A 55601-nucleotide genomic window follows, 5' to 3' on the forward strand; every position below is an offset into this window, starting at 1 on the left:
GCTGTCACCGGCATGCCCGTGATGTCACCGTGAATCCGGGGCAGGACGAAGAAGCCATCGAGTTGTCCTTTGTTGTCATGAGCGCGACTGGACCGGCGATGCCGTCTGCGTAGGCAGGTACCTGGCGTGTTCCCACGGGTAATGCGGCAGGTCGATGATTCTTCGAGGCAACTCGGCGCCGAGAACCGCCGATGGTCCAGAGCCACCCGGATCGATCTCGCGGACGAGTGCGGTGCCCGCGCCGGAGACCAGGGAGTCCAATACCCGCACGGCCTGGTCAGGGCGCTCGGCCCGAACCGTCGCGCAGAACACGTGCCTTGCTCGGCCCGCGGACGCTGTGTACGCGAACGCCCCGTAGGACTTCGGATCGAGATGTGCCAGGACATTTCGGTATCGGCGCGCCAACTGCTGTAGGGCGAAGATGCTCTTCCCGGACAACTCGAAGCCTCGCACCTGCTCGTCGCTCCGGCTCCCGCTGTCGATGTGCGGCGCCGGCCCCAGGATTACATGCGCATTCGTGCCGCTCATACCGAAGGCACTCACCCCGCCGTAGCTCGGACTCCGGCCTCGACCCCATTCGCGGGTTTCCTCGACAATCGATATTCGCGAACCGTTCAGATCGATTCTCGGGTTCAGCTTCCCGAAGTGCGGGATTGCGGTCGCACGACCTTGCTTGATACAGAGTACGAGTTTGATCAGCCCCGCGATGCCCGCCGCCGCTTCGGCGTGGCCGATGACCGGTTTGACCGTGCCCACCAGCAGCCGGTGCGCCGACGGTCCCTCGCCGACGGCAGCGGCCAGCGCCGCCATCTCGATAGGGTCACCTTTCGGTGTTCCGGTGCCGTGGGCTTCGACCAGGCCGAGATCGCCCGGCTCGATCCGAGCATCCGCGAGTGCACTGCGGATCACCTGAACCTGCGCGCGCACATTGGGTGCGGTCAGGGTGGAGCGATTTCCGTCATGATTGATGGCCGATCCCTCGATGACGGCGTGTATCCGATCGCCGTCCTGCACGGCGTCGGACAGCCGCTTGAGGATGACGAAGCAGCATCCCTCACCTCGAACGAAACCGTTGGCCCCAGCGTCGAAGCTCCTGCATGTGCCGTCGGGAGACAACGCACCCAGCCGTTGAACAAACCGCATGGCAGTCGGCGACAGGATCAAATTGACGCCGCCGGCGACCGCGACGTCGCATTCGCCGCCGCGTAGCGATCGAGCGGCGCTGTGGACGGCTACCAGAGAGGAGGAACATGCGGTGTCGATCGACAACGCGGGTCCGGTGAAGCCGAATGTGTAGGCCAACCGTCCGGCCGCGAAGCAATGGCCGTTCCCGACAGCCCAGTAGGCATCTGGCGCTTCCGGCCGCAGATCGAAATAGTCTTGAGTGGTGGTACCCACGTAGACCCCGACCGTGGTCTCCGCCAGCGCCGACGGCGGTAGCCCGGCGTCTTCGAGAGCCTCCCAAGCAACTTCCAGGCAGAGTCTGTGTTGCGGGTCGATGGCGCGCGCTTCTCGAATCCCGATGTCGAAGAACGGAGCATCGAATCCATAGGCGTCGGAAAGGAATCCGCCCGTTGTGCAGGTCCCCGTCCAGTCGCCGAGAGAACCGTCCTGTCTGTCCTCGGGTAGTTGTCCACAGGCACTTTCGGCGCTACTCAGCAGAGCCCAGTATGTTTCGGCGTCGGTAACGTCACCCGGCAATCTGACGCCCATCCCGACGATGGCGATTCTGTGCGGCTGTGAGGAGTCGTCCCCTCCGCAGTTCTCTGTCATGAGTTCAGCCTCGGTTTCGCGGCTAGTGGCCGGCGATGTCGGGAGATTCCGATGACGCGAAAAAGCGTACCTCGATTATTTTCAGAGTTCGGAGATCCTCCAGCTCGAGCGCATTGATGTCGACTCTCGACGGGACGAGTTTATCGATAACCTCGACCAAGTCGATGATCTGAATTGAATTCAGTAGACCGCTTTCGAATAAATCGAGATCGGGGTCGATACGCTCGAGGTCTGGATTCTCTTCGAGTATCCACTTCTCCACGGCCGCGATGGGTTCGAGCATTGCTTCCTCATCATTCGCCGGAGGAAAATCTTCCGATGACTTTACCCTGGTTCGTTGTCGCAGTCAATGGAATCGTCGGATTCGGAGAGGTCAAAGCCTTAGTGCTGCAACAACATCGCCGCGAAGGTGTCCCCGTCGCCGACGGCAGTCATCAGGTAGCGCATGCCCCGTTGCAGTCGGCCGCGCTCGACTGCCGCGAGGTAGTTGAGGAACGCGTCGGCACCGAAGCAATGCCCGATGAGGGCGAGGTTGTCCCAGAAGATTCTCTCTGTGCCGTTACGAATTCCGAGGGCCCTGAAAATGGGTGCCCAGGACATCCGGTTGACATTGTGTGGCAGAATGAGATCGATTTCTGCCATCGTCAGACCGGCTTTGTCTACTGCCTCGGAGATGACTGCGGCCAGAGCGGTCGGATAGTTTCGCCGTATATCATCCGTGAGAGTGCGGGAAACTGAAAGGCTTGCTTCGAATTCGCCCTGAGTTCGGCAGGCGTAGCTCAGCACACGATCGTGCGGGCCGTCGAGGCCGATCAGGAGTGCGGCCGTGCATTCACCCATCACCCCCACGTCCGGAATGACCCGGCCTCCCGGGGTGAAGACCTTTTCTCCCGTGATCACCAGGGCCAGCGCATCGGGGTCGTCACCTGCCGCCAGTAGCCGGCCGGCCAGATCGACGGCAAGTAGGCCGGAGGCGCACGCCTGCGAACTCACACAGAACGCCGCAGCGTGGTTCAACCCCAGAAGATGCCTCAATTCGTGCACCGTGCTGACCGGATACGGCGTGGCAGCCGGCATGGTCCGAGCGTGCAGCAGGTGCTCGACACGGCGCTCGCTGCCGCGCACCGTGGTCAATCCGGACACGGCGGCCAGCAGTTGCTCGGTCGTTCCTACCTCGCTGGCCAGGCGAATCTCGGAGAATCCGTAGTACCTCTCCCACACCTTGATGCGGGACTCGCTCGCGCCGTCATGGCGGAGGAAGTGGCTGACCGGTCGGGACAGTGGCGGCCAGTAGCCTGCCACCGCGCGGAGTGATGTCAAACCGCAGACCCCCATCAGGTCGCATACAACGCTCGTCGTGCAGCGGCGACCACGAAAACTGTATCGTTCTTCGGTAGGGGAAGGGGCGGAAATATCATGGCTGCCATGGAAATCGAACCAACCGACGAGACGGACGGGGTCAGTAGCATAGTCGGCGCGGAAATGGGGACGATCTTGTTCCGTCCGCCGCTGTCCGCGACGGACGACTTCTTCGATTGTGGAGGCGACTCGCTACGCGCCGTGGACCTGGTCGGGCGGCTCACGTCCAGGTGGCGACCGGACGAAGGCCCTGCTGCCGACCGGATGACCGCTCTTCTCATCACTGCGATCTTCGACGACCCGAGTCCGCGCCATCTCGCTGCCATGATCGAGGCCGAGGTCGGCTTCGACTCATCGGCCACGCCGGAGACACCGAGCCGCGGCAGCGGTCGGTAGCCGCGAGAGCAATCGCCACCCGTCCTACCGGCCCGTTCCCCTCCATCGCTAGATTTCCGATGGATGATCCTGGCGGCCTTCCGAATTGGTTATCGCAGCGCTACCAGATTGCGCGGTCGCTGAATGCCCGGCGGCCGTCCGTCGATGGCCGACAAGGGGTCGCTCAGGAGCGAGGACGTCATCCGGAAACCCGCACCTGCTGCGGGCGGATGGAGCGGGATTCGACCCGGGAGCAGCGCACGGCGCGGCTGCGGCAGGTGGTCGGCCATCAGCTTCTGGGGCAGATGCTGTGCCTGCGGCGTGTCGCGGTGGCGCGCGAGTGCGGCGCGGAGCGCATTCGCGGGTGCCGTTCTCGGAGCCGGGGCCGTCCTGCGGTGGTCGCCGCGTGGAGCGGTGCCGTCGATCGCGAACGAGCGGCCCTCGTGGCGCAGCTCGGCTTGGGTCACAGATCGTGCCGAGCCGCCCCGGCGGATGAGCCCAACTGAGATCCGTCAACTGGTCGACGCCCTGAGCGGATTGCTGGCGAGACTGTGCGCTGCCGACCCGAACGACGAACTCGAGATATATCGAGAACTCGGTCTGAGCTGAACTACAACGAGAGAACCCGAGCGATCAGAGTAAAGCCGACCCGCGACCGCAGGTTGGTGTACTGGTTGTGTCCGGAGGGGGACTTGAACCCCCACGCCCTATACGGGCACTAGCACCTCAAGCTAGCGCGTCTGCCATTCCGCCACCCGGACCGGTGTGCCCAGCAAGATTATCGGAAGTGTCGGCGGGGACCAAATCGCCCGTCGACCTGGAATGATCGGCTCGTGACCGAGGTGACGATCAGTGATCGGGTGCGGGGTTCTCTGCTGGGCGGAGCGGCGGGTGACGCCCTCGGCGCGCCGATCGAGTTCTGGGATCTGGCGGAGATCCGCTACCGGTGCGGGCCATCCGGCCTGACTGGTTTCCTCTCGTCCCGCGAGGCTCCGCAGGAGGTCACCGACGATACGCAGATGACGCTGTTCACGGCCGAGGCGCTGCTCCGCTCGCGACCGGGCACGGATCCGGTCCCCGCGCTCCGTGACGCGTATCTGCGCTGGCTGCGGACCCAGCGGCACGAAGAACCCGCCCCCGGAAACGACAGCTGGCTGGCGGAGCATGAGTTCCTGTATGCGGTCCGGGCACCGGGAAACGCCTGCCTGAGCGGCCTGGAGCGGCAGCGGGAGGTGCTGTGCCCACCGCATCGGGTCGGTGAACCGGGGCCGGTGAATCCGGATTCCAAGGGCTGCGGCACGGTCATGCGCTCGGCCCCGTTCGGTCTCGCCGGATTCGGTCCCGAGACGGCTTTCGCCTTGGCCGCGCGCGGCGCCCAGCTGACCCACGGGCACCCGACGGGTTACTTCGCGGCGGGCGCGCTGGCGGCGGTGCTGGACCGGGTGCTCGCAGGCGTCGGCCTGCCGGAGGCGGTGGAGCGCACGATCGAGCAGCTGTCCGGGCAGGTCGGTGCGGAGGAGACCGTGGAGGCGCTGGAACTGGCCGTCGACAGCGCGGGGGGCGCGAGTGCGGAGCGGGTCGAGGAGGTGGGTGCGGGGTGGGTAGCCGAGGAATGTCTCGCCATCGCCGTGCACTGCGCGCTGTACGCCGCGCGGACCGGCGATGTGCGCGGTGCGCTGCTGCTGTCGGTGAACCACTCCGGTGACTCCGATTCCACCGGCGCGGTGGCGGGGAATCTGCTGGGTGCCGCGCACGGGCTGGCCGCGCTGCCGTCGGAGTGGGTCACCGCGGTGGAGGGGTACGACACGATCGTGCGGGTCGCGGACGATCTGGTGGCGAATTTCTTTCTGGGTGATCGGGCCGCGCTCGGTGCGAGGTACCCGTTCGGGGAACCGAGCGATGCGGTCACACCGGCTTCGTGACGACGGCGCGGGCCAACTGCGAGACTGCTCGCCGCGACCCCCGCTAAGGTCGGAAGGGAGAAGGTTTCCCGCGACGCGAGAGGTTTGCGAATGAGTGTCAGTCTGGCCAAGGGCGGCAATGTGTCGTTGTCGAAGCAGGCGCCGAATCTGACCGCGGTCGCGGTCGGGCTCGGCTGGGACGTCCGGTCCACCACCGGCGTCGACTTCGACCTCGACGCGAGCGCCCTCGCGACCGGCGCCGACCACAAGGTGCTCTCCGACCAGCACTTCATCTTCTACAACAACCTGCGGTCGCCGGACGGCAGCATCGAGCACACCGGCGACAACCTCACCGGTGAGGGCGAGGGCGACGACGAGACCATCAACGTCGACCTGGCGGGCGCCCCGCCCACCATCACCAACATCTTCTTCCCGGTCTCGATCCACGACGCCGACGCCAGGCAGCAGTCCTTCGGCCAAGTGCGCAACGCCTTCATCCGGGTGGTCGACCGCGCCACCGGCGCCGAGCTGACCCGCTACGACCTCTCCGAGGACGCCTCCACCGAGACCGCGATGGTCTTCGGCGAGCTCTACCGCAACGGCGCCGAGTGGAAGTTCCGCGCCATCGGCCAGGGGTACGCCTCCGGGCTGGCCGGGATCGCGCGCGACTACGGGGTCAGTATCTGACCCGGATCGCGTAGACCAGCGCCCCGAGCGCGAGGACGCCCGCGCCCGCCGCGATCGAGGCGGGCGGCAGGGCGAAGGCCAGGGTGCCGCAGCCGATCAGGCCGAGTGCGGGGACGAGCCGGGCGGCGGGGCGCAGGGTCAGCGCGGCGGCGTTGGCGACGGCGTAGTAGGCCAGCACCGCGAAGGACGAGAAGCCGATGGCGCCGCGCAGGTCGGTGCAGGCGGCGAGCACCGCGACGACGGCGGCGACGGCCAGTTCGGCGCGGTGCGGGACCTCGTGGCGCGGGTGGACCGCGGCCAGCGCGGACGGCAGGTGCCGGTCGCGGGCCATCGCGTAGGTGGTGCGGGAGACGCCGAGCAGCAGCGCGAGCAGCGCGCCGAGCGCGGCCAGCGCGGCGGTCGGCCGGATCACCGATGCCGACCAGGGGACTCCGGTGGCGCTCGCCAGCTCGGCGAGCGGCGCCGTCGCCTCCGCCAGCCGCGCGGGGCCGAGCACGGTGAGCGCGGCCACGGCGACGGCGACGTACACGAGCAGCGCGATGCCGAGCGCGATCGGGACGGCGCGCGGGATGGTGCGCGCCGGATCGCGGACCTCCGCGCCGAGCGTCGCGATCCTGGCGTACCCGGCGAAGGCGAAGAACAGCAGCCCGGCTGCCTGTAGCACGTCGTAGGGGGTGGTGTCGAAAGGTGCTGCGAGCCGGTCGACTTGGGCCGCCGGGGCGGAGCAGGCGACGAGCGCGGTCAGTACGGCGAGCACGGTGCCGACGATCACCCGGGTCAGCAGCGCGGACTTCCGGATCCCGCGATAGTTCACCGCGGCGACCGCCAGCACCGCGGCGACGGCGACGGCGTGCGCCCGCTCCGGCCAGAGGTAGCTGCCCGCGGTGAGCGCCATGGCCGCGCAGGAGGCGGTCTTGCCGACCACGAAACCCCAGCCGGCCAGGTACCCCCAGAACGGGCCGAGCCGCTCCCTGCCGTAGACGTAGGTGCCGCCGGACTCCGGGTAGCGCGCGGCCAGCCGCGCCGACGAGGTCGCGTTGCAGTAGGCCACCGCGGCCGCCAGTGCCAGCCCGAGCAGCAGCCAGGAACCCGCGGCCGCCGCGGCGGGGGCGAGCGCGGCGAAGATGCCTGCCCCGATCATCGCGCCGAGGCCGATCACGACCGCGTCGAACACCCCGAGCCTGCGCCGCAACTGCACGGCGCGAATGTTAGGGCTTGCGGCCGACCGCCCCGTACAGCGAGACCGCCTTGTCGTGGCTCTTCGGGTGCGCGATGCCCTCGTTGCGCCAGCGATGGATCACCTCGACGCCGGGTTCGACCAGCTCCAGGTCGTCGAAGAACCGCGCCACCTCGGCCCTGCTCCGCGGCCGCACCGGGATGCCGCGGTCCTGGTAGACCTGCAGCAGCCTGGCCATGCCCTTGGGATCATCGGGGCCGTCGTCGAACTCGGTGGTGACGTGGGACATGGCGAGGTAGGAGCCGGAGGCGAGCGGGGCCAGGAAGGCGCGCACGTGCTCGTAGACGTCACCGGGGACGAAGTGCAGCGTCGCCATCAGCGAGACCGCGACCGGCTGGGAGAGGTCGAGGGTGCTGTGCAGCTCGGGGGCGTCGAGGATGGACTGCGGGTCGGAGGCGTCGGCCTGGATGTAGGCGGTGCGGCCCTCGGGCGTGCCGACCAGCAGCGCCCTGGCGTGCGCGAGCACGATCGGATCGTTGTCCACGTACACCACCCGCGACTCCGGGGCCAGCTCCTGCGCGACCTGGTGCAGGTTGGGCTCGGTGGGGATGCCCGTTCCGATGTCGAGGTACTGCCTGATGCCCTGCCCGGCGAGGTATCGCGTTGCGTGCCGCATGAATTCGCGGTTTGTCTTGGCGGTCAGCCGCACCGCGGGGAACTCCCGCAGCGCCTTCTCGGCGGCGTCGCGGTCCGCGTCGTAGGAATCCTTGCCACCGAGGAAGTAGTCGTACATGCGGGCCGGATGTGCCACGTTGATACCCAGGTCGGGCCGACCGTCGGACACCTGAATTCTCCCTGCGCGTCGAAGAAAGGTGGGCCATCGAGGTATACCGCATACGCGCAAGCGGCCCAACGGGATCCAGCATATGGGTACTGCACACCCGCTTGCCGGGCGGGCGTTAAGTGCGGATTAGGTGTGCCGCAGGTGGCCGGGCGCACGGTGTCGTCATGCACAACGAACCGAACGGCCTCCTGCTCGCCCACCGCGCCATGCTGCGCGATCTCGACCGCTGCGCCGCCCTGGCCGCGCAGCTCGCCGGCACCTCGCTGGAGCGCAAGCGCGCCACCGCGATCGCCGCCTACCTGACCGACTTCTGCGGCAGCATCCACCACCACCACAGCGCCGAGGACCAGGTGCTCTGGCCGGTGCTGGAGCGCTCGGCCGGGGCGCACGTCGACCTCACCGAGCTCAGCGACGACCACGCCGAACTCGACCCCAAGCTGGACCGGATCCGGGCGGGCGCGGCGGCGCTGCGGGAGACCCGCACGGTCGCGCCCGAGCTCGCCGCCGACCTGGCCGACCTGCGCGACACCGTGCGCGAGCACGTCGCCGACGAGGAGCGCACCATCGTCCCGCTGATCAAGCGCTACCTCTCGGACGAGGAGTGGAATCGGGTCGAGGCCACCATCCGCAGGCACGGCGGCAAGATGAGCTTCGAGGTGCCGCGGATCCTCGCGGTCAGCACGGGGGCGGAGCTGGACGAGGCGCGCCGGGAGGGCGGCATCCCGGTCGCGCTCATGATCAAGTTCCTTCCGGTGCCGTTCCGCCGCCGGGAGGCGCTGGTGTTCGGAGCCGCGCGGTGAGCGCGGCGGCCGAGCGGGCGTAGGCCGGGTCGCCGGAGAGCGCGTGCAGCGCCGCGTCCACCGGACCGGCGTAGAGCGTGCCGGAGTCGAGCCCGGCGATCCGGCCCGCGAAGGGGAGCAGCTCGGCGAAGACCTGCGCGCCGGTCTCGGTGTCGCCGAGCCGGGCCGCGGCGTGCCCACGCAGCGTGCTGAAGCCGAGCCAGTAGTAGTTCCGGTCGATCGGTGTGCGGCGGGCCCAGACCCGGCGGGCCTCGGTTTCGTCCCCGGCGTCCAGCAGCGCGAGTACCAGCGCGTCGGTGATCAGCCCCGGCAGCGCGGCGTCGACGGCGGTGAGTTCGTCGCGCAGGTGCGCCAGGTCGCCGCGGGCGACGGCGGCGCCGACCCGGCCGACGGTGGCCATGGCGGCGCCGTTCAGCGCGCCGTGCTCGGCCAGCTGCCTGCTGACCTCCGCGTACCTGGCCAGCGCCGCCTCCACGTGCCCGGCGAGCAGCTCGAGCAGCGCGGAGAAGATGGCGACCACCGCGAGCAGGATGCCGAGCTGGCCGGTGGTCGACCTGGCCACCGCGAGCTCCATCTCGGCGCGCGCCCCGGCCAGGTCGGTGTGCGCGGCGGAGTCGAGGAAGAGGAGCCAGTGCGCGACCGCCTCGTGGTCGATCTGCCCGGCCTCGATCGCGACCGCCAGGTACTCCTCGGCCACCGCGCGGCGCTCGGCGCGCAGGTCGGGGCCGAGCGCGGCGTACGCCCTGACGTTGAGCGCCGCGCACCGCAGCCTGGCGTCCGGCACGGTGCGGGCCAGCGCGAGCGCCTCGGCGCTCACCCGCTGGCTCTCGGCCTCGTCGTACCCCTCCAGCTCGCGGAAGAGCGCGAGCAGCAGCCGGACCCTGGTCTCGTCCGGGAGCGCGCGGGCGAGGTGGGCGCGGAGCGCGGCGACGGCGGCGTGCGAGGGGTCGCGGCCGTGCCGCGTGGTCCAGATGAGCGGTGCGTCCCAGGCGGCGAGGACGGCGATCTCCGGCTGCGCGGCCAGCGCGTCCAGGTAGATGACGCGGGCGCGCATGGCGTCGCCCGCGCGGGCGTGCGCGGTCACGGCGGGGGCGAGCAGCTCGGCGGCGGAGCCGGTCGCCCTGCTGCCAGCGAGCTCGCGCAGCCGTAGCGCGTCCCGCCACTGGGCGGCGGCCTCGCGCCAGGACCCGGCGCGCTCGGCGGCGCGGGCCGCCGCGACCGGGTAGCGGATGGCGGCGGCCGCGGTGGCCGGGCCCGCCGCGGCCGAGGCGTGCCTGGCGAGCACCGCGGCATCGGCCTCCGCGCCGAGCACCTCCAGCGCCCTGGTGTGCAGCCGGGCCCGGCGCAGCAGCGGGGTGTCGTCGTAGAGGGTGTCGCGGACCAGGGCGTGCGTGAACCGGACCCGGCCGGGGGCGGGCTCGTCCAGCAGCCCGGCGAGCACCGCCGCCTCCAGCGCGTCGAGCAGGTCGTCCGGGTCGCGCCCGGCGACCTCGGCGAGCACGTCCAGGTCGGCCTCCCGGCCGAGTACCGCGACCTGGCGCAGCGTGGTCGCGACCGGGTCGGGCAGCCGGGCGACCCGGCGGCGCAGCACCTCCCCGACCCCCGCGGGCACCGCGGTGCCTGCGGCCCGGTCGCCCTCGGCGGCGATCAGCCTGGCCAGCTCGCGGACGAAGAGCGGGTTGCCGCCGGTGCGCTCGGCGACCATCGCGAGCAGCTCCGGCCCGGCCTCGGCCAGGCCGTGCCGCCCGGCGAGGACCGCGACCGCCGCCGGGTCGAGGCCGCGCAGCACCAGGTGCGCGGCGGTGCGGCCGAGCAGCGCGCCGACGGTGGCGTCGAGTTCGTCGCCGCGCTCGCCGGTGCGGTAGGTGACCAGCACCAGCACCGGCTGCTCGGCGAGCAGCGCGACCACCTGGCGCAGCAGCTGCAGCGTCAGGTCGTCGGCGCGGTGCACGTCGTCGAGCAGGACGACGGTGCGGCCGGTGCCGAGCGCGGCCGCGATGCTGCGGCCGAGCTCGAACGGGTTCGGCGAAGTACCGGCGGCGAGCGAGTCCGTGCCGAGCGAGTCCGTGCCGAGCGCCTCGGCCCAGGCCCAGCCGGGCGGGGCGCCGGCCACCTCGGGGCAGCGGCCGCGCCTGCCCTGCCAGCCCTCGGCGGTGAGCGCGCGCACCGCGGCCTCGGCCAGCGTGGTCTTGCCCGCCCCGGCGTCGCCGCCGACCAGCACGATCCGGGCGCCGTGTGCGGCGGCGTCCGCGGCCGCGGCGGCGATGGTGTTGAGCTCCGCCGCGCGGCCGAGCGGCACGGGGGCCGCGCGCTCGGTCTTCGGCTGGACCGCGACCGGCGGGTCGAGCGCCGGGGCCTGCGCCAGGATGTCGGCCTCCATGGCGCGCAGCACCGGGCCGGGGTCGACGCCGAGCTCGTCGGCGAGGTGGTCGCGGGTGCGGCGCAGCGCGGCGAGCGCGTCGCCCTGGCGGCCGCAGCGGTAGAGCGCGAGGGCGAGCAGCCGGACCGCGCCCTCCCGGCCGGGGTTGTCGTGCAGGTGCCGCTCCAGCTCGGCGACGACGACGGCCGGGCGGCCGAGCGCCAGCTGTGCCTCGGCGCGCAGCTCGACGGCCTGCAGCCGCAGCTCGGTCAGCCTGGCCACCTCGGGCATCGCCCACGGCTCGTCGGCGACCTCGGCGTAGGCCCCGCCCCGCCAGCGGGCGAGTGCCTCGTCAAGCAGCCGCAGCTGCCCGGCCGGGTCGGCCCCGGCCGCGCGGTGCACGAGGTCGTCGAAGTGCCAGGCGTCGACGGCCTCGCGCGGCAGCCGCAGCGCGTACCCGGGCGCGGCGCTCACCAGGATCGAGGCGGGGGTGCGGCGCGGCCGGTCCGGCTCCAGCGCGCGGCGCAGGTGCGAGATGTGCACCTGCAGCGTGGCGAGCGCCCGCGCCGGTACGTCGGCGCCGCCCCAGACGTCGTCGATGATCCGGTCGGTGGAGACCACCTCGCCGCCCGCGATCGCGAGCCGGGCCAGGACCGCCCGCTGACGGGGTCCGCCGAGGTCGGCGCCGGTGCCGGCCAGGGTGGCGCGGAGCGGGCCGAGAACGGAGAGCAACACGATCGCCATTGTGCCGTCGCCGCTGGATCTCGGCCCGTGGAATACCGAGCCGATCGGTCGTTCAGGAGTCCGGAGCCGCGGGCGCGGAGCGACTACGCTGATCCGGTCACGACCAGGTCGAACGGGAGGCGCGATGCGCGTGGCCGAGAGCGCGGTGGCGCCACGGGGTTCGAACGGGCGGGACGGCATCCTGGATTCCGCGATCCGGCTGTTCAACGAGCGCGGCTATCACGGGACGTCGATGCGCGACATCGCCGCGGGCGCCGAGATCACCGTCGCCTCGATCTACCACCACTTCAGGTCCAAGCAGGAGATCCTGCAGAGCATCATGGTGCGCGCGCTGCAGGCGGCGCTCGCGCTGACCAGGACGGCGGTGCTGCGGTCGAACGGCTCGCCCGCGGACCAGTTGCGGGCGGTGGTGCGGGCCTGGGTGGTCTTCCACACGACGCACCGGCTGGACGCCGTCGTCGCCGCCACCGAGCTGCGCAGCCTGGAGCCGCCCGGCCGGGACCTGGTGATCGCGCTGCGCGACGAGCAGGAGGCGCTCTTCCGCGACGTGGTGGCGCGCGGCGTCGAGGAGGGCGTCTTCGCGACCGACTACCCGCTGGACGCCACCCGCGGCATCATCAGCATGGGCCAATCGATCTGCATGTGGTGGCGCGGGGACGGGCCGATGACGGCCGAGCAGCTCGCCGCCCGCTACGAGAGGCTCGCGCTCGCCATCGTCGAAGCCGCCTGACTCCGTGGTGCGGCACCGCCGCACCACGGAGTCAGCGGTCAGGGGATGACGACCGCGCCTGCCCCGGTACCCGGCTCGTCGGCCCAGCGGTGCCCGGTGTCGCGCGGGGTGACGCCGTGGTCGGTCCAGGCGGCGAGGAGCAGCGCGACCTTGCTGTGCATGATCGTGCGCAGCCGGTCGAAGGAGTTTCCCGGGTTGTCGTCGACCAGCCCGAGCAGCAGCCACCAGGCCCAGGCGACCGCGCCCGCGTTGGCGACGAAGTCGGGGAGCACCGGGATGCCGCGGGCGGCGAGCATGGCCTCGGCCTCGGGGGTGGTTGCGGCGTTGGCGGCCTCGACCACGACCTTCGCCCGCACGTCGAACGAGTTGTCCGGGGTGATGGCGTAGGAGATGGCGGCGGGGACCAGGATGTCGGCCTCGGTGGCGAGCACCGCGGCGCGCGGGAGCTGCTCGACGCCTGCGGGCAGCCGGGAGCGGTCGATCTCGCCGTAGCCGTCGCGCAGGGCGAGCAGCGCGGGCACATCGAGGCCGTCGGCGCAGTGCAGGGTGCCCGCGGCGTCGGCGATGGTGGTGACCCGCATGCCTGCCTCGTGCAGATAGTGCGCGGCGGCGCCGCCCATGGTGCCGATGCCCTGGATGGCGACGGTGGTGTCGGCGGGGGAGCGGCCCCAGGAGACGGCCGCGGCGAGACAGGCGTGCGCGACGCCGTAGCCGCCGATCACGTCACCGAGCAGGAAGCCGCCGTCGACCGCGGCGTTCAGCCCGGCGCGGACCCGGGCCAGGGTGGCGGCCGGGTCGGCGGCGCGGCGGATGGCGGCGTGGTAGCTCTGGCCCATGCCGAGCTTCTCGAAGACCTCGTCGATCAGGTGCTGCGGGACGCCGAGATCCTCCGCGGTCACCCAGTGCGCGTCGATCCACGGCCGCATGGCCTCGCAGAACCGCTCCAGCACGCCGAGCGCGCGCGGGTCCTTCGGATCGAAGTCGATGCCGCCCTTGGCGCCGCCGATCGGCAGGTCGAAGGTGGCGGTCTTGTTCGCCATGCCGCGGGCCAGATCCTCGACCTCGGGCAGGGTGCAGCCCGCGCGCATGCGGGTGCCGCCGGTGGCGAGCCCCGCGCGCAGCGTGTGCACGACCAGGTAGCCGACCGCGCCGGTGACCGAATCGGTCCAGTGCAGCCGCATGTAGGGCTGCGGCCGCAGCGCCGCGGGGGCGATCGGCAGCGCGGGTGCCGCCGTGGCCGTTCCGGTCAGTTCCGGGGTGCCCCCGGCGGGATTCTGCATCGTGGTCACGAGGACCACCTCCTCATCGCGCGTTTAACTCGGTCGCCACGGGGGAAATCCCAGCTTGCCGTTGTGCCCCGCCCGGACCTCGTCGTCGCTGTCGATGGCGCGTGCCCGGTCTCCCCAGCGTGCGGCCGATAGGTCCGCGCGTCTATCAACGATTCGTTCACGGCAGTGTTCACGGTTCCTGCACAAGAATTAGGCTCGGGTCATGGACCTGTCGCTGGCGCGGTTGCGCATGCTGCGCGAACTGCATCGGCGCGGCACGATCACCGCCGCCGCGAGCTCGCTGCACTACACCGCCTCAGCGGTGTCGCAGCAGCTCGCGCAGCTGGAGCGGGACGTCGGGGCGCGGCTGATGGAGCGCCGCGGCAGGCGGGTGCAGCTCACCGACCTCGGGCTGCTGCTCGCCGAGCACGCGGAGGAGATCCTCGCCTCGGTGGAGCGGGCCACGCAGGCGCTGGAGGACGCGGGGGAGTCGGTGACCGCGAAGCTCACCGCGGGGGTGTGGGCCTCGGTGGCGTCGGGGTTGCTGCCGGAGGCGCTGGAGACGCTGGCGCGCACGCACCCCGGCATCCTGGTGCGCACCAGGGAGTTGCCGCCGGAGGCGACCGCCGCCGCCGTCCGGGACGGCGCGCTCGACCTCTCCTTCGTGCTCGACTACTCGAACTCGCCGGTGACCTGGGATCGCGGGCTGGAGCGCGCGGTGATCGCGGTCGAGCGGCTCTACGGGTGCGTGCCCGCCGGGATGCTCGGCGCCGCGACCGTGACGCTGGCCGAACTCGCCGAACATCCGTGGATCCTGGCGCCCGCCAGGTCGCACTTCGGGCACGCGGTGCGGCTGGCCTTCCAGTCGGTCGGGGTGCAGCCGCGGATCGATCACGAGGTGGAGGAGCAGGCGACCGCCATGGCGATGGTGGCCGCCGGGCTCGGCGTCACGCTGGTCTCGGATCTCGGGCTGGCGCTGCGTCCGCCCGGGGTCGACATCGTCGCGCTGGCCGATGTCTTCACCCGGACGGTCTCGCTGGCCTACCGGACCAATACCGCCCGCCGGGCCGCGCTGCTCATCGTGGTGGACGCGATCCGGGTGGCGGCGGTGGAGAAGGGGCTCGGGGCGGACATGTCCAAGCAGGACGCGGTGCCCGCGCAGAACGGGGCCGAGGTGCGCGGCTCCTGGCGCTGAGCCGCGCCCGCCTTCCGCTGCCCGAGCGGGTCAGGGCCGTGACGCGGCTCCCGCCGTGCGGTGGACGCTGCCCACGTAGCCGTCCGGTCGGATCAGGATCCGCTCGCCGTCGGTGGCGCCGTAGCCGGCGTAGGCGTGGCCTTCGGCGTCCCGGACGTGCGCCCCGGCCGCCGGCACACCCGGGCGCAGGACGGCGTACACCCGCGCGCCGGGGACTCGCGGCAGCGTTCCGGACGCACCGAAGCAGAGCAGTGTCGCGTGCGGGCCGCGGAACAGGTCGAACAGCCGCGAGGCCCGGCCGTCGGCTGTCAGGACCGGCGCGTCGGGGGCGCGGTCGCCGACGGCGAGGAAGGCGGGATCGTCCGGGGTGCGGTAGCTGATATCCAGCTGCCTGGTGTTCTCGCCGCGTTCCAGCGCCCCCTCCCGGCCGTCGCGGAGGTCCGCCATCAGCTCGGTGCTGAGCCCGAGTACCCGGGCGGCCACCGCGCGGCGTTCGGGTTCGTAGGTGCCGAGCGGGGTCTCGTCCCCGTCGAGCGCCGCGGCGAGCTTCCAGCCCAGGTTGTAGGCGTCCTGGATGCCGGTGTTCATGCCCTGCCCGCCGGTCGGCGGATGGGTGTGCGCGGCATCGCCTGCCAGGAACACCCGGCCCGCCCGGAAGTGCCGGGCCAGCCGGATATTGGGCCGCCAGACGGTGACCCAGTCGAGCTCGGTCAGCTCGGCCTCGATTCCGCCGCGGTGCCGGTCGAGGACGGCTTGCAGCGCGGTGAGGCCGGGTTCGGCGTCGGCGCCGAGCGGTGCGACGATCTGGAAGTGCCTGCCGCCCGGCAGCGGGGTGAGCGCGATGCCGTCCATCGGGTGCTCCGGATCGGCGGCGAACCAGTGGCCGCAGGTGTGGTCGAGCGCGTCCGCCCTGGCGTCGCCGAGCAGCAGCCGGAAGGTCTCGTCGGTGCTGCCGTCGAACGGGATGCCGAGCGCCCTGCGCACCGTGCTGCGCCCGCCGTCCGCGCCGACCAGGTAGTCGGCCCGCGCGGTTCCGTGCTCGAGCACGGCGGTGACGCCCGTGGCGTCCCGGGTGCAGCCGGTGAGCGCCGTTCCGGTCTCGACCTCGATCCCGAACTCGGCCAGCCGCGCCCGCAGGATCGCCTCGGTGCGGTCCTGGCCGAGGAACCAGGCGTTGGGGTGCGGGATCGCCGGGGTCGGCGCCACCGGCTCGGCCATCCGGTGCTCGCCGGCGAACTGCCCGCCGATGTAGGCGCGGAGCACCGGGCCGGGCGCGCCATCGGCGAGGACCGCGTCGAGCACCCCGAGGTCGTCGAAGACCTCCAGCGTGCGGGGCTGGATGCCGTCGCCGCGCGATCCGGCCGGGAACGCGGGGTTGCGGTCGATGACCCGCACCGGGATGTCCCGGCGGGCCAGCTCGATGGCGAGGGTGAGGCCGGTGGGTCCGGCTCCGGCGATCAGAACGGCAGTGCGCACGGGGGCTCCTGGATGAATCAATATTCAGTGAATGCGAGTTCAGTATGGTGATTGGTAGCTTGTGCCGTCAAGGAGGTGTGCGATGACGGGCAGCCGCAGGGAGCGCGCGGCCGAGACCGAGCAGGCGCTGAAGACCGCCGCGCGCGGCCTCTTCGCCGAACGCGGCTACCTGAACACCAAGATCACCGACATCACCGCGGCCGCGGGCCGGGCGGCCGGCTCCTTCTACAACCACTTCGCGAGCAAGGAGGAGCTGCTCTCCGCGCTGCTCGCCGACCTCGCCGCGGCGGGCGACGCGGAGGCCGAGCACGCCGACCACAACCCGGACTTCGCCGACCCCGACGGGGTGCGCTACCACGTCCAGAGCTTCTGGCGCTTCGCCCGCGCGCACGCCCCGGTGCTGCGCGCGGTGAACCAGGCGGCGCTGGTGGACTCGGGCTTCGCGCGCCGGGTGGCGGAGTTCTCCCGGGCGCAGCGCGCGGACATCGCCGACCACATCGAGGGCTTCGAGGCCGCCGGGCTCCGGCTGCCGAGCACCCCCGACGCCAGCCTGGCCATGATGTTCCTGCTGGTCCAGGCGCTGCTGGACGCCGTCGACGACGGCATGGTCGAGCTCGGTGACGAGCAGGCCGTCGACGGCCTCACCCGCTTCGTCTACCGGGGACTCACCGGCCGCGACTACTGAGCCGGTGGTACCGTTCGAGCGTGCTCATCGAGGTCGACAGACTCGGGCCGCCCGCTCGCAGCGGGCGGCGGATCCGGCCTGTACGGCATCTCGCCGGCCACCCCTGAGGGTGGCCAGGTCCTCCGTCGCTGTCGAGCTCTCGCGAATCTTCCGATCGTCGACCGCCCGTCTCCGGGCGCGAGGAGAGCACACCCATGTCCACTTCCGGAATCACCCTGCGCGACCTGGCCTTCGACTGGCCGGACGGCACCGTCGCGCTGCGGCCGCTGACCGCCGTCCTTCCGGCCGGGCGCACCGGCCTGGTCGGGCGCAACGGCGCCGGTAAATCCACCCTGCTGCGGCTGATCGCCGGGGTGCTGACCCCCACCGCGGGGCGGGTCGAGGCCGCGGGGCCGGTCGGCTACCTGCCGCAGACCCTGACGCTCGGCACCGGCGCGACCGTCGCCGAGCTGCTCGGCATCGCGGAGACGCTGGCCGCGCTGCGCGCCATCGAGTCCGGCGACGCCGCCGAGCGGCACTTCGACGCCGTCGGCGACGACTGGGATCTCGAGGCCCGCGCCGCGCAGGCGCTGCACGAGATCGGGCTCGGCGCGACCGGGCTCGACCGCACGGTCGGCACGCTCTCCGGCGGCGAGGCGGTGCTGGTCGCGGTCACCGGGCTCCGGCTGCGCCGCACGCCGGTCACGCTGCTCGACGAGCCGACCAACAACCTGGACCGCGACACCCGCGCCGAGCTGGCCCGCCTGGTCGCGGGCTGGCCGGGCACCCTGGTGGTGGTGAGCCACGACCGCGCCCTGCTGGAGCGGATGGAGTACACCGCCGAGCTGCACGACGGCAGCCTCGACGTCTTCGGCGGGCCCTACAGCGCGTGGCGGCACCACGTCGAGCAGCGGCAGGCCGCGGCCGCACAGGCCGCCCGCAGCGCCGCGCAGGCGCTGGAGGTGGAGAAGCGGCAGCGGATCGAGGCCGAGACCAAGCTGGCCCGCAGGGAGCGCACCGGAAGGGCCACCCAGCAGCGCGGTGGCATCCCGCGCATCCTCGCCGGGAACCGCGCGAGCAGGGCGCAGAACGCGGCGGGCGCGCTGCGCGGCACCGCGGATGCCAAGGTGCGCGCCGCCGAGCAGGCGCTGGACGCCGCCTCCGCCCTGGTCCGCCGCGACGAGCACATCCACCTCGAGCTGCCCGACCCGGACGTCCCGGCCGGACGCCGGATCGCCGAGCTGAGCGACGGCGCCACCACCGTCGTGCTCCAGGGCCCGGAGCGGGTCGCGCTGGTCGGCCGGAACGGCTCGGGCAAGACCACCCTGCTCGAGCAGCTGCTCGGAACCGCTCCCGCCGCCGCCGGTTCCGTCCGGGGGACGCTGCACACCGACCGGGTCGGCTACCTCCCGCAGCGGCTGGACGGCCTGGACGACGCCGCGAGCGCGCTCGCCACCGTGCAGGCGGTCGCCACCGGGGCGAGCACCGGCGCGGTCCGCAACCGGTTGGCCCGGCTGCTGCTGCGCGGCGACAGCGTCGACCGCCCGGTCGGCACGCTCTCCGGCGGCGAGCGCTTCCGGGTCGCGCTGGCCCGGCTGCTGCTCGCCGACCCGCCCGCCCAGCTGCTGATCCTGGACGAGCCGACCAACAACCTCGACATCGCCAGCGTCGAACAGCTGGTGGCGGCGCTGGCCGACTACCGCGGCGCGGTGCTCGTGGTCAGCCACGACGAGGAGTTCCTCGCCGCGCTCGGCGTGCACACGCTGGTCGAGCTGACCCCGGACGGGTTGCGCGTGCGGCGCGGCTGATCAGCGCCGCACGCCGGGCCAGACCACGTCCGCGAGCTTCTCCCTGTCGTCGACGTCGAGCTTGATCGAGGCCCGGTAGATGTGGCCCTCGACGGTGCGCACCGAGACCACCAGCCGCTCGGCGATCTCCTTGTTGGAGAGCCCCTGCGCGATGTGCGCGGCGATCTCGCGCTCGCGCGGGGTGATCGGCAGCGGGTGGCTGGCCGCGGTGATCGCGGGGGTGGTGGCGCCGTCGCAGCGGGAGGAGAGCTCGGCGGCGCGGGCGGTGCAGCGGGCGCTCGGGCCGCGCTGCCCGGCCCGGTCGTGGATGGGGACCGCCTGCGCGGCGGCGTCGGCGGCCGAGAGCAGCAGCCCGGCGGTTTCGAAATCGGCGCTGACGGCGTCGAGGTCGGCGGCCCCGCCGGTGGCGACGGCGTCGGCGTGGCGGGCGTAGAGCGCGACGACCGCGCCCTGCACCTTCGGCGCCAGCTCGGCGAGCCGGGCGGCGCCGGTGCCGTCGCCGAAGCGGGCGGCGTGGTGTAGCGCCTCGGCCTCCAGCGCGAACTGCCCGGCGCCGCGGGCGATCCGGGCGGCCCGGCGGGCGAGCTCGGCGGCGGTGGCGCTGTTCTGCGGGGCGGCGGCCCAGGCGCGGGCGAGCATGCGCTGCGGTTCGTGCAGGGCCAGGTGCGGCCCGGCGTGCTCGGCGGCGTCGCGCAGGGTCTTCTCGACCTTCTCGGTGTCGCCGAGCGCGGCGTAGGCGCGGACCAGCAGCAGCCGGGCGGGGAGCTGCCAGGGTAGCGAGGTCTCGGCGTTGAGCGCGGCCAGCGCCTGCTCGAAGGCGGTGATGGCCTCGCGGAAACGGCCGCGCGCGGTGGCGACGACGCCGACCGCGATCTTGGCGATGGCCCAGCCGAGGAACTGCCCGGCGGAGAAGAACTCGCTGTACTCCGCCGCCCGCTGCTCGGCGCGGTCCAGCTCGCCGACGGTGGTCAGGGCGAGGACGTCGCAGTAGCGGACCATGACCCGGATCATGCCGTCGGTGGCCTTCTGCTGGGCCCTGCTGCGCGCCGCGATCGGGCCGAAGTCGAGGCCGCGCCCGGCGACCGGCATGGCGAGCCCGGCGGCGAAGGCGGCGAAATCGACCGCCTGGCGCGGGGCGTCGGGGGCCTCGAGCACCGCCTCGGCGGCGGCGATGCCCTCGGCGATCCGGTTCTCGTGCACCGCCATCGCGGCGCCGGCGGCATCCACGATGAGCCGCAGCGCGGGGTGCTCGGCCCCGGTTCCCATGAGTTCGATCAACCGGCGGGCACTCGCCACGTCGCCGAGCGACCAGAAGCGCAGGCTGGCCCGCGGCACCCCCCACTGCACGATCTGCAGCTGGTCGAGCTGCTCGGGGTCGTAGCCGGCCAGGATCTCGTCGGCGGCCTGCGGGCGGCCCTGCCAGAGCAGGGCGCGCGACAGCAGCTCGGCCGCGCGCAGCCCGCCGCCGCGCTCGTGCGCGGCGCGGGCCAGCCGCTCGCCGAGCGGCAGATTCGCGAGCGCCACAGCGTCTTTGGCCGCGGTGATCAGGACGTCGGGGTCGATGGGGCGGTCGCTGTCCACGCAGAGTCTGGCGAGCCGGATGCGGCTGGCGGCGGTGTCGAGCGGGCGGTCGCGCAGGGCGTCGACGATCCGGCCGCACCCGGCCCGCGCGGCGGCGGTGCCGAGCTGCCTGCGGACCACCTCGCCGAGCAGCGGGTGGCTGAACCGCGCGGTGGGCGGGGTGTCGGTGCTGATCCGGATGAGCCCGGCCAGCTCGGCGGCGTCCACCGCGGCCGGGTCGGCGAGCGCGGTGAGGATGTCGAGGTCGAGCGGTTCGTAGAGCGCGAGCGTGCGCAGCGCCTCCAGCACGGCGTCGCCGGTTCGCTGGAGCCGCTCGTGCAGCAGCTCGACCAGCCCGGATGGCACCGCGGTCGGGCCGCGCAGCTGCCACACCCCCTCGACCTCGGTGAGGTTGCCCGCCTCCATCGCGCCCTCGACCATATTGCGCAGGAACAGCGGGTTGCCGCCGGAGGATTCCCAGATGACGTCGGCGCTGAGCCCCTCCAGCGTCCCCGCCAGCACCGACTCCACCAGCCGCACGCACTGGCCCTTGCGCATCGGCGCCAGCTCCAGCCGGTCCAGGTAGTCGTCCTTCCACAGCGAGAGCACCGCGCCGGGCACCGATTCGCCACTGCGCACGGTGGCGATGATGCGGGCGCTGCGCTCGGCCGCGATCTGGTGCAGCAGCGTGGCGGAGAGCTGGTCGAGCAGGTGCGCGTCGTCCACCCCGATCACCGGGGCCTCCCCGGCGATCAGGTTCTTGCGGGCCTCGGTCAGCAGCGCGAGCGGGTCACGGGAGGCGGAGCCGTCGATCCACGGCGCGAAGGCCCCGAGCGGAATCGCCTGCGACGACTCGGTACACACCGCCCAGCGAACCGGCGCCGCCAGCTCCGCGGTGACCATCCGGGCCAGGGTCGTCTTGCCGACCCCGGCATCGCCGACGAGGACGATGCCACCGGCATCGTCGCTCGTCAGCGCCTCGCGCACGGTCAGGGATTCATCGGGGCGATCGAGCAGTTGCCAGCGCTCCACCATGGTGCTCGAGTGTAGATCCTGTTCTGCTGCACCGCGATGCGTTCGTTGCCGTGAAACCCCGGTGTGCACGCTTCACCTCCGGGGCTATTCGCGGGCTACCGGTCAGTCCGGCAGCTCGGCGACATCGCCCGGCTCGACCCGCGGCGCGTTGTTGACCTGGTGCCGGAAGTTGCTCGACGCCTCGTAGACCCGCTGCTTGAGCCGGTTGATCGAGCCGAGCGGGCGGTGCGCGTCGAGCCCGCGCCAGGAGTTGAAGGAGAGCACGTCGTCGCCGTAGGCGCGCCGCCCCGGGGTGTACGGGTCCTGCGGCTCGAAGTGGACGGTGGCGACGGTCCGGTGCGGGGACTCCTGCTCGGGCCACGGGACGGTGGCGTCTTCGATCGGCATCGTGCCCACGTCGGTGCAGAGCTGGGCGCGGAGTTCGTAGGTGGCGCCGTGCTGGGCGAAGAAATCGACGACCGAGTCCTGGTGCGCGTTCACCCCCGCCCCCGGGTCGATCGTCGTGCCGCGCAGCGCGGCGGCCTCCGGCGAGACCGGGACGTACTCCAGCTTCGCCACGTAGTCGCCCCAGCGCAGCGGGGCCGAGGAGTAGAAGGGCTCGCCGAGCAGGTGCGTGTTGGGCGCGACGAACACGGCCAGGTTCTCCGGCAGGCTCTTCCCGAACCGGCCGAGCACCCGCTGATTCAGCGCGGCGAGCAGGGTGCTGCCGCGGCGCAGCAGCGGGTCCGGGATCCTGGCCAGCGCCACCGCGGTCGGCATGCCGACCGTCAGGTAGGCGTGCGCGTCGGCGAAGAGGAACTCCCGGTGCGTCACCATGATGAAGTCCTGCGTGGTGGCGGTGTCGTCGGGCAGCGCGCGCGGGCCGTGCACGCCGAGCACCTTGATGCCGAGGCCGCGCACGCCGCGCAGCTGGTCGCTGCGGATCACCCCCGAGGTGCTGGAGAGCCGGGCGATCACCGGGTAGGTGCCCGGTTCGGCGAACATGCCCTGGGCCAGCTCCGGCGCCAAGCCCGCGGGCACGGTCAGCTCGCCGCGCAGGATGCCGTGGCTCTTGGCGTGCGCGTCGCGCAGCCCGCGCTTGTAGGTGCGGTACGCGCGCTCGTTGTTGCCGCGCAGCGCCGTGATGATCCGGTCGATGATCTGCTCCTCGTCCGCGCGGGGAGCCTCCAGATCCGGGGTGTAGCGGACGTAGGTGCGCTCGGCCAGGTCGGTCATCGGTCGGTGTTCCTCTCCTCGGCGGTGCTGCGCCACGGCGCGAACGGGTTGCCGACGCCGTCCAGCGCCGGTGCCAGCGTGGGGAAGTGGCGCAGCAGCACGCTGCGCATGTCGTTGTCGCGCACCCAGGCCATGCCCGCCTCGGTGTAGACCTCGGGGCGGAAGTCGGTGGTGAAGAAGCGGTCGGCGGCGAGCCGCCTGGACGCCATGAGCACGAAGATCCGGAAGGCGGTGTCGCTGAAGCCGAACCCCTCAGGCTTCGGCTCCGCGTACAGCCCGATCATGAGGTCGACGTTCTCCACGTCGCCGTAGACCTCGCGCAGCTCGCGCGCCCAGGCCGGGTCGTCGGTGAGCTCCTCGAAGGAGCCGGCCGGGGCGAGCCGCAGCTGCCTGCGGAACTCGTTGTAGCGCGGGACGCCGCGCTCCCGCACGCGCAGGATGTCGACGGTCGCCAGGTCGAGCGGGGGGTAGCCGGGGCGGCGCAGGTCCTGCAGGTGCTTCGGGTAGTTGTGCAGGGTGAGCGCGCCGGGGTTGGCGCGGCCGAAGGAGTAGAGCAGGTCCGCCATCGGGGTCTCCGCCAGGCGCTGCCGCACATGCGCGACGCCGAGGTCGGGGAAGTCCAGCTCCCGCTCCTTCGCCTTCGTGTCGTCGGCGAGCTCGCGGAGGGTGAGGGTGTCCGGGATGAGCGGGTGCATCCGGTAGACCGCGACGAACTCCTCGGTGAGCGAGTACGGCACCCCGCTGTCGTCGATCGGCGCGCCGGGGATGCCGCTGAGGATCTCGCCGGCGGCGAGCCGGCCGAAGCGGTTGCGCACGTCCTCGCCGAGGACGCCGAACCAGTTGGCGCGCATGGCCGCGACGGTGGTCGGGTGCGCGATCAGCGCCGTCGTCCAGTCGACGGTGTGGATCTTGGCGATCAGCGCGGCGTTCACCAGCCGCGCGGTGTCGTAGAGCTGCTGGTCGGTGAACTCCGGGTAGCGCCGGGCGAGCCGCAGGCAGATGGCGTTGTGCTCGCGGGTGAAGAGCGAGTGCAGCAGCGCGAGCCCGACCCAGAAGTTGGCCGCGGTGTCGTCGCGCAGCGCCAGCTGCTCGATGTCGACCGGGGGCAGCCCGTACTCGTCCACGGCGATCATGCCGCGGTCCTTGCTGCGGATGGAGTCGGCGAACTCCGGTGTGCTGCCGTAGATCTGCGAGGCGTCCCACCAGTGCGACTGCTCGGTGGCGTAGCTGGGCGGCTCGCCGGGGAGCGCGGTGGTGCGCGGGACCGTCATGGGGTGCTCCGGCCACGGATCGCCCTGCTCCAGCGGTACCTCGAGCGGGCGGTCGTCGTCGGCGGCGTGGCTGAGCCAGTCGTGCACCTCGAACTGGATCCAGGCGGCGGCGAGCAGGTTCAGCGAGGTCGCCGGGGTGAAGGTGTCCCTGGTCAGCAGGGTGCGGCTGACGGTGCGCGGGTTGGGGTCGAGCAGCCGCTCCGCGCTCTCCGGGAACGTGTACGCGGGCGGGAAGTTGCGGCCGAAGCGGCAGCCGACGGCGCCTGCGCCCGGATCGGCGAGGTCGTTCCAGGAGCCGTCGATCGTGCGGACGTGCGGGTTCGCCGGCTCGGGCGGTAGCTCGCCCGGGTGCGGGCCGGAGCCGTGCAGGTTCTCGGCGCGGAGCCGCTCGCGCGAGCCGGCCAGCACGGCGAGGCCGAGCAGCGTGGGTAACCGGGACCAGCCGACCCTGCGGTCGATCTGTTCCGCGATCCGGCCGAGCGCGCGCGATACCGATCGCGCTCTCGTCGGCTGTGCTTCGACCATCAACGAACCTCCACACGCGGGCGCGAGCCAGGGCTCGCCGATCTCGGATTGGAAGCCCAGTTTCCGAGGGAAGAGCATCCCCGGTCATGAGTAGTGGACTACCTCAAAGCCTAACGGCCGGTTTCGCGATCGTCGCGGGAATTACCCCGGTCGAGTAGTGCGGTACTCGTGCCCGCACCGTGTCCGCCGGGTGACGCTTGGCCGCGATGGCGCCGTCTTCGGGGCGGCGCTCGGAGTGCGGCAGTGAGAGGCGGCGCGGTGATCCCCCCGATCGAGATCAAGATCAACCTCGGTACGGATGTCGACGGTGTGCTCGGCGCGCTCGGGTGCGCGGACAGCCCCGCGGTGCGCCGTGACGTCTGGTTCGCCGAGTCCCGCGCCGGCGGCCAGGACGGCGCGCTCGCGCTGCTCGGCAGCGGCATCGTGATCCGGCTGCGCAGCGGCGATCTCGACGACCTGACGGTCACCCTGCGGCCCTGCCGCCGCTCCCAGCTCATGGGCCGCTGGGCGAAGCCGTTCACCGACACCGAGATCGAGTACCGGGTCGAGGACGACTGGTGCGGGCAGCGCCGCGCGCTCACCGCCTCGGTGCTCGGCGTCCGCCCGCCCGGATCGCTGGCCGAGGTGGCGCGCTCCGGCGTCGACGTGACCGCCGCGCTGAACTCCGCCCAGCGCCAGTTCCTGGTCACCTGTACCCGCCCCGGCGTCGCGCTCGACCACCTCGGGCCGGTCGGCCCGATCGCCGCCACCCGCTGGACCGGCGTCCGCCTCGGCCACCTCGACCTCGACGTCGAGCGCTGGACCGCGGGCGGCGTCGACCTGCTCGAACTCGCCCTCCGGATCACCCCGATCGAGGGCGAGACGCCGCTCGAGCTGATCACCCGGGCCGCGCACGAGCAGCGCGGGTTCGAAACCGAGGTGCGGCGCGCGGGGTTCCCGGTGCTGCGCGGGCGGACCAAGACTCAGCGCGTGCTCACCGCCCTGGTGCGGCGGCCGATCGAGCGCTGAGACGCCGCCGGCGAGCTTCGGAGGGGGTCGCTCGCCGGCGGTCAGCGCACGGTGCCGAAGAAGGCGCGCAGGTCGCCGACGAAGAGCTCCGGCTGTTCGAAGGCGGCGAAGTGGCCGCCGCGCGGCATCTCCGTCCAGTGCGTGATGTGGTAATTCGGCTCGCACCAGGCGCGCGGGGCGCGGCCGATCTCCTTCGGGAAGGAGGCGACGCCGGTCGGCAGCTCGACCCGGGCGCCGGGGCGGAAGGCGCCGCGCGTCTCCCAGTACAGCCGCGCCGACGAGGCGGCGGTGCCGGTGACCCAGTACAGCGTGACGTTGCCGAGGAGCTCGTCGCGGGTCAGGGCGTTCTCCGGGTGGCCGTCGCAGTCGGTCCAGGACCAGAACTTCTCGACGATCCAGGCCAGCAGCGCGACCGGGGAGTCGAGCAGGCCGTAGCCGAGCGTCTGCGGGCGGGTGGATTGCTGCTTGGCGTAGCCGGAGTCCCAGCGGCGGTAGTACTCCAGCGCCGCGAGGGCGTCGCCGTCGGCGTCGGGGTCGAGCTGCCGCGGCGGGGTCGCGATCGGCATGTTGGTGTGGATGGCGGCGCAGTGTCCGCCTGCGCGGCCGATCTCGGTGGTCACCGCGGCGCCCCAGTCGCCGCCCTGCGCGCCGTAGCGGTCGTAGCCGAGCCGGGTCATCAGGGTCTCCCAGGCGGCGGCGATCCGCGCGACGTTCCAGCCGGTCTCGGCCGGCTTGCCGGAGAAGCCGTAGCCGGGCAGCGAGGGACACACCACGTGGAAGGCGTCCTCGGCGCGGCCGCCGTGCGCGGTGGGGTCGGTGAACGGCTCGATCACCTTCGCGAACTCCAGCACCGAGCCGGGCCAACCGTGCGTGATGATCAGCGGGAAGGCGTCCGGGTGCGGGGAGCGCCGGTGCAGGAAGTGGATCGGCAGGCCGTCGATCTCGGTGCTGAACTGGTCGAACCGGTTCAGCTCCGCCTCGGTGGCCCGCCAGTCGTAGCCCTCGGCCCAGTAGGCGGCGAGTTCGCGCGTGTAGTCGAGCGGGACGCCCTGGCTCCAGTCGGGCACCGTCTCGGGTTCCGGCCAGCGGGTGTCGGTGATCCGGCGGCGCAGGTCGGTGAGCACGGAGTCGGGGACGTCGATCCGGAACGGGCGGAGTTCGGTCATGCCGCCATTGTCCCGTCGCGTGCCGGTGCGCGACGAATCCCCGTCGCACGAATAGCTGACTGTTCGCGCGTTGTTCGTGGGCCTAGTGTTGCCCGCGGAATCAGCTCCGCGGAAGGCGAATGGCAATGGTAGAGCGGGTCTTGCGGACGCTTGTCGTCCTGCTCGTGGTGTTGCTCGGTGGCAGCGGGATCACCGCCTGCGGCTCGACCTCGTCCGCCACGTCGAGCAACGCGGCCTCCGACTTCGCCTGCGAGCTCACCGGGCCGCTGATCAAGGTGATCGCGATGGCGCTGAAGGTCGCGCCGAAGAAGGCCATCGGGGAGCTGCTGCTCGATCTCGCCACGATCCCGATCGAGGTTGGCTGCGAGAAGTGGATCGCGGCGCAGAACAAGCCGACCACGGCGGAGGAGTTCCTGACCGTCAGCGCGCAGGTGCCGGTCGGCTCCCGGATTCCCGCCAGCGCCTCGGTGTGCCGCCCCGGGTACGGGGAGTTCGATTCGGCGGCGGTCGATTCCACCACCACGAGCTGTCCGTTCGGGCTCACCGTGCACAACGCGTTCCTCGCATCGGGCGGGTCGGCGCCGGTGACCGTCCGGGCGTGGAGCCCGGTCACCGGCGGGTACTACGAGATGTACTGCGCCGGAAACTATCCCGTGGTGTGCCAGGGTGGCCGCGAAGCGGTGGTCTACGTCTACTGAGCGGCGGTCAGCGCTCGATGCCGAGGGTGGCGATGAGATCCTCGTGCAGCTCGAACCAGACCCGGTGCGCGGAGTCGCGGTCGGTGCCGGTGATCCAGGCCGGGTTGGTGGCCGCGGCGGCGAGCGCGGTGCTGAACCGGCGGTGGTAGCCGGAGAAGCGGGTCAGGTGGGCGGTGAGGCGCTGTTCGAGGTCGGCGAGCAGGCGGGCCGGTTCGTGCAGCGCGGCGACGATGGCGTCGGCGTCGGCGGGCACCTCGCCGACACCCAGCTCGGTGAGCTGCCACGCGGTGCAGGTGGCGCCGACGATCGCGTTGGCGGGCAGGAACTCCCGGTAGATCTGCGCGAAGTCGGCGCGCGCACCGGCGGCGTCGAGCTCGGCGGCGAGCCGCTGCTCGCCGTGCGCCTTGCCCGCCTCGGTGAGCGTCCAGCCCCGGTCGTCCGCGAAGGCGGCCTCGGTGACCCAGCCGCGGGCGCGGGCATCCTCCAGGTGCTCCTCGACCACGGCCGCGGGCAGCCCGAGCAGGTCGGCCAGGCGCAGCGTACTCGCGTAGCCGGTGGTCCGCACGGCGTGCAGGACCAGCAGGTCGGGTGGGGTGTCATGGGTCAAGGGGCGTCCTGAGCGTTGCTGACGGTTCCGGTTCCGCCGTCCACTACTACCCGATGCCCGTCGGTGAGGCGCACGGTGGCCTCCCGCGCGGCGGTGATCGCCGGGATGCCGAACTCGCGCGCCACGATCGCGGCGTGCGCCAGGATGCCACCGGTCTCGGTGATCACGGCGGCGGCGCGGGCGAGCAGCGGGGTCCAGGCGGGCGAGGTGGCGCGGCAGACCAGGACGTCGCCGGGGTGGAAGCGGGCGAAGTCGTCGAGGTGGTGGATCACCCGCACCGGTCCCGTGGCGAGGCCGGGCCCGGCCGCGGTGCCGGTGAGCAGGATCGCGTCGGTCACGCTGCGATCCCAGCGCGTCCGCACCGCGATGTCAACCTCGCATTGACGCATCAGCGGGATGTCGAGCGCGTCCAGGAACGCGAATCCGGCGAGGGCGAGGAGCAGCGTCAGCACCGCGCGCTGCCGCGCGCGGAATCAGCCCTGCATCGCGAAGCGGAGCAGCGCCTGCCGATCGCCCTGCTTGATCTTTCCCTTGCGGTCGAGCACCTCGAGCTGCCAGATCGGGCCGTTGCGGAAGGCGCGGGCGATGGCGTTGGCATTGTCGGCGCCGAGCAGCGACGGCCAGATCTCGGCGACCTGCTGGCTGCTCCCGCCGGTGGCGTCGTAGATCTTGAAGGCGACATTGTTCGCCTTCTCGAACGAGCTGCCCTTCTTGAAGGCGGCGGCAACGAAGATGATCGCGTCGATGGCCGGGGGCACCTGCCCGAGCGCGACGTTCACCGTCTCGTCGTCGCCCGCGGCGGCGCCGGTCTGCTCGTCGCCGGTGTGCACGACCGAGCCGTTGCCGAGCGGGTCGAGCGAGTCCAGCCCGGCGAAGCGGACCGGCTCCGGGCCCTGCATGAGGATCGCGATGAGGTCGAGATCGACACCCTTCTTGCGGCGCGCGATCCCGAGCAGCCCGCCGGTGGCGCCCGCGCTCGGGTCCCACGACACCGCGACCCGGAGATCGGTGATTCCTGCCAGATCGGCTGCGCCGTCCTCTTTGCGAAGGGTGATCATGGGACCCACCTTAGAGGGGTTCGGCGCGGAGTGTATGTCCGATTTACCGGACGGCGAGGTCGGTCGCCGCGGCGGCGTCCAGGAGCGTTTCCTTGGTCGTGAGCTTGACCCGGGGGCGGCCTGTGGTCTTGCCCGCGGTCTTCTCCGCGGTATCGATCGCTTTCCACCCCGCTCGGTCGACCAGGTCCGGCTGGCGTGACTCCACCAGGTCCCGAAGAGCCGCCCGGTCCGCCTTCGGAGCCGCGAGCTTCCCGGCCACGAAATCAGCGATCAACTGCTCCACGGTCTCCTCGGAATCGACCCGGTTCGACCCGATCACCCCGCGAGCACCCCGCTTGATCCACCCGCTGACGTACACGCCCTGGACCGGTGTCCCGTCCTCGACGACCCGGCCCTGCTCGTTGGGGACCACACCCTTGCCCTCGTCGAAGGGCAACGCCGGAACCGGCTGACCCCGATACCCGATGCTCCGCAGCACCAGCCCGGTTTCGAGGGTCTCGGTCCGGTCGGTTGCCCGAGCGGAGACTTGGCCGTTGTCGTCGAACAGTTCATTGTGGGCGAACTCCACCCCGGTGACCCTGTCCTCACCCAGGACAGCGGTGGGTGAGGTCAGGAACCGGAACACGATCCGCTTGTGAGCGGGATTGCGGGAGGCGTGGGCGTACTCCTCGGCCAGGGTGTACTTCAACCGCACCGACGGCTCCACATCCGGATCATCCAAATGCCCGCGCGACACCTCATCGAGGTCGAGGTCCTCGGCCGCGACCACGACATCGACATTCTTCAGATGCGCCAACGCCAGGAACTCCGGAGAGGTATACGCCGCCTGCAACGGCCCGCGACGGCCCAGGATCACCACTTCCTTGATGCTGCTGGCCCGCAAAGCATCGAGGGCGTGGTCGGCGATGTCGGTCTTGGCCAGCTCGTCCGGATCCAGGGTCAGGACCCGGGCGATATCGAGAGCGACGTTACCGTTACCCACGATCACCGCCCGCTCCCCCGACAGGTCATAAGAACGATCGGCGTAATCGGGATGCCCGTTGTACCAGGCCACGAACTCCGTCGCTGACACACTCCCCGCCAAATCCTCACCCGGCACACCCAGACGCCGGTCGGTCGCCGCCCCGACCGCGTACACCACCGCGTGATGGTGATCGAGGAGCTCCTCATGGCTGATATGGGTACCGACCTCGACATTGAGGTAGTACTGCAACGTGTCACGGCGGAACGCGGACTCGAACATCGCCGACACCGTCTTGGTCCCCGCGTGATCGGGAGCCACCCCCGCCCGCACCAACCCCCACGGGGTGGGCAGCCGATCGAACAACTCCACCTGCGCATCGGCCCGCCGCAGGATCGCGTCCGCGGCATAACACGCCGCCGGACCCGCCCCCACGATCGCCACCCGCAACGTCCCCAACGACTTCGGCGGACGCGCCGGAGACACCAACGGCTCGATCGTGGACTCCAACGGATGCCGCTGGAAATACGCCGCGTTGATATCCCGATACCGCGACAACGACGCCGTCAGATCGTCCTCGGAGAAGATCGCCTCCACCGGGCACGCATCGACACACGCCCCACAGTCGATACAGGTATCGGGATCGATATGCAGCATCTCCGCCGACGCGAACCCCGGCTGATCCGGAGTCGGACGAATGCAATCGACCGGGCACTCGGAGACACAACTCGCGTCGTTACAGCAACGCTGCGTGATTACGTAAGCCATGCGCTCGCTCCTCGTGTCGGTGCCGTGGTCGGGGGGACCGCTCTCATTCTGCACTAACGACATTCTCTTTGCGAGAGCATGGTGTTCTCGTCAGGTTGGTCGAACCCCGCCGCGGCGAACACTGGCCGGGCCTGCTCGGACGTCACGAACTGGACGAACGCCGTCGCGGCCGTGCCGTTGGGCGCCGCGGCGAGCGGCGCGATGGGGTAATCGTTGACCGCGCTCGCCGCCTCCGGGAAGTCGATGCCCTGCACCTTGCTGCCCGCCGCGCGCACATCGGTGCGGTAGACGAGCGCGGCGTCGACCTCGCCCAGCGTGACCTTGGTGAGCGCGGCTTTGACGTCGGTCTCCCTGGTATCCGGCTGCGGGGTGATGCCCGCGGTCCGGAAGACGGTGGCCGCGGCGGCCCCGCACGGCACCTGCTCGGCACAGAGCGCGAGCTTCGGCTCGGCCCTGCCGAAGTCGGCCAAGCCGGTGATGCCGCCGGGATTTCCCGCCGGAACGGCGATCTCGAGGCGATTGCGGGCGAAGGTGACCGGCGCGGCGGTGACGTCGCCGCCGTCCTGGACCTGCCGCATGTTCCGCGGCGCCGCGGCGGCGAAGACGTCGGCGGGGGCGCCCTGGCCGATCTGCTGGGCGAGCGCCGAGCTGGCCCCGAAGTTGTAGACCACCCGCACGCCCGGGTGCGCGGCCTCGAACTGCGCACCGAGCTCGGTGAAGGTCTCGGTCAGCGAGGCGGCGGCGAAGACGGTCACGGTGCCGGAGACCGAGTCCGATGACCCGGTGTCCTCGGAGCCGCACCCGGCGATCACGGCCGCCGCGGCGACGACGGCTCCCAGTTCGCGCATCATGTCTCGACCTCATCCCGTCCAGCTTCGATCCGCAGATGCGAATCCGATGCGATCCTATCGGCGTAACCGCGAAACCAAGTAGCAAAGTGATCCGCTACTGCGTATCGCGGAGGGACCGGCTCGCCGTGCCGGCGACGGGCGGTCCCGCCCCACCTCGGTCGTAGAGTCGATGCGGTGACGATCGAGATCGGGGTGGCGTCGAGCGAGGCCGAGGTCGAGGCGGCGGCGGAGGTGTTCCGGGTCGCCATGGTCGGGATCCCGCCGCGAGACGTTCCGGCGGGCGAGGTGAACGAACCCGGCCGCACCCTGCTGGCCAGGGTTGACGGCATCCCGGCCGGTGCGGCCACGGCGTACACCGGCAGGCTGGTGGTGCCGGGCGGCGCGCGGGTGCCGCACGCCGGGGTCACCCGGGTGGGGGTGCTGCCGACGCACGCCAGGCGCGGCATCGTGAGCGCGCTGCTGCGGCGGCAGCTCGCCGATATCGCCGACCGCGGCGAGGTCGTGGCCGGGCTGCGCGCTACCCAGGGCGGTATCTACGAGCGGTTCGGCTACGGCGTGGCGAGCCGCTCGGCCGCGGTGCGGGTCGACACCGCCGCGGCCCGGCTGCGGCCGACGCTGCCGCCGTCGGGGCCGGTGCGCTACGCCGAACGCGCCACCGCCTTCGGGACGCTCGCGAAAATTCATGCGCGGCTCGATCTTTCGCGGCCCGGCGAGATCGACCGTTCCCCGTACTGGTGGCGCACCCGCGAACTCTTCGACAGCGGCGATTCCCACGTCGTGCTGCACGGTGAGCCCGGCGCCGAGGACGGCTTCCTCCGGTACCGTGCGGCCGACACCACCGACTGGCCGCGCAGCACCGGCCGCGCGGTGCGCGTCGGCGACCTGGTCGCTGGCTCTCCGGTGGCGCTGCTCGGGCTGCTCCGCCATCTCTTCGCGCTGGATATCGCGCACCGGGTCGAATTCCCTTTGGTGGCAACTGATTTCCCACTCGCGGAGCTGGTGACCGACGAGCGCGCGGTCACCGTCACCGGCATCGGGGACGAGACCTGGCTGCGCCTGGTCGACGTGGCTGCCGCTCTGGCGAGCCGCGGTTACGGGCCCGGCGAGCCGGTGCTGCTCGGCATCACCGACCCGATCCTGCCCGGCAACTCCGGCACCTTCCGGGTGCGCGCCGGGGAAACCGCCCGCACCGCCGCGGAACCCGAACTCACCGCCGACGTCTCGGCCCTAGCCGCCGCCTATCTCGGCGGCACCCCCTGGTGGCACCTGGTCCTCGCCGGACGCGCCACGGAGCAGCGCCCCGGCGCCGCGGCCGCCGCCGACGCGCTCTTCGGCACCGCCGCACCGCCGTTCAGCGGCACCTTCTTCTAGACCCTGCCGCGGACTCCCCTCCGGAGGGCCTACTCCGGCGGCGTCCGCACCGCGATCTCACCGCTGAGCGTGTGCCCGTCGAGCAGCTTCAGCCGGTCGCCGCTCCAGAACTTGCCCGGGTCGTACCAGTCCGGGCTGCGCTTCTCGCTGAGCAGCCCCATGGCCTGGTAGGTGGCGGCCACGATCTCCGCGCAGTAGGCGTTCTCCACCTCGCTCGCCTTCGGCGGCCGGGACGACCTGCGCGGCAGCTTCACCCGGCCGCGGAACCAGCGCGCGGTGAGCGTCGCGGTCGACGGGAACGGGGTGCCGTTCAGCCGGGCGATGGCGCGCAGCGCGCCGTCCTCGAGCTCCCGGTCGGCCGACGGCTCCAGCTGCCGCAGCCACGCCTGCTGCCCGTAGCGATTCGCCCAGACCAGCGCCGCGTCGCGCAGATTGTGCAGCTGCGCGCCCCGGTGCGCGGTGCCCGACCACATGTCCGGGAGCGAGCGCCCCAGCTCGGCATGCCAGATCAGCGCCGGTAGATCGTCGATCACCACGGCCATGCCGACATGGTTGACCGGGGCGTTGGTCAGCGTCCGGATCATCCGATCGGCCGTGGAATGACCACGGAACAACCAGATGTCACCTGTCCTGGTGATCTCGACTGCCCGATCGAGATCGATGTCCACACCCGCCATACCCGTAGCCTAGGCGGTATGAGGTGGTGGAAGGTGTTGGGTTTGGCCGGTGCGGCGGGCGTCGTCGCCACCGGCGCGGTCGTGGTGCGCGGCGAGCGGCGCCGCCGCGCCTACACCCCGGACCAGGTCCGGGAGCAGCTGCACAGCCGGTTCGCGCAGGCAGCAACGGTCGAGGCGGCCCCGCCGCCCGCCGCCGAGTCGCGGCTGGCCAGGGCGCGGGCCGCGCTCGCGCGCCGCTTCCGGCGCTAGCGGGTCGCGAATTCGACGAGCCGGGCCGAGACCGGCTCCGGTGATCCGTCCCTGCGCGAATCCGGGTCGGCGGTGACCAGGTCGAGGTGGTTGTAGCCGGCCAGCTCGATCCTGGTGTCCAGCGGGCTGCCCGAGTCGGGCAGGGGGATGCCGCCGCTGCCCTGCAGGGTCAGCATGGGCAGCGTGTCGATGCCCTGCGGGTGCAGATGGTGCGCGGTGATCGAGGGCGCGGTGGTCTGCTGCAGGTCGAAGGCGATGCGGGAGGGGAAGTACCACTCGGTGAAGTCGAGCGGCGGCTCGCAGAGGGTGCGGGCGAGCTGGGCGATCGAGGTGACCTCGCTGCCGGGGTTGGTGGCGGGCGAGGTGGAGGGGGTGACCTCGTCCCAGTCCAGCCAGCGGTAGACGGTGTCGGGGGAGTAGCGGGTCGGGGAGACCTTGGGGGCGTCGCCGAAGCCGCCGAAGCCGAGCGGGCCGCGGGCGATGGTGTCCGGCAGCGGGAAGTCCTTCGGGCCGATCGGGCCGCCGGTGACGAAGCCGGTGCTGGCCTGGAGGAAGCCGAGCGGCTGCGAGTTGTCGTCGAGCAGCGCGCCGAGTACGGCCTCGTTGGTGGCGGTGAGGTCGCGGGCGTCCGGGGAGCCGGTGAGGAAGGCTGCGGCGTTCTGGGAGAGCAGGGTGCGCAGCGTGAGGTCGATATTGGGGTTGTCGGGGAGGCGGCCGACGAGGTCGTTGAGGCCGTCGGGGGCGAGCCGGGCGGCGAGGCCGGCGAGCGCGAGCAGGTTGGTGGTCTCCGGGTTGATCACGGCGGGCAGCCGGAGCACGGGCAGCGCGGTGTCGAGTTGCAGCGAGAGGTTCTCCACGCCGCCCGCGATCCCCGGCGGGATGGCGGGGATGTCGATGCCGCGCAGGCCGAGCCCGACCCGGATCACGGTGTCCAGCGCGAACCAGCCGCCGCACTGGTTGTAGCCCGCGTCGTCGGTGGTCGCCGGGTTGCCGTCGAAATCCCAGCCGGCGAAGTAGCCGGTGAGGAAGCCGCCGAGGGAGTGCCCGCCGCACAGTAGTTTCCGCTGCCGCAGCTGCTGGTCGGGCAGCTCCAGGCGGAGCAGGTCGTACTGGTCGCGCAGGGTTTGCTCGAGGCCCTGGTCGCGCAGCCAGTCGGTGGCGGCGCCGTCGGCGTAGCCGGTGAAGCGGCGGCCGTCGATCTCGGCGCCGTGGAAGTAGTAGCCGGTCGCGGTGTCCAGGTCGCCGGTGGCGAGCGCCGCGCGGGTGCCGGTGTGGTCCTCCAGGCAGTTGGAGCGCCGGTCGAGCGCCCAGAACTCGAGGTGGATGCCGAAGCGCGCGGCCAGCGCGACGGTATTGCGGGCGACGCCGTCGAAAGCGCCCGCGCCCTCGAAGATTCCGGGCTGCGCGACCAGGATCCGGTCCGCGGCGGCGGCCTCGCTCGGCCCGGACGCGGAGCGCCAGCGCAGGTAGGAGAGCCGATCGCACTCGGGCGGGTGCGGCAGCGCGGTGGGCGGCAGCGGGACGTCGCGGGTGACGACGGTCGAGATCACCGAGGTCACCGGGGAGCTGGAGCCGTACCCGGATTCGGTGCGTCCCGGCTCCGCCGCCGCGGGAGCCGCGCTCGCGGCCGACACCCCCACCAGCAGCGCGCATACCGCGCTCGCCACTCGACCCCGCATCGTCGCTGTCCCTTCGGCCGTGATCCGCACATGCAACCCCGCACGGCGGTGCCATCGGACGGTACCGCCTCGGGATCGTCCGGATTCACAATCCCGCCCGGTCATCCGCTGTGAAGCAGCACAGGGGTGTTGTGCGTGAGAATGGCTGCAAGTTAGCCGAACCGATCGAGGAGCCCCATGGCCGAGACACCGCACGCGACGCCCGCGGACCGCTTCGGCCCGTGGATCGAGCGGCCCGACGGTGTCGACTTCCCCTACTACGCGGGCGAGCCGGTCGGGCTCGGCGCCGTGCGGTGGGTGCTGGCCTGGCTCTCGGTGGCGGCGGGGTTCGCCGCGCTGGTGCTGCTGCCGCAGCCGGACAGTGTCGCCGCGCTGGTGCCGCGGGTGCTTTTCGTGGTGCTTCCGCTGGCGGTGCTCGCGGTGCTGGCCCGGCCGTACTGGTCAGCGCTCTTCCGGCCGGTCCGCGGCCGTGATCTGCTCACCATGGCCGGCTTCGCGCTGCTGAACATCATCGTCAGCTCGGTGCTCGGGCTTCTGGTCGCGTCCGTGTTCGATGTGACGGCCAACGCGGCCACCGACGACATCGACGGCGCGGGGGAGGTGGTGGCGTTCTACCTCGGCACCGGCATCCAGCTGATCGGCGAGGAGCTGTTCACCGTCATCCCGTTCCTGGCGCTGCTCTACTTCCTGACCCGGCGCGGCACGCTCTCCAGGAAGTCCGCGATCGTGGTGGCCTGGCTGGTGACGGCGGTCTGGTTCGGCGCCGCGCACCTGCCCACCTACGACTGGAACGTCGCGCAGTGCTTCCTCGTGATCGGCGGCGCCCGCCTCGTGCTCACGCTGGCCTGGATCCGCACCAAGAACCTGTGGGTCTGCTCGGGGGCGCACATCCTCAACGACTGGGCGTTGTTCACGCCGAGCATCCTCGCCGCGGCGGCGCTCGGCTGACCGATGAATCCGCGCGGACCGCGCCGTCGAATACAGCGCAGCCCCCGAACAGAGGAGTCACCGTGCCCGAGACCCGTACCGTCGCCACCGCAGGCGCCACCATCACCTACGACGTGCACCCGGGGACCGGCTCCGGCCCCGCCCTGTTCCTCCTCGGCTCGCCCATGGAGGCGGCCGCGTTCGGCACGCTCGCCGGGCACTTCGGCGACCGCACCGTGCTCACCTACGACCCGCGCGGCGCCGGGCGCAGCCCGCAGGCCGAGCCGGGCGCGGAAGCCGATCCGGCCCAGCACGCCGAGGACCTGCGGGCGGTGCTCGACGCGGCCGCGCTCGGCCCGATCGACGTCTTCGCCACCAGCGGCGGCGCGGTGAACGCGCTGGCCTGGATCGGCAGGCACCGGCCCGAGCCGGTGCGCACCCTGGTCGCGCACGAGCCGCCGGTGGCGCAGTTCCTGCCGGACCGGGACGAGGTGAACGCGGTCTGCGCCGACATCTACGCCACCTATCAGGCGAAGGGGGAGGGGGCGGCGATGGCGAAGTTCATCGCGCTCGTCTCCCAGCAGGGGCCGCTGCCCGCGGGCTACGCCGACGCCCCCGGGCCGGACCCGGCCACCTTCGGGCTCCCGGACACCGACGACGGGTCGCGGACGAACCCGCTGCTCGGGGTGACCATGCGCGGCTGCGGGCGGTACGAGCACGACCTGGCCGCGCTGCGCGCCGCGCCGACCAGGATCGTGCTCGCCTCCGGCGCCGCGTCGGGCCCGGAGATGGCCGCGCGCGGAGCCGAGAGTTTCGCCGCCGCGGGCGGTTTCGAGCACGTGCTGCTGCCTGGCGGGCACGTGGGGTTCCTTGGCGGGGAGCACGGGCAGCAGGGCGAGCCCGAGGCTTTCGCCGCCGCCCTGCGCGACATCCTCGCGCACTGAGCCGGGCATCCCCGTAGCCGCCGCCGCACGCGACATCCTCGCGCATCGAGCCCGGCACCCTCGTAGAGTCGGCCCCATGGAGACTCGTCGGCTCGGCGGCGACGGCCCCGACCTCTCGGTGGTCGGGCTCGGCTGCAACAACTTCGGCATGAAACTCGATCTCGCGGCGGGCGCGGCGGTGATCGAGGCCGCGCTGGACGCCGGGATCACGCACTTCGACACGGCGGAGATGTACGGGGAGGGCGCCTCCGAGGAGATCATCGGCGCCACGCTCGGCACCCGCCGCGACGCCGTCGTGCTGGCCACCAAGTTCACCCCGCGACCGCGGGACGAGCCGTACCGGCCGGGCATACTGCGGGACCGCGTCGTCGCGGCCTGCGAGGCCAGCCTGATCAGGCTGCGCACCGACCGGATCGACCTCTACTACCAGCACTACCCCGACCCGGCGGCGCCGGTCGAGGAGGGGCTGGCGGCGCTGGACGACCTGGTGCGGGCGGGCAAGATCCGCTATGCGGCCTCGTCGAACGTCTCCGGCGCGCAGATCGCCGAGGCGGCGCGGGCCGCCGAGAAATCCGGTGGCGCGCGGTTCACCGGAACCCAGGTCGAGTGGAGTCTGCTGGTCCGCGAGGTCGAGCGCGAGGTGGTGCCAGCGGCGCGGGCCGATGGCCTCGGCGTCGTGCCGTACTTCCCGCTGGCGTCCGGGCTGCTCACCGGGAAGTACCGGCGCGGGGCGGACTTCCCGCCCGGCTCGCGGTTCGCGCTGGCCGCCCGGTTCGCCGATCGGTACGTGGCCGACGCGAACTTCGACCGGGTCGAGCGGTGGACCGAGTTCGCCGCCGAGCGCGGGCACACGCTGCTCGAGCTGGCCATCGGCTGGCTGCTCGCGCAGGAGCCGGTGAGTTCGGTGATCGCGGGCGCGACCACGCCGGAGCAGGTGCGGCAGAACGTCGCCGCCGGGGCGTGGCGGCTGACCGCGGAGGATCTCGCCGCGCTGCCGTGACGGACCGGGTGGCGCCGAGCGAGCGCCACGGGTGCGCGGAGGCGCTACCAGCTGCCCTCGAGGAACGCGGCGAACGCGGGCTCCGGATCGCGCGCGGTGGTCGCGTTCGCGACGGCGACCGTGCCGATGCCGAGTGCGAGCACGATGCCGATCCCGCCGAGCAGCAGGGCGCGCCTCGCGAACAGCGCGAGCCCCGCGCCGAGAAAGCAGAGCGCGACGACGGCGGCGAGCACCGCGAGGACCGCGTGGAATCGGGCGAAGTCGTCGATCATCACCGCGAGCGCCGGTGCGCGTTCACCGGCGCCCGACTGCCGCTCCGCCGCCGCGAGTTCGGCACCGGGCAGCATCGGGAGCAACGCGGCGAACGGCGCCGCGGCGCCCTGGATATTCGCCGCCGCCAGGGCGAGAGCGCCGAGCGCGAGCACGGAGGCCAGCACCTTCGCCGCGGTGTTCCCCGCCCACCGGACCAGCACGGCGAGCACGAGCAGCAGAGCCACCGCGATGACCGCCTTCACCAGGTGGTAGCGGGCCCAGTAGCCGACGATGTCGTGGAGCGCCGGGGTGAATGCCCGCTGCCCGGACAGCCGGTACTCCGCGTACGCCCCGCTCAACGCCTGCCGGAGCGCGCCCTCGTCCGCGAACCGGGCGGCATCGCTCGCCGCGAGCCACTCCGGCGCCACCACGAACGCGATACCGAGCAGCAGCGAAAAGACCGAGGCGAGATTCGTGCGCAACGACATCCCGCGAGGCTATCGCTGCCAGGATGGAGACGACCGGAGGAGCAGAGATGGCCGAGCGCACCCCGACCAGCCACGAGCGAACGACCGGGCTGCCCTGGGACGCCTCGTACCGCGACGGCCCCGCGCCGTGGGACTTCGGCGGGCCGCAACCCGCCGTGGTGCGCCGGGCGGTCACCTTCACCGGGCCGATCCTGGACGCGGGCTGCGGCAGCGGCGAGAACGCGCTCTTCCTGGCCGGACGCGGACTCGAGGTGTTCGGCGTCGACGTGGCGGAGACGGCGCTCGCCCTGGCGCGGGAACGCGCGGCCGAGCGCGGGCTGACCGCCGAATTCGCGACCGCCGACGCCCTGCGCCTGGATGAACTGGGCCGAACCTTCCCCGAGGTGCTCGACTGCGGGCTCCTGCACACCTTCGACGCCGCCGAGAAACGCGCCTACGCGACGAGTCTCGCCGCGGTGACCGAGCGGACCCTGTTCCTGCTGTGCTTCGCCGACGAGGGCGACGACCCCGGCCCGCACCCGGTCTCCCGGGCCGAGCTGGCCGCCGCCTTCGGCGAATCGGCCGGCTGGCGGATCACCGCCGTGGAACCGGACCGGATCATGACCCGGTTCCACGCGAACGGTGCCGCCGCCTGGTTCGCGACGATCAGGCGGGAGTGAAGCGCGCCGGCAGCGACTCCAGCCCGCGGATCACCACGTTCGGCTTGTACACCGGCGCGTCGTCGCGCGGTTCGATGTCCTTCACCTTGCGCAGCAGCACGTCGAGCAGCACCTCCATCTCCAGCAGCGCCAGCGGGGCGCCGAGGCAGTAGTGGATGCCGAGGCTGAAACCGAGATGCTTCTTCGCCGGATTCTTCGGGTCCGAGTAGCGCGCGACGTCGAGCCGGTCGCCGTCCGGGAACGCCGCGTGGTCCCGGTTCGCCGAGTTGATCAGGATGACGACGCCCTCGCCCTGCTCGAACTCCCGGCCCGCCACGGTGATCGGCCGGGTGGCCGCGCGGGTGGTCATCTGCACCGACGGCTCCATGCGCAGCAGCTCGTCCGGCGCGGTCTGCGTGAGCTCGGGGCGGGCGCGGAGGGCGGCGATCTGGTCCTGGTTCCGCATGAGCTGCAGCATGCCGGTGCCGATCAGGTTGGCGGTGGTCTCGTGCCCGGCCACGAAGGTGGTGATGCAGGTGGCGAGCAGCTCCTGCTCGGTGAGCACGTCGCCGCGGTCCTCCACCTGGGAGAGCGCGCTGAGCAGGTCGTCCTTCGGGTTCGCCCGGCGCTCGTTCAGCAGTTCCCGGAAGTACCCCATGAAGCCGCGCGACCCGGCCGAGCGCGCCGTCAGTGCCTCCGCGGGCAGCGTGTAGTCGTGGTCGAAGCCGCGCGCCAAGTCCTGCGACCAGCGGTGCACCTGGTCGTACGCCTCGTGCGGCACGCCGATCAGCTCGCAGGCGATGATCAGCGGCAGCGGGTAGGCGATCTTCTCGATCAGGTCGAACTCGCCCGCCGCAAGGCAGTCGTCGACCAGCTGCTCGGTGAGCTCGGAGATGCGCGGGCGCAGCCGGGTCACCATGCGCGGGGTGAAGCCCTTGGTCACCAGGTTGCGCAGCCGGGTGTGGTCCGGCGGCTCCATCCACAGGAACGAGGTGGGCAGCTCATCGGGGGCGTCCTCCGGCTTGACCGTCGGGTGCATCATCCCGGCTTCTTCGGCGTGGCTCCACGCGGTGGTGGAGAGCACCGCGGCGCAGTCCTCGTAGCGGGTGAGCACGTAGTGGCCGAGCGGCGTCCGATGCATCGGGCCCGCGTCGCGCAGGGTGCGCGCGGCGGCGTACGGGTCGGGGCGCCCCTCCGGGCCGAACAGGTGGGCGATGGCGTTCTCGATCGCGGAATCCTGCTCCGCGACCGCCGTTGTCGAGTCCATTGGTCCCTCCGGTGTCGTTCGGTTCTGGTTCCCGGCCGCGACGCTGCGGCCGGTCACCCGGTCGGCTCGCTCGCGCCGTCGACGCTGCTCGGCAGCAGGATTCGGCGAGCGAGGGTGGGCCGCAGCAGCGCCGCAGGCGGGTCGACGAGGTTGCCGACGCGCAGGAAGGCGCGGGCGACCAGCGGGTCGGCGTGCGCGGCGCGGTGTGCGCGCGCCACGTAGGCGTTGGTGAGGCGGGTGCGGACCGTGCGCGTGCCCCGCACCCCGGGGTTGGCCAGGTCGGAGCCGGCCGAGAGGCGCCAGGCGACATCGACCACCGCGCTCGCCGCCGCGTAGAACCGGACGGGGAGGTCGGGGTGCGTGGTCCCCGCAGCCAGGCAGTCGCGCAGCACCAGCGCCTGCTGAGCGGCGACCGCCATGCCCTGGGCGTACAGGGGGTTGAAGCTGCAGAGGGCGTCGCCGAGCACCAGGAAGCCGGCCGGGACGGCGCGCAGCCGCTCGTAGCGGCGGCGCAGCGGGGAGCGGAAGCGGTGCGGGGTGATCTCGCCGAGCGGCTCGGCGCCGTCGACCAGGGCGTGGATGTCGGGTGCCGCGAGGGTGGCGGCGAAGGCGGTGAAGCCGGTGGGGCCGGTGGGCGGGTGGTCGCCGAGCATGCCGGCCAGGGTGACGTGCCAGCGGTCGCCCTCCACCCGGATGGCGCCGCCGCCGCGCCCGTTCGGGCCGGTCGAGATGATCACCGAGGACTGGTTGCCCAGCTGGCCATCGGCGCGCGGGAACAGTGCCGACGCGTAGCCGAGGTCGACCTCGAGCCGCTCCTCGGCCGGGGCGGGGAAACCGAGGTCGGCGAGGTACTGCGGGGCCCGCGAACCGCGGCCGGTCGCGTCGACCACCAGGTCGGCCGGGAGTTCGATGACGCCGACGGCCGGATGCACGGCGCCGGAGGCAGCGGTGCCGGCTCGCGCGTCGTCGGTCACCCGGACGCCGCGCACCGCACCACCGGCAGCGACCAGCCCGCGCACGGTACCGGTATGCAACCGAACCCCCGGCAGCGCCAGAACGCGCTCCCGGACAATCGCCTCCAGCAGCGGCCGGGTCGCCATGACCGAGGTCAACCCGGTGGGCGTCGCCGCCAGCCGGGCCCCGCCCAGGTACCACCGGGTGCCGACCAACGCCTCCGCGGTGGTCGCGCCACGGGCGGCCGCCTCGCCGGTGAACCCGGGAAACAGCTCATCCAGCACCGTCCGCCCCCGATCGAGCAGCCCGTGCAGGTGCCGCCCCTGCGGCACCCCGCGCCGCCACCCGGGCTCCAGCGAATCCCGCTCCACGAGAACCACTTCGGTGCAGCGATCGGCCAGCACCCTGGCCGCGAGCAACCCGGCGATCCCGGCCCCGAGCACCACCCCCCTCACAGCGTCACCGGCAGCGAGACGATCCCGCGATGGATCAGACTCGGCCGATACCGCACCGCGTCGGTGGCGAGCGCGAGCGCGGGCGCCCGATCGAGCAGCGCCCCGATCGCCGCCTCCGCCTCGATCCGCGCCAGCGGCGCACCGACGCAGTAGTGGATCCCGAGGCTGAAGCCGAGATGCCGCCGCGCGGGCCGGTTCCCGGCATACCGGGTGATGTCGAAGCGATCCGCCGCCGGATATACCCGGTCGTCCCGGCTCGCCGACGCGGTGAGCACGACGACGCCGTCCCCGCGCCGGAACTCGTGCCCGCCGACCACGGTGTCCCGCAGCGCGACCCGGATGGTGAACTGCGTCGGCGCGTCGTAGCGCAGCATCTCCTCCAGCGCGGGCCCGATCAGCTCCCGGTTCGCCCGCAGCAGCCGCAGCTGGTCCGGGTTGCGGAGCAGCGCGAGCATGCCGTTGCCGATCAGGTTGATCGAGGTCTCCATCCCGGCGACCAGGGTGAGCAGCGCGATGCCGATCACCTCCGGCTCGGTGAGCGCGCCGTCGCCGACCGCGGCGATCAGCGTGCCGAGCAGGTCGTCGCCGGGGTTCCCGGCCCGCTGCGCCACGACCCGCGCGAAGTACCCCATGCACTCCAGCGCCGCCGCGCCGCGCGCCGCCACATCGGCGTCGCCGAGCATCGAGTCCGGGTCGGTGCCGCGGGCGATCGCCAGCTGCCAGGCCCGGAAGAGCGCGCCGTCGGCCGGGTCGGCGCCGAGCAGCCGGACCGGGACCATGGCCACCGCGAGCGGCACGGCCAGGTCGTTCAGGATGTCGAGCTCGCCGCGGTCGAGCGCCGCGTCGACCAGCGCACCGACGACCTGCCCCGCCACCGGCGCGAGGCTCGCCATGACCCGGGGGGTGAAGCCCCTCGCCACCAGCTTGTGGTAGCGGCTGTGCTCGGGCGGGTCCATCCGGACGAAGGAGCCGGGGATGGCGGCGGTGGTGTCCCGGAACGGGCTGATGCCCGCGGCGTAGCCGTGGCCCCAGTCGTTCCCGGTGAGGATGGCGGCGCACTCCTCGTACCGGGTGACCAGGGTGACCGGGACGTCGCCGAAGGCGAAGGGGAGCAGCGCGGCGGCGTCCCGCGCCCGGCGGTAGGCCGGGTACGGGTCGGCGCGTTCGCTCGGCTCGAAGGCGTCGAAGGTGATCTCGTCGGCGGCGGTCACGTGCCCTCCAGTTTCACGAGCAGCCGCGACATTCCGCGCACGACCACATTGGGCTTGTACGGGGGTTCCTCGAGCAGCGTCACCGCGCCGACCCGCTCGGCGAGCGCGCGCAGCACCAGCTCCATCTCGAGCCGGGCCAGCGGCGCGCCGAGGCAGTAGTGCAGCCCGAGCCCGAAGGACAGGTGCCGCTCCACCTTTCGGCCCCGGGTGTAGCGGGCGATGTCGAAGGCGGCGGCGTCGGGGAAGGCCGCCGGGTCCCGGTTGGCGGAGCCGAGCAGCACGATCACGGCGTCACCGGGGGCGAAGGTGCGCTCGCCGACGGTGATCTCGGCGTGCGCGGTGCGGGTGGTGAGGTGCACGGGGGCGTCGTTGCGGAGCACCTCGTCCACCGCGGGCCCGGCGAGCTCGGGGACGGCGCGCAGCCGCTGGAACTGCTCCGGGTTCCGGATCAGGGCGAGCACGCCGTTGCCGATCAGGTTGACCGTGGTCTCGTGCCCGGCGACCACCAGGATCAGCAGGGTGCCGAGCAGCTCGGCGCGGGTGAGCCGGGCGCCGGCGTCGTCGGCCTGTACCAGCGCGGTGATCAGGTCGTCCGCGGGGGTGCGGCGGCGCCGGTCGGTGAGGTCGCCGAAGAACTCGAGGAAGGCGTGTACCGCCGCGCTGCGGGCGGCGAGCTCGGCGGGGGAGAGCAGCACGTCGGGGTCGAGGCCGCGGGCGATGTCGGCGGAGATGCGGCGCACGTGCTCGTGCGCCTCGGCGGGCACCCCGAGCAGCTCGCAGACCAGGGTGAGCGGCAGCGGGTAGGCGAGCGCGTCCAGCAGGTCGACCTCGCCGCGGGCCAGCGCCGCGGTGCACAGCTCGTGCACCAGCCGCTCGGCCCGCTCGCGCAGCCCGTGCACGGTGCGCGCCGTGAACGCCTTGCTCACCAGCCCGCGCAGCCGGGTGTGCTCCGGCGGCTCCATCCAGAGGAACGAGCCGGGCAGCTCGACATCGCTCTCGCCGTGCAGCAGCTGCGGCTCCTCGGCGTGGCTCCAGCGCGGGTCCTGCAGAATGGTCTGCGCCTCGCGGTGCGTGGTCACCAGGTGCGTCTCGTGCGGGCCGGGCACGAACGGCCCGGCCGCGCGGAGCACCGCGTAGCTGTCGTACGGGTTGTGCCGCAGGTGCGGGGCGATGCTGCCGATGACGGCCAGCTGCACCGGCGACAATTCTTGTACCGCGGATTGTTCCGAACTCACCGGTGACTCCCGAATGCGGAGAACAAATTCGGTGCAATCGTCGCGAACTCATGAGCCGGGGTACGGTGGTGATCGGCCGCTTCTATCGCTCCATAGCCGAACTCCGTTATCGCGCAGCGTGATCGGGCGATCGGCCCTGTTTATCGAACACTGTAGTTCACGGTGCATTCGCGGTGCCGTCACACTGCGCTGGTGTCGTTGCCCGCATGCATTCCGCGGAAACACTTCCCGGCAGGCTTGCCGAAATCGCGGCCGCGTTTCCCGCGGTGCCTGCGACTTTCTGGTCGGTCTCGGAGACCGTTGACTACGCCGAGCTGCACCGCCGCTCGGGTGTGCTGGCCGCCGCGCTGGTCAGGCACGGCGTCGCCCGCGGCGAGCCGGTCGGCATCCTGTGCCCGAACGCGCCGGAATTCCTGGTCGCGCTGTTCGCCGCCGCGGCCGCGGGCGGCGCCGCGACCCCGCTGCCGCTGCCCGCCGGGGCGAAACAGACCGCCGCCTTCCCCCAGCGGATCTCCGCGATCACCGCTGCCGCCGGAATGCGCACCGTCCTGGTCTCGCACCGCTTCGCCGCGATGGTGCCCGCGCTCGCCGGTGATTCCACCGTGAGTTTTCTCGATATCGGCGAAATGACGGCCGACGACCACAGCGCGGAAACGCTGCTGCCCGCGATCGGCGCCGACGACCTCGCCGTCGTGCAATTCACCTCGGGCAGCACCGCGACCCCGAAGGGCGTCCGGCTCACGCACCGGAACGTGCTGAGCGGGCTGGCCGCCATTCGTACCGGAATCGCGCTGGATCTGGCCGACCGCGGCGGATTCTGGCTGCCGCTCTTCCACGACATGGGGCTGTTCGGCACCCTGTCGGCGATCCTGCGCGGCATCCAGGCGCACGTGTGGTCGCCGCTCGCCTTCGTGAAGGACCCGGCGCGCTGGCTGGCCCAGTTCGCCGAGTCCGGCAGCACCATCACCGCCATGCCGAACTTCGGCTACGAGGCGCTGCTCGCCGCGGTCCCGCCCGCGGAGGTGACCGGGTACGACCTGAGCCGCTGGCGGATCGCCTTCAACGGCTCCGAGCCGATCTCCTACGAGGTGGTGGACGCCTTTCGCAAGCGTTTCGCGCCCGCCGGTTTCGGCGACGCCGCGATGTTCGGCGTGTACGGCATGGCCGAGGCGACGCTGGCCGTCGCCTTCCCGCCGCTCGGCCGCGCCCCGCGCTTCGAGTGGGTGGACCGCACCTGGCTCGCCGACGACGCGGTGGCGCTCCCGGTGGCGCCGGAGCTGCCGAGCGCGCGGGCGGTGGCCGGGGTCGGCGCCCCGGTGGACGGCATGCGGCTGCGCGTGGTCGACCTGGAAGGCGCCGACCTGCCGGACGGCGGGGTCGGCGAGATCCTGATCCGGGGCGGCTCGGTCACCGACGGCTACCTGACCGCCGACCCGGCGAGCGTGGCCGGGCTCTTCGCCGACGGCTGGCTGCGCACCGGCGATCTCGGCTACCTGCGCGCCGGCGAGCTCTTCGTCACCGGCCGCTGCAAGGACATGATCACCGTGCGCGGCGTCAACTACTACGCGCAGGACGTCGAGGCCACGGTGCGCGGCCTGCCCGGGCTGTACCGGGGCCGCTGCACGGCCGCCGCCGAGCCGGACGCCGACGTCATCACGCTGATCGCGGAGACCGAGCTGACCGGCAGCGCCGCCGACCGGCTCGCCGAGCGGATCCGGGCGGCCACCGGCGAGGAGCTCGGGCTCACCGCGGTCGAGGTGCACCTGGTCGCGCCGCGCAGCATCCCGCGGACCAGCAGCGGCAAGTTGCAGCGCCAGGCCGCCCGCCGGCTCGTCGGACAGTAACCACCCAAGGGAATCGGAGCACCCGTGCACAGCTACGACGTCTTCCGCCACTACGAGCGCCTGCACTGGCGCCTCGCCGACCTCGACCTCGGCGCCGTCGACCTGGACCTGGTCGAGCCCGAGTACGTGACCCTGGCCAAGAGCGCGACCATGGGCGAGTCCAATGTCATCGCGGCCGTGCACGGCTTCATGAACGAGTTCGTCGACGACTACGACTTCTCGACCTTCGCCGTGGTCTGGGGCTTCCAGGAGGTGCAGCACCACTACGCCTTCCGGGCCTGGCTGGACGCGGTGGGCGAGGCGGTCGACGCCGAGGCGGTCGACTCCATGCGCGAGCCCTACGCGCCGGGCACCACGCCGTCGGCGACGCTCGCCACCAACATCATCTCCGAGCTCACGGTGAACCACATCTACCGCGCGGTCGCGGCGTGGGTGCGGGAGCCGGTGCTGAAGGGGCTGCTGCTCAGCGCGAGCCGGGACGAGGCCGGGCACGCCCGCGAGTTCATCCACTACACCACCGAGCGGCTGCGGAAGAAGCCCGCGGAGCTGCCTTCGGTGCTGGAGACGCTCTACGTCTACAGCTCGGAGGCGAAGATCAAGCACCCGGTCAGCACCTTCAAGGCGGGCATCAGCGAGCTCGGCGAGCACGAGACCATCGACACCGGCTTCGACCTGTTCCTGGAGCAGGTGGCCGCCGAGGGCGAGCTGGACGTGCTGCACGACAAGATCCGCCGCACCTTCGGGAACATGACCGGGCTGGATCTCTCCAGCAACGCGCGGGTGCGCCGCGCGCTCGCCGACGTGATCGCCTGATCGTGGCAGGCAGCGTGCGGGTCCCGTGGTCGGTGATCCCGGACTACCACTGCTTCGGCTGCTCCCCGCACAACCCGGGCGGGCTGCGGCTGCGCTTCACCCCGGACCCGGAGGGGCTGCGCACCGACTTCCGGCTCGGCCGCGCCTTCGAGTCGTACCCCGGCGTGGTGCACGGCGGCATGATCGGGGTGATCGCGGACGAGCTGATGGGCAACCTCATCGTGCTCGCCAGGCGGCAGCCTGCCTTCACCGTCAGCCAGCGCACCCGCTTCCTCACCCCGCTGCTGATCGACCGCGACTACCACTGCGTCGCCTCGCTCGCCGAGACCGCGTCCGGCCCGATCCGGGCATCGGCCGAGGTGCGGGACGCCGACGGCGCGGTCTGCGCCACCTCGACCGCCGCCTACCAGCCCTTCGAGCTGGCCGCCGTGCGGCACCAGCTCACCCTCGGCGACGACGAGGTCGCCCTGCTCGCCACCGCCCTCGCGAACGGAGTCCAGCCATGACCAGCACCGCCGACATCCTGCGTACCGTCACCGAGATCGCCACCGCCGAGACCGGGATCCCCGGCGCCGACCTGCGCCCCGACGCCGACCTGCGCGGCATGGAGGGTGTGGACTCGGTGCGGGTGCTGCGCATGGTCGCCAAGATCGAGCGCGCCTTCGACATCGAGATGGAGGACGAGGAGGTCTTCGGCCTCTCCAGCCTGAACGACGTCGTCGTAGTGGTGGACCGCGCCCTGCGGGAGGAAGCGGCATGAGCGAGTCAGGCCCGGAGGCGGTAGCGGAGCGTAGCCACGGAGGGCCCTCGCTCTTGCCGAATGGACAGAGCATGACGGTCACCGCCGACACCAATCAGCACTACGATCTCGATCCGGATATCTTCGGGCAGTTCCTGGATCCGCTGCGCAAGTACAGCTCGGCGCTGTACGAGTCGGAGTCCGACACCCTGGAGCAGGCGCAGCGCACCAAGCTGCGGTTCGTCGCGGACCGGCTCGGGCTCACCGGCGGGGAGCGGCTGCTCGACGTGGGGTGCGGGTGGGGGTCACTGATCCTGTTCATGGCGCAGGAGTTCGGCTGTACCACAACGGGGATCAGCCCGGCGCCGCGCCAGCACGGGTACATCGCCGAGCAGGCCGCCGCGCGCGGCGTCGCCGACCGGGTGCACACCCGGGTCGGGCACTTCGAGCAGCTCGACCTGCCCGCGAAGAGCTTCGACGCGGTGACGCTGCTCGGCTCGATCGTGCACATGCCCGACCTGGACGCCGTCTTCCGCCGCGCGAAAACGGTACTGCGCCGCGGTGGTTCGCTCTACGTCTCGGAGAGCTGTTTCCGTAACGCCGCCGCCCGCACTGCCTTCGACACCAAGGCGGGCACCGAGTTCGTGCGCGCCGACATCTTCGGCTGGGGCGACCTGCGCCCGCTCTCCGAGCTGCTCGCCGCCGCCGAGAACGCCGGCTTCTCGATCACCGCCGTCGACGACCTCACCGCGCACTACCACCGCACCATCGAGGACTGGATCGGCAACGTGGACGCGGCCGCCGAGCGCATCGACGCGCACCGCCCCGGCCTCGCCGCCCAGCTGCGGCACTACCTGGAGATCGCCAACGCCGGGTGGGGCTACACCACCAAGCACTATGCCCTGACCTGCCGGAACGCTCGATGACGGCGCTCATCCCGGTCACCGAGGTGGCGGCGGCGGTGGACGGCTTCCTCGCCGCCTCGCCCGCCGCCCGCGCCTGGGACGTGGAGACCGCCTTCGACTGGGCCCGCGCCGACGCGGACCGGCTCACCGACGGGCAGCGCTCCGCGGTCCGCTTCGTCACCCTGATCGAGGACCACCTGCCCGGCTACTTCGACGTCTACCACCGGCACTTCCCGGTGGACGACACCGTCGACCTCGCCACCTTCACGCACAACCGCGAGCTCTACCACTTCACCGTGCGCTGGGCGCTGGAGGAGGACACGCACGCCAGGGCACTCGCCCGCTACCAGGACGCCGCGGGGATCGCCGAGCGCGGCGCCCTGCGCGACGAACTCGCGATCGAGGGACGGAAACCCTTCGACCTGCCCTTCGACCACCCGGTGCAGTTCTTCGCCTACGCCCTGGTGCAGGAGAAGGCGACGCAGATGTACTACCAGCACCTGCGCGACGTGGTCGACGAGCCGGTGCTGGCCGCCGTGCTCGGCAGGCTGGCTCGCGACGAGGCGCGGCACTTCAGCTTCATGGCGGATGTGGTGAGCCGCTACCTGCGCGTGCACGGCGACGACGTGGTCGACCCGCTGCGCGCTGTCATCGCCGATTTCCGCATGCCGCTGGCGGATACGATGCGCGGGTACTGGCGCTGGGCGCTGCAGATCGCCGACGTGGCCTCCTACGACCACACCGAGGCGTACGAGCACCTGATCAAGGTGATCGACCGCACGGTGGACGCCAGGACCGATCGGGTGGACGAACTGGCGCGCTTCATCGCCGAATGCCGCACGGTGGCCTGATCTCACAAGCCGACGGCCCCTGCCCTCGCCGGGCAGGGGCCGTCGGCGTGGGGGCTACCCCTCCGGCTGCAGGACCAGGATGGTGGTGCTGCCGTGCGCGATCAGCTTGCCCGCGGCATCGGTGATCCTGCCCTCCGCGGTCGCGGTGCGGCGCCCGAGGTGCACGGCGTTCGCCTCGCAGGTGAGCCGGGACCCGTCCAGCGTCACCGAGCGGATGAAGTTCAGCTTGAGTTCCAGCGTGGTGTAGGCGACGCCGTCGCCGAGTTTGGTGAAGACCGCGCTGCCCATGGCGGTGTCCATGAGCGTGGCGAGCACGCCGCCGTGCACCGTGAACATGGCGTTGATGGTGGCCGGGTTCGGGTCCAGGTAGTAGCGGGTGTACCCCTCGCCCGCCGTCTCCAGCCGGATGCCGAGCGACGCGCCGACGCCGAGATTCTCGGTCAGCCCCCGCTCGAAGATCGTGGTCAACTCGTGCACGCGCTTGCCGACGGTCTCACCGGCGTGGGTATCGGTGCTGGTCATGGCCTCTTCCTTCGTCGCGGACGATGCCACCCCATTCGACCAGCGGCGGGTGAACCGCGGGCACCGCGGAGCCGCTGCATTCCCGCTTTCGATCGGCCGATAGGCGGGTTCAGGGCGCGGTGATCCCCGCCGCCTGCCGCAGCTGCGCCAGGAACTCCGCCCGGTCGTCCCCGCCGACCAGGTAGTGCGCGACCGCCACCCGGACCAGCGTGCCCGCGACGACGCGCGGATCGCCCTGCGTCACAGCCGGTTCGAGCAGCCGCCGCATGATCGGGATGACCCGTTCCAGCTGGACGAGCACGTAGTCCGGCTCGATGTCGACCACGCGGCTCAGCGAGTACGACCCCTGGTGCTCGACCATGTAGCGCAGCACCGCGTCCAGCCGGGCATGCCCTTCCAGCCCGTCGGTGACGGCGCGCAGCCCGGCCTCGATGTTTGCCGTCTCGTAGGCGCCGAAGGCGGCGAGCAGCTCGGCCTTGGAGGCGAAGAAGCGGTACAGCGTCGGGCGCGAGACCTTGGCCTGCACGGCGACCTCGGAGAGGCTCAGCTTGCCGTGGCCCTTGCGGGCGAGCACCTCGAAGGTTGCCCGGAGGATGCGGGTACGGGTGCCGTGGTCGGCGGAGGAAATCGAGGGCACTTTACAACCTTTACGGATTCTGTAAGAAGTGTAATCCTGGCGACGGCCGGATAGACAAGAGGTATGCCATGAATCACTCGCTCGTTGCCGACGACGCCATCGATTTCGATCCCTTCTCCGCCGAATTCCACGACGACCCGCAGGCCGTCTATCGCCGGCTGCGCGACGACGCGCCGGTCTATCACAGTGCCCGCTACGGCTTCTGGGCGCTCTCCCGCTACGCCGACGTGGTCCCGGGGATGAAGGACTTCGGCACCTTCTCCTCCGGCCGCGGGGTCACCCTGGAGCAGGTGCTCGCCCCGGAGCCGCCGGAGCAGCGGATTCCCATGATCATCATGATGGACCCGCCGGAGCACACCCGGATGCGCAAGCTGGTCAGCGCGGTCTTCACGCCGCGCGCCATCACCGGACTCGAGCCCATGATCCGGGAGACCGTGCGCGCCTTCGCCGAGCGGTTGCGCGGGGATTCCTTCGACGTGGTCGCCGACTACTCCAACCTCTTCCCGATCGAGGTGATCACCACCATGCTCGGGGTGCCGCCGGAGGACCGCCAGCAGCTGCGGCAGTGGCTGGCGATCCCGCTGGAGCGCGCGCCGGGGCAGCTGGGGATGAGCGAAGCGGGGCGGGCGGCGGCGCAGGCCAGCACCGGGTACTACGCCGCGCTGATCGCCGAGCGCAGGGCCCGGCCGCTCGACGACATGATCAGCCGGCTGATCGAGGTCGAGGTGGATCGCGAGGACGGCGCCGCCACCCGGCTCACCGACCGCGAGATCCTCGGCTTCATCTCGCTGCTCGCCGGGGCGGGCGCGGAGACCGTCGCCAAGCTGCTCGGCAGCGCGGCGGTGCTCTTCGGCGCGCACCCCGAGCAGTGGCGGGCGCTGCGCGCGGACCGCTCGCTGCTGGCCGGCGCGTTCGAGGAGGTGCTGCGGTACGAGGGGCCGGTGCAGTACGACGTGCGCTACACGCTGCGCGACGTCGAGCTGCACGGCCGCACGATCCCGGCGCACAGCCCCGTATTGATGCTGCTGGCCGCGGCGACGCGGGACCCGCGCTCGATCCCGGAGGCCGAGCGCTTCGACATCACCCGCGCGTTCAGCGGCAACAACCTCGGCTTCGGCTACGGCATCCACCGCTGCCTCGGCGCCGCGCTGGCCCGGCTGGAGGGGCGGATCGGGCTGGACGCCATGCTCGACGCCATGCCGGAATTCACCGTCGACCCGAGTGGTCTGCGCCGGTCGCGGGAGACCAGCGTCGCCGGCTGGACGCACGTTCCGGTTCGGCTGGGGTAGCGGCGTTTCGGGTGGGGGTGCGCGCGGGCACCCTGGGGGAGAGCGCGACGGAAGGGGCAGCAATGAAGGCACTGTGCACGACCGGGGTAGCGGTGGCTGCGGTACTGGCGATCGCGGCCGCACCCGCGGGCGCGGAGATCACCGGCATCACCGTGGAACCGGGAATCTCCAGCGGCAGCTCGTCCCCGTACGGCACGGGCTGCGCCTACACCGTCACCGCGAACGCGGCGCCCGGCGAGTACGTGAGCTTCTACGACAGCCAGCGCGGCTCGTTCGACCCGCCGTGGGCCATCCCGGTCGGGCCGAGCGGGATCGCCACCGCCATCTGGACCCCGCAGGAGCGCGGCGCGCACACCCTGCACGCCGTGCAGATCGGCGGCGAGAAATCGGTGCGGGTCGAGGTCGGCACCGGCATCGACCTGGGGATCGCCTGCCTGGTGCTGCCCTGAGCGCCGGTAACCTCGGGGTTTCGCCGTAACCCGAGGGGGAGCACATGCCGGAGCCGCGGCTCACCGCGACGCACTGGGGCAACTACCTGGTCGGCGCCGCGCCGGACGGCACCATCGCGGTGCGGCCTGCCGCCGGTGACCCCGAACCGTCGCCGATCGGCCGGTCGCTGGCCGCCGCGCGGGATCCGGGCGTGCGGATCGCCCGCCCCGCGGTGCGCCGCGGCTACCTGCGCGACCGGGACCGCTCGGGCCGCGGCCGGGAGCCCTTCGTCGAGGTCGAGTGGGACGAGGCCATCGACCTCGCCGCCGGAGCCCTGCGCGACACCATCGCCGCGCACGGCAACCGCGCGATCTACGGCGGCTCCTACGGCTGGGCCAGCGCGGGCCGCTTCCACCACGCGCAGGGCCAGCTGCACCGCTTCCTGCGGCTGGCGGGCGGCTACACCGACTCGGTCGACACCTACTCCTTCGCCGCGGCCGAGGTGATCGTGCCGCACATCATCGGGCTGAACGCCTACTACGCGGGCAAGCAGGCGCCGACCACCGCCGAGGTGGCCGAGCACTGCCGCTGCCTGGTCCTCTTCGGCGGCGCGCCGAGCCGCAACACCCAGGTGAACCCGGGCGGGATCGGCGCGCACGACGACCGCGGGCACCTCGCCGAACTGAGCGCGGCCGGGGTGGAGATCGTGCACGTCGGCCCGCTCCGGGACGACGTGGACGCCGCGGTCGGCGCCCGCTGGCTGCCCTGCCGCCCGAACGCCGACGTCCCGGTGCTGCTCGCGCTGGTGCACACGGTGCTCGCCGAGAACCTGCAGGACGACGATTTCCTGGCCCGCTACACCGTCGGCTTCGACGAGTTCGCGCGCTATGTCCGCGGCGGCGACGGCGTGCCGAAGACGCCGGAGTGGGCGGCCGAGCTCTCCGGCGTCCCGGCGGCCGAGATCCGCGTGCTGGCAAGGAAACTCGCCGCCGGCCGCAGCCTCATCGGGCTCTCCTACGCGGTGCAGCGCGCCAGGTACGGCGAGCAGCCGTACTGGGCCGCGTGGGCGCTCGCCGCCGCGCTCGGGTACATCGGGCTGCCCGGCGGCGGCGTGCAGATGGGGTCCGGCGTCGGCAAGGGGACCACGCTGCAGCGCCGGGTGCCGCCGTTCCGGATCGGCACCATCCCGCAGGGCCCGAACCCGGTCGCGGACACCGTCCCGGTCTCCCGGATCGCCGAGCTGCTCGAGCGCCCGGGCGAGCCTTACCGCTACAACGGCGCCGACCGCGTCTACCCGGAGATCGACCTCGTCTACTGGGCGGGCGGCAACCCCTTCCACCACCACCAGGACCTGAACCGGCTGCGCCGCGCCTGGACCCGCCCCGGAACGGTGATCGTCAACGAGCACAGCTGGACCGCCACCGCCAGGCACGCCGACATCGTCTTCCCGGTCACCACCGCCCTGGAGCGCGAGGACTTCGCGGGCAGCAGCAGCGACCACTGGCTCACCCCCATGCACCGGGTCTTCGAGCCGTACGGCGCGGCCCGCGACGACCACGCCGTCCTCGCCGCGCTGGCCGGGCGGCTCGGCTTCGGCGCCGCCTTCACCGAGGGGCGCTCGACCGCCGAGTGGGTCGAACACGTCTGGGAGACGACCCGATCCGACGCCGCGGCGGCGGGCGTCGAACTCCCCGCCTACCGCGAATTCCGCGTCGGCCCGCCGCTCGACCTGCGCCCCCTGCTCCCCGAGCGCGAGCACGACCTCGAACGCTTCCGCGCGGACCCGGTGCGGCACCCGCTGCGCACCCCCTCCGGCCGGATCGAGATCTACTCGCACGCCATCGCCGAGGCGGGCGACCTCCTCGGCCACCCCGCCTGGTACCCGGACCGCGAATGGCTCGGCGACCCGCGCGCCGAACGCTTTCCGCTGCACCTGCTCTCGAACCAGCCGGCCACCCGCCTGCACAGCCAGCTCGACAACGGCGCCACCAGCCGCGACGCCAAGATCGCCGAGCGCGAGCCGCTGCGGCTGCACCCCGCCGACGCCGCCGCCCGCGGTCTCCGCGACGGCGACCTCGCCCGCGTCTTCAACGACCGCGGCGCCTTCCTGGCCGGCGTCGCCACCTCCGACGCCCTGCTCCCCGGCGTCGCCCAGATCGCCACCGGCGCCTGGTACGACCCGGACGACGAGCTGGGCCTGGAGCGGCACGGCAACCCGAACGTCGTCACCCCCGACATCGGCACCAGCCCGCTGGCCCAGGGGCCGTCACCGAACAGCTGCCTGGTCCAGGTCGAGAAGTTCGACGGCGCCCCGCCCCCGGTGCGCGCCTTCGAGCCGCCCG

At 72.2% G+C, this 55601-nt stretch carries 51 protein-coding genes and 1 tRNA gene (1 of these 52 only partly in view); 25 read left to right on the plus strand and 27 right to left on the minus strand.

The features are described from left to right. Window positions 1–75: 75 nt before the first annotated feature. From LTT61_RS28470 to LTT61_RS28480, 3 genes are all read right to left on the minus strand, one after another. On the minus strand, window positions 76–1773 hold the full coding sequence (locus tag LTT61_RS28470; RefSeq protein ID WP_233017086.1) for a beta-ketoacyl synthase N-terminal-like domain-containing protein: 1698 nt from the start codon (window positions 1771–1773) through the stop codon (window positions 76–78). Window positions 1774–1795: 22 nt separating this feature from the next. Further along, complete coding sequence (locus LTT61_RS28475) at window positions 1796–2056, minus strand: phosphopantetheine-binding protein (RefSeq protein ID WP_233017087.1); 261 nt, start codon at window positions 2054–2056, stop codon at window positions 1796–1798. Between the two features lie 98 nt (window positions 2057–2154). After that, window positions 2155–3075, minus strand: a complete 921-nt coding sequence (locus tag LTT61_RS28480) for a 3-oxoacyl-[acyl-carrier-protein] synthase III C-terminal domain-containing protein (protein ID WP_233017088.1) — start codon at window positions 3073–3075, stop codon at window positions 2155–2157. Between the two features lie 123 nt (window positions 3076–3198). On the opposite strand from LTT61_RS28480, the gene LTT61_RS28485 reads away from it, so the two are divergent. Then, on the plus strand, window positions 3199–3528 hold the full coding sequence (locus LTT61_RS28485) for a phosphopantetheine-binding protein (protein WP_233017089.1): 330 nt from the start codon (window positions 3199–3201) through the stop codon (window positions 3526–3528). Window positions 3529–4184: 656 nt separating this feature from the next. Here the strand turns inward: LTT61_RS28485 and LTT61_RS28490 are convergent. Next, window positions 4185–4268: transfer RNA gene (locus LTT61_RS28490), tRNA-Leu, on the minus strand. A 72-nt stretch (window positions 4269–4340) separates the two neighbouring features. Here LTT61_RS28490 and LTT61_RS28495 point away from each other — a divergent pair. Further along, a complete protein-coding gene (locus LTT61_RS28495) occupies window positions 4341–5429 on the plus strand; it encodes an ADP-ribosylglycohydrolase family protein (RefSeq protein WP_233017090.1) in 1089 nt (362 codons plus the stop codon). 90 nt (window positions 5430–5519) lie between these two features. Next, a complete protein-coding gene (locus LTT61_RS28500) occupies window positions 5520–6095 on the plus strand; it encodes a TerD family protein (protein WP_233017091.1) in 576 nt (191 codons plus the stop codon). Here the strand turns inward: LTT61_RS28500 and LTT61_RS28505 are convergent. Then, entirely contained in the window at window positions 6085–7236 is a 1152-nt protein-coding gene (locus LTT61_RS28505; RefSeq protein ID WP_233021239.1) for an APC family permease, read from the minus strand. The two genes, LTT61_RS28500 and LTT61_RS28505, sit on opposite strands and share 11 nt — an antisense overlap. A 67-nt stretch (window positions 7237–7303) precedes the next feature. Then, window positions 7304–8116: an SAM-dependent methyltransferase gene (locus tag LTT61_RS28510; protein ID WP_233017092.1), complete on the minus strand. Its 813-nt coding sequence runs from the start codon at window positions 8114–8116 to the stop codon at window positions 7304–7306. A 164-nt stretch (window positions 8117–8280) separates the two neighbouring features. Here LTT61_RS28510 and LTT61_RS28515 point away from each other — a divergent pair, with 164 nt between their 5' ends. Beyond that, a complete protein-coding gene (locus LTT61_RS28515) occupies window positions 8281–8916 on the plus strand; it encodes a hemerythrin domain-containing protein (RefSeq protein ID WP_233017093.1) in 636 nt (211 codons plus the stop codon). Here LTT61_RS28515 and LTT61_RS28520 read toward each other — a convergent pair. Next, window positions 8855–12010 (minus strand): BTAD domain-containing putative transcriptional regulator, encoded by a 3156-nt coding sequence (locus LTT61_RS28520; protein ID WP_420094707.1) that lies wholly within the window; start codon window positions 12008–12010, stop codon window positions 8855–8857. The two genes, LTT61_RS28515 and LTT61_RS28520, sit on opposite strands and share 62 nt — an antisense overlap. 133 nt (window positions 12011–12143) lie before the next feature. Here LTT61_RS28520 and LTT61_RS28525 point away from each other — a divergent pair, with 133 nt between their 5' ends. Next, a complete protein-coding gene (locus tag LTT61_RS28525) occupies window positions 12144–12749 on the plus strand; it encodes a TetR/AcrR family transcriptional regulator (protein ID WP_233017095.1) in 606 nt (201 codons plus the stop codon). Window positions 12750–12787: 38 nt separating this feature from the next. On the opposite strand, the gene LTT61_RS28530 is transcribed toward LTT61_RS28525, so the two are convergent. Beyond that, window positions 12788–14029: a Glu/Leu/Phe/Val dehydrogenase dimerization domain-containing protein gene (locus LTT61_RS28530; RefSeq protein ID WP_420094839.1), complete on the minus strand. Its 1242-nt coding sequence runs from the start codon at window positions 14027–14029 to the stop codon at window positions 12788–12790. Between the two features lie 211 nt (window positions 14030–14240). Between LTT61_RS28530 and LTT61_RS28535 the strand changes: the two genes are divergently transcribed. Beyond that, window positions 14241–15212, plus strand: coding sequence for a LysR family transcriptional regulator (locus LTT61_RS28535; protein ID WP_233017096.1), 972 nt, complete (start codon window positions 14241–14243; stop codon window positions 15210–15212). Window positions 15213–15242: 30 nt separating this feature from the next. Here the strand turns inward: LTT61_RS28535 and LTT61_RS28540 are convergent, their stop codons facing one another. Next, entirely contained in the window at window positions 15243–16688 is a 1446-nt protein-coding gene (locus tag LTT61_RS28540; protein ID WP_233017097.1) for an FAD-dependent monooxygenase, read from the minus strand. Window positions 16689–16770: 82 nt separating this feature from the next. Here LTT61_RS28540 and LTT61_RS28545 point away from each other — a divergent pair, with 82 nt between their 5' ends. Further along, window positions 16771–17373 (plus strand): TetR/AcrR family transcriptional regulator, encoded by a 603-nt coding sequence (locus LTT61_RS28545; protein WP_233017098.1) that lies wholly within the window; start codon window positions 16771–16773, stop codon window positions 17371–17373. A 194-nt stretch (window positions 17374–17567) separates the two neighbouring features. Continuing rightward, complete coding sequence (locus tag LTT61_RS28550) at window positions 17568–19160, plus strand: ABC-F family ATP-binding cassette domain-containing protein (protein ID WP_233017099.1); 1593 nt, start codon at window positions 17568–17570, stop codon at window positions 19158–19160. On the opposite strand, the gene LTT61_RS28555 is transcribed toward LTT61_RS28550, so the two are convergent. The 3 genes from LTT61_RS28555 to LTT61_RS28565 form a co-directional block, all read right to left on the minus strand. Beyond that, entirely contained in the window at window positions 19161–21755 is a 2595-nt protein-coding gene (locus tag LTT61_RS28555; protein WP_233017100.1) for a helix-turn-helix transcriptional regulator, read from the minus strand. It lies immediately after the preceding gene. A 102-nt stretch (window positions 21756–21857) separates the two neighbouring features. Further along, the gene (locus LTT61_RS28560; RefSeq protein WP_233017101.1) at window positions 21858–22970 is read right to left on the minus strand and encodes a catalase family protein; all 1113 of its coding nucleotides are present in this window, start codon (window positions 22968–22970) and stop codon (window positions 21858–21860) included. Further along, window positions 22967–24769, minus strand: coding sequence for a peroxidase family protein (locus LTT61_RS28565; RefSeq protein WP_420094708.1), 1803 nt, complete (start codon window positions 24767–24769; stop codon window positions 22967–22969). Before LTT61_RS28565 ends, LTT61_RS28560 begins: the two co-directional genes overlap by 4 nt. Window positions 24770–25024: 255 nt before the next feature. On the opposite strand from LTT61_RS28565, the gene LTT61_RS28570 reads away from it, so the two are divergent. Further along, window positions 25025–25774 carry a hypothetical protein gene (locus LTT61_RS28570; protein WP_233017102.1) on the plus strand — a complete coding sequence of 250 codons (750 nt, stop codon included), beginning with the start codon at window positions 25025–25027 and terminating at the stop codon, window positions 25772–25774. A 41-nt stretch (window positions 25775–25815) separates the two neighbouring features. On the opposite strand, the gene LTT61_RS28575 is transcribed toward LTT61_RS28570, so the two are convergent. Next, window positions 25816–26940, minus strand: coding sequence for an epoxide hydrolase family protein (locus LTT61_RS28575; protein ID WP_233017103.1), 1125 nt, complete (start codon window positions 26938–26940; stop codon window positions 25816–25818). A 125-nt stretch (window positions 26941–27065) separates the two neighbouring features. On the opposite strand from LTT61_RS28575, the gene LTT61_RS28580 reads away from it, so the two are divergent. Beyond that, a complete protein-coding gene (locus LTT61_RS28580; RefSeq protein WP_233017104.1) occupies window positions 27066–27638 on the plus strand; it encodes a hypothetical protein in 573 nt (190 codons plus the stop codon). 7 nt (window positions 27639–27645) lie between these two features. Here the strand turns inward: LTT61_RS28580 and LTT61_RS28585 are convergent, their stop codons facing one another. Genes LTT61_RS28585 through modA form a run of 5 tightly spaced genes read right to left on the minus strand, consistent with a single transcriptional unit; the run spans window position 27646 to window position 31883 of the window. Further along, complete coding sequence (locus LTT61_RS28585; protein WP_233017105.1) at window positions 27646–28245, minus strand: hypothetical protein; 600 nt, start codon at window positions 28243–28245, stop codon at window positions 27646–27648. Beyond that, window positions 28242–28697: a PEP-utilizing enzyme gene (locus tag LTT61_RS28590; protein WP_233017106.1), complete on the minus strand. Its 456-nt coding sequence runs from the start codon at window positions 28695–28697 to the stop codon at window positions 28242–28244. Before LTT61_RS28590 ends, LTT61_RS28585 begins: the two co-directional genes overlap by 4 nt. 21 nt (window positions 28698–28718) lie before the next feature. Further along, complete coding sequence (locus LTT61_RS28595) at window positions 28719–29303, minus strand: TerD family protein (protein ID WP_233017107.1); 585 nt, start codon at window positions 29301–29303, stop codon at window positions 28719–28721. A gap of 43 nt (window positions 29304–29346) precedes the next feature. Beyond that, complete coding sequence (locus LTT61_RS28600) at window positions 29347–31032, minus strand: FAD-dependent oxidoreductase (protein WP_233017108.1); 1686 nt, start codon at window positions 31030–31032, stop codon at window positions 29347–29349. A 53-nt stretch (window positions 31033–31085) separates the two neighbouring features. Continuing rightward, window positions 31086–31883, minus strand: a complete 798-nt coding sequence (modA, locus tag LTT61_RS28605; protein WP_233017109.1) for a molybdate ABC transporter substrate-binding protein — start codon at window positions 31881–31883, stop codon at window positions 31086–31088. 174 nt (window positions 31884–32057) lie between these two features. Between modA and LTT61_RS28610 the strand changes: the two genes are divergently transcribed. Continuing rightward, the gene (locus LTT61_RS28610) at window positions 32058–33254 is read left to right on the plus strand and encodes a GNAT family N-acetyltransferase (RefSeq protein ID WP_233017110.1); all 1197 of its coding nucleotides are present in this window, start codon (window positions 32058–32060) and stop codon (window positions 33252–33254) included. 29 nt (window positions 33255–33283) lie between these two features. Here the strand turns inward: LTT61_RS28610 and LTT61_RS28615 are convergent, their stop codons facing one another. Beyond that, window positions 33284–33931 (minus strand): hypothetical protein, encoded by a 648-nt coding sequence (locus LTT61_RS28615; RefSeq protein ID WP_233017111.1) that lies wholly within the window; start codon window positions 33929–33931, stop codon window positions 33284–33286. Between the two features lie 18 nt (window positions 33932–33949). Between LTT61_RS28615 and LTT61_RS28620 the strand changes: the two genes are divergently transcribed. Further along, window positions 33950–34180: a hypothetical protein gene (locus LTT61_RS28620; RefSeq protein WP_233017112.1), complete on the plus strand. Its 231-nt coding sequence runs from the start codon at window positions 33950–33952 to the stop codon at window positions 34178–34180. On the opposite strand, the gene LTT61_RS28625 is transcribed toward LTT61_RS28620, so the two are convergent. Continuing rightward, entirely contained in the window at window positions 34177–35859 is a 1683-nt protein-coding gene (locus tag LTT61_RS28625) for a hypothetical protein (protein ID WP_233017113.1), read from the minus strand. The genes LTT61_RS28620 and LTT61_RS28625 overlap by 4 nt on opposite strands. A gap of 177 nt (window positions 35860–36036) precedes the next feature. Here LTT61_RS28625 and LTT61_RS28630 point away from each other — a divergent pair, with 177 nt between their 5' ends. From LTT61_RS28630 to LTT61_RS28640, 3 genes are all read left to right on the plus strand, one after another. Continuing rightward, window positions 36037–36807 carry a CPBP family intramembrane glutamic endopeptidase gene (locus LTT61_RS28630; RefSeq protein WP_233017114.1) on the plus strand — a complete coding sequence of 257 codons (771 nt, stop codon included), beginning with the start codon at window positions 36037–36039 and terminating at the stop codon, window positions 36805–36807. A 62-nt stretch (window positions 36808–36869) separates the two neighbouring features. Continuing rightward, the gene (locus LTT61_RS28635; protein WP_233017115.1) at window positions 36870–37730 is read left to right on the plus strand and encodes an alpha/beta fold hydrolase; all 861 of its coding nucleotides are present in this window, start codon (window positions 36870–36872) and stop codon (window positions 37728–37730) included. A 76-nt stretch (window positions 37731–37806) separates the two neighbouring features. After that, on the plus strand, window positions 37807–38730 hold the full coding sequence (locus LTT61_RS28640) for an aldo/keto reductase (protein WP_233017116.1): 924 nt from the start codon (window positions 37807–37809) through the stop codon (window positions 38728–38730). Between the two features lie 44 nt (window positions 38731–38774). Here the strand turns inward: LTT61_RS28640 and LTT61_RS28645 are convergent, their stop codons facing one another. Beyond that, complete coding sequence (locus LTT61_RS28645) at window positions 38775–39470, minus strand: hypothetical protein (protein WP_233017117.1); 696 nt, start codon at window positions 39468–39470, stop codon at window positions 38775–38777. Between the two features lie 47 nt (window positions 39471–39517). On the opposite strand from LTT61_RS28645, the gene LTT61_RS28650 reads away from it, so the two are divergent. After that, window positions 39518–40129 (plus strand): class I SAM-dependent methyltransferase, encoded by a 612-nt coding sequence (locus LTT61_RS28650; RefSeq protein ID WP_233017118.1) that lies wholly within the window; start codon window positions 39518–39520, stop codon window positions 40127–40129. Here the strand turns inward: LTT61_RS28650 and LTT61_RS28655 are convergent. Genes LTT61_RS28655 through LTT61_RS28670 form a run of 4 tightly spaced genes read right to left on the minus strand, consistent with a single transcriptional unit; the run spans window position 40116 to window position 45191 of the window. Further along, the gene (locus LTT61_RS28655; RefSeq protein ID WP_233017119.1) at window positions 40116–41375 is read right to left on the minus strand and encodes a cytochrome P450; all 1260 of its coding nucleotides are present in this window, start codon (window positions 41373–41375) and stop codon (window positions 40116–40118) included. The genes LTT61_RS28650 and LTT61_RS28655 overlap by 14 nt on opposite strands. Before the next feature lie 53 nt (window positions 41376–41428). Beyond that, window positions 41429–42784, minus strand: coding sequence for an FAD-dependent oxidoreductase (locus LTT61_RS28660; RefSeq protein WP_233017120.1), 1356 nt, complete (start codon window positions 42782–42784; stop codon window positions 41429–41431). After that, window positions 42781–43995, minus strand: coding sequence for a cytochrome P450 (locus LTT61_RS28665; RefSeq protein ID WP_233017121.1), 1215 nt, complete (start codon window positions 43993–43995; stop codon window positions 42781–42783). The genes LTT61_RS28660 and LTT61_RS28665 overlap by 4 nt, the downstream gene beginning before the upstream one ends. Further along, the gene (locus LTT61_RS28670) at window positions 43992–45191 is read right to left on the minus strand and encodes a cytochrome P450 (RefSeq protein ID WP_233017122.1); all 1200 of its coding nucleotides are present in this window, start codon (window positions 45189–45191) and stop codon (window positions 43992–43994) included. The genes LTT61_RS28665 and LTT61_RS28670 overlap by 4 nt, the downstream gene beginning before the upstream one ends. Before the next feature lie 245 nt (window positions 45192–45436). Between LTT61_RS28670 and LTT61_RS28675 the strand changes: the two genes are divergently transcribed. The 6 genes from LTT61_RS28675 (at window position 45437) to LTT61_RS28700 (ending at window position 50382) form a co-directional block, all read left to right on the plus strand. Then, window positions 45437–47074, plus strand: coding sequence for an AMP-binding protein (locus LTT61_RS28675; protein WP_269821813.1), 1638 nt, complete (start codon window positions 45437–45439; stop codon window positions 47072–47074). Between the two features lie 24 nt (window positions 47075–47098). Further along, the gene (locus LTT61_RS28680) at window positions 47099–47887 is read left to right on the plus strand and encodes a ferritin-like domain-containing protein (RefSeq protein ID WP_233017124.1); all 789 of its coding nucleotides are present in this window, start codon (window positions 47099–47101) and stop codon (window positions 47885–47887) included. Between the two features lie 2 nt (window positions 47888–47889). Continuing rightward, on the plus strand, window positions 47890–48393 hold the full coding sequence (locus LTT61_RS28685; protein WP_233017125.1) for a PaaI family thioesterase: 504 nt from the start codon (window positions 47890–47892) through the stop codon (window positions 48391–48393). Beyond that, a complete protein-coding gene (locus LTT61_RS28690; protein ID WP_233017126.1) occupies window positions 48390–48647 on the plus strand; it encodes an acyl carrier protein in 258 nt (85 codons plus the stop codon). The genes LTT61_RS28685 and LTT61_RS28690 overlap by 4 nt, the downstream gene beginning before the upstream one ends. 71 nt (window positions 48648–48718) lie before the next feature. Further along, entirely contained in the window at window positions 48719–49552 is an 834-nt protein-coding gene (locus LTT61_RS28695; RefSeq protein ID WP_233017127.1) for an SAM-dependent methyltransferase, read from the plus strand. Then, window positions 49549–50382, plus strand: a complete 834-nt coding sequence (locus LTT61_RS28700; RefSeq protein WP_233017128.1) for an acyl-ACP desaturase — start codon at window positions 49549–49551, stop codon at window positions 50380–50382. The genes LTT61_RS28695 and LTT61_RS28700 overlap by 4 nt, the downstream gene beginning before the upstream one ends. A 54-nt stretch (window positions 50383–50436) precedes the next feature. Here the strand turns inward: LTT61_RS28700 and LTT61_RS28705 are convergent, their stop codons facing one another. Together LTT61_RS28705 and LTT61_RS28710 are read right to left on the minus strand one after the other, a co-directional pair. Then, a complete protein-coding gene (locus LTT61_RS28705) occupies window positions 50437–50904 on the minus strand; it encodes a PaaI family thioesterase (RefSeq protein ID WP_233017129.1) in 468 nt (155 codons plus the stop codon). 109 nt (window positions 50905–51013) lie between these two features. Beyond that, complete coding sequence (locus LTT61_RS28710; RefSeq protein ID WP_233017130.1) at window positions 51014–51541, minus strand: TetR/AcrR family transcriptional regulator; 528 nt, start codon at window positions 51539–51541, stop codon at window positions 51014–51016. 68 nt (window positions 51542–51609) lie between these two features. On the opposite strand from LTT61_RS28710, the gene LTT61_RS28715 reads away from it, so the two are divergent. From LTT61_RS28715 to LTT61_RS28725, 3 genes are all read left to right on the plus strand, one after another. Beyond that, window positions 51610–52830: a cytochrome P450 gene (locus LTT61_RS28715; RefSeq protein WP_233017131.1), complete on the plus strand. Its 1221-nt coding sequence runs from the start codon at window positions 51610–51612 to the stop codon at window positions 52828–52830. A 62-nt stretch (window positions 52831–52892) separates the two neighbouring features. After that, window positions 52893–53279 carry a hypothetical protein gene (locus LTT61_RS28720; protein ID WP_233017132.1) on the plus strand — a complete coding sequence of 129 codons (387 nt, stop codon included), beginning with the start codon at window positions 52893–52895 and terminating at the stop codon, window positions 53277–53279. Between the two features lie 44 nt (window positions 53280–53323). Then, window positions 53324–55601 carry the 5' portion of a molybdopterin-dependent oxidoreductase gene (locus LTT61_RS28725; protein WP_233017133.1) on the plus strand. Its footprint extends 17 nt past the window's final position, so only the first 2278 of its 2295 coding nucleotides appear in the window; it begins with the start codon at window positions 53324–53326; its stop codon lies beyond the right edge, outside the window.

The organism is Nocardia asteroides, assembly GCF_021183625.1.
GTDB lineage: Bacteria > Actinomycetota > Actinomycetes > Mycobacteriales > Mycobacteriaceae > Nocardia > Nocardia asteroides_A.

What these genes read in the sequence shown, in the direction of transcription:
- LTT61_RS28470 (WP_233017086.1), bottom strand. Translation starts at nt 1,773, where the DNA reads ATGACAGAGAACTGCGGAGGGGACGACTCCTCACAGCCGCACAGAATC.
- LTT61_RS28475 (WP_233017087.1), bottom strand. Translation starts at nt 2,056, where the DNA reads ATGCTCGAACCCATCGCGGCCGTGGAGAAGTGGATACTCGAAGAGAAT.
- LTT61_RS28485 (WP_233017089.1), top strand. Translation starts at nt 3,199, where the DNA reads ATGGAAATCGAACCAACCGACGAGACGGACGGGGTCAGTAGCATAGTC.
- LTT61_RS28500 (WP_233017091.1), top strand. Translation starts at nt 5,520, where the DNA reads ATGAGTGTCAGTCTGGCCAAGGGCGGCAATGTGTCGTTGTCGAAGCAG.
- LTT61_RS28505 (WP_233021239.1), bottom strand. Translation starts at nt 7,236, where the DNA reads ATGATCGGGGCAGGCATCTTCGCCGCGCTCGCCCCCGCCGCGGCGGCC.
- LTT61_RS28515 (WP_233017093.1), top strand. Translation starts at nt 8,281, where the DNA reads ATGCACAACGAACCGAACGGCCTCCTGCTCGCCCACCGCGCCATGCTG.
- LTT61_RS28525 (WP_233017095.1), top strand. Translation starts at nt 12,144, where the DNA reads ATGCGCGTGGCCGAGAGCGCGGTGGCGCCACGGGGTTCGAACGGGCGG.
- LTT61_RS28530 (WP_420094839.1), bottom strand. Translation starts at nt 14,029, where the DNA reads ATGCAGAATCCCGCCGGGGGCACCCCGGAACTGACCGGAACGGCCACG.
- LTT61_RS28535 (WP_233017096.1), top strand. Translation starts at nt 14,241, where the DNA reads ATGGACCTGTCGCTGGCGCGGTTGCGCATGCTGCGCGAACTGCATCGG.
- LTT61_RS28545 (WP_233017098.1), top strand. Translation starts at nt 16,771, where the DNA reads ATGACGGGCAGCCGCAGGGAGCGCGCGGCCGAGACCGAGCAGGCGCTG.
- LTT61_RS28550 (WP_233017099.1), top strand. Translation starts at nt 17,568, where the DNA reads ATGTCCACTTCCGGAATCACCCTGCGCGACCTGGCCTTCGACTGGCCG.
- LTT61_RS28555 (WP_233017100.1), bottom strand. Translation starts at nt 21,755, where the DNA reads ATGGTGGAGCGCTGGCAACTGCTCGATCGCCCCGATGAATCCCTGACC.
- LTT61_RS28560 (WP_233017101.1), bottom strand. Translation starts at nt 22,970, where the DNA reads ATGACCGACCTGGCCGAGCGCACCTACGTCCGCTACACCCCGGATCTG.
- LTT61_RS28575 (WP_233017103.1), bottom strand. Translation starts at nt 26,940, where the DNA reads ATGACCGAACTCCGCCCGTTCCGGATCGACGTCCCCGACTCCGTGCTC.
- LTT61_RS28580 (WP_233017104.1), top strand. Translation starts at nt 27,066, where the DNA reads ATGGTAGAGCGGGTCTTGCGGACGCTTGTCGTCCTGCTCGTGGTGTTG.
- LTT61_RS28595 (WP_233017107.1), bottom strand. Translation starts at nt 29,303, where the DNA reads ATGATCACCCTTCGCAAAGAGGACGGCGCAGCCGATCTGGCAGGAATC.
- LTT61_RS28600 (WP_233017108.1), bottom strand. Translation starts at nt 31,032, where the DNA reads ATGGCTTACGTAATCACGCAGCGTTGCTGTAACGACGCGAGTTGTGTC.
- modA (WP_233017109.1), bottom strand. Translation starts at nt 31,883, where the DNA reads ATGATGCGCGAACTGGGAGCCGTCGTCGCCGCGGCGGCCGTGATCGCC.
- LTT61_RS28615 (WP_233017111.1), bottom strand. Translation starts at nt 33,931, where the DNA reads ATGGCGGGTGTGGACATCGATCTCGATCGGGCAGTCGAGATCACCAGG.
- LTT61_RS28620 (WP_233017112.1), top strand. Translation starts at nt 33,950, where the DNA reads ATGAGGTGGTGGAAGGTGTTGGGTTTGGCCGGTGCGGCGGGCGTCGTC.
- LTT61_RS28625 (WP_233017113.1), bottom strand. Translation starts at nt 35,859, where the DNA reads ATGCGGGGTCGAGTGGCGAGCGCGGTATGCGCGCTGCTGGTGGGGGTG.
- LTT61_RS28630 (WP_233017114.1), top strand. Translation starts at nt 36,037, where the DNA reads ATGGCCGAGACACCGCACGCGACGCCCGCGGACCGCTTCGGCCCGTGG.
- LTT61_RS28640 (WP_233017116.1), top strand. Translation starts at nt 37,807, where the DNA reads ATGGAGACTCGTCGGCTCGGCGGCGACGGCCCCGACCTCTCGGTGGTC.
- LTT61_RS28645 (WP_233017117.1), bottom strand. Translation starts at nt 39,470, where the DNA reads ATGTCGTTGCGCACGAATCTCGCCTCGGTCTTTTCGCTGCTGCTCGGT.
- LTT61_RS28650 (WP_233017118.1), top strand. Translation starts at nt 39,518, where the DNA reads ATGGCCGAGCGCACCCCGACCAGCCACGAGCGAACGACCGGGCTGCCC.
- LTT61_RS28655 (WP_233017119.1), bottom strand. Translation starts at nt 41,375, where the DNA reads ATGGACTCGACAACGGCGGTCGCGGAGCAGGATTCCGCGATCGAGAAC.
- LTT61_RS28675 (WP_269821813.1), top strand. Translation starts at nt 45,437, where the DNA reads ATGCATTCCGCGGAAACACTTCCCGGCAGGCTTGCCGAAATCGCGGCC.
- LTT61_RS28690 (WP_233017126.1), top strand. Translation starts at nt 48,390, where the DNA reads ATGACCAGCACCGCCGACATCCTGCGTACCGTCACCGAGATCGCCACC.
- LTT61_RS28695 (WP_233017127.1), top strand. Translation starts at nt 48,719, where the DNA reads ATGACGGTCACCGCCGACACCAATCAGCACTACGATCTCGATCCGGAT.
- LTT61_RS28700 (WP_233017128.1), top strand. Translation starts at nt 49,549, where the DNA reads ATGACGGCGCTCATCCCGGTCACCGAGGTGGCGGCGGCGGTGGACGGC.
- LTT61_RS28705 (WP_233017129.1), bottom strand. Translation starts at nt 50,904, where the DNA reads ATGACCAGCACCGATACCCACGCCGGTGAGACCGTCGGCAAGCGCGTG.
- LTT61_RS28715 (WP_233017131.1), top strand. Translation starts at nt 51,610, where the DNA reads ATGAATCACTCGCTCGTTGCCGACGACGCCATCGATTTCGATCCCTTC.
- LTT61_RS28720 (WP_233017132.1), top strand. Translation starts at nt 52,893, where the DNA reads ATGAAGGCACTGTGCACGACCGGGGTAGCGGTGGCTGCGGTACTGGCG.